The sequence below is a fragment of the Janthinobacterium sp. BJB401 genome (assembly GCF_013372745.1).
In the GTDB taxonomy this organism is placed as follows: Bacteria; Pseudomonadota; Gammaproteobacteria; order Burkholderiales; family Burkholderiaceae_D; genus Janthinobacterium; species Janthinobacterium rivuli.
Genome location: NZ_JABXFH010000014.1, coordinates 57,672 through 115,342, shown reverse-complemented (window position 1 = coordinate 115,342; position 57,671 = coordinate 57,672). Strand labels below are relative to the sequence as shown.

The 57,671-nt window shown below is 61.0% G+C and carries 38 protein-coding genes (2 of these 38 cut by a window edge); 22 read left to right on the top strand and 16 right to left on the bottom strand.

Going from position 1 to position 57,671, the window contains the following annotated elements; genetic code table 11:
* A protein-coding gene (gene proX / locus HWE17_RS11995) for a glycine betaine/L-proline ABC transporter substrate-binding protein ProX (RefSeq protein WP_176388888.1) crosses the window boundary here: on the top strand, positions 1 to 299 show its 3' portion. 760 nt of this gene lie to the left of the window's left edge; 299 of the gene's 1,059 nt are visible here — the last part of the coding sequence; its start codon lies beyond the left edge, outside the window; the stop codon is at positions 297 to 299.
* 91 nt (positions 300 to 390) lie between these two features.
* Here the strand turns inward: proX and HWE17_RS11990 are convergent, their stop codons facing one another.
* The 3 genes from HWE17_RS11990 to HWE17_RS11980 form a co-directional block, all read right to left on the bottom strand.
* Positions 391 to 861: a GNAT family N-acetyltransferase gene (locus HWE17_RS11990; protein WP_176388887.1), complete on the bottom strand. Its 471-nt coding sequence runs from the start codon at positions 859 to 861 to the stop codon at positions 391 to 393.
* A 46-nt stretch (positions 862 to 907) separates the two neighbouring features.
* Positions 908 to 1,162, bottom strand: a complete 255-nt coding sequence (locus HWE17_RS11985) for an acyl-CoA-binding protein (protein WP_034760268.1) — start codon at positions 1,160 to 1,162, stop codon at positions 908 to 910.
* A gap of 199 nt (positions 1,163 to 1,361) precedes the next feature.
* Positions 1,362 to 1,718, bottom strand: a complete 357-nt coding sequence (locus HWE17_RS11980) for an FKBP-type peptidyl-prolyl cis-trans isomerase (protein WP_034760263.1) — start codon at positions 1,716 to 1,718, stop codon at positions 1,362 to 1,364.
* 197 nt (positions 1,719 to 1,915) lie between these two features.
* Between HWE17_RS11980 and HWE17_RS11975 the strand changes: the two genes are divergently transcribed.
* From HWE17_RS11975 to HWE17_RS11950, 6 genes are all read left to right on the top strand, one after another.
* Entirely contained in the window at positions 1,916 to 2,887 is a 972-nt protein-coding gene (locus HWE17_RS11975) for a beta-propeller fold lactonase family protein (RefSeq protein ID WP_176388886.1), read from the top strand.
* Positions 2,888 to 2,958: 71 nt separating this feature from the next.
* On the top strand, positions 2,959 to 3,750 hold the full coding sequence (locus tag HWE17_RS11970; protein WP_255206217.1) for a polysaccharide deacetylase family protein: 792 nt from the start codon (positions 2,959 to 2,961) through the stop codon (positions 3,748 to 3,750).
* Between the two features lie 32 nt (positions 3,751 to 3,782).
* Positions 3,783 to 4,787 (top strand): sterol desaturase family protein, encoded by a 1,005-nt coding sequence (locus HWE17_RS11965; protein WP_176388901.1) that lies wholly within the window; start codon positions 3,783 to 3,785, stop codon positions 4,785 to 4,787.
* Positions 4,787 to 5,614 (top strand): EI24 domain-containing protein, encoded by an 828-nt coding sequence (locus HWE17_RS11960; protein WP_176388885.1) that lies wholly within the window; start codon positions 4,787 to 4,789, stop codon positions 5,612 to 5,614. Before HWE17_RS11965 ends, HWE17_RS11960 begins: the two co-directional genes overlap by 1 nt.
* 31 nt (positions 5,615 to 5,645) lie before the next feature.
* Positions 5,646 to 6,431: a molybdopterin-binding protein gene (locus HWE17_RS11955; RefSeq protein WP_176388884.1), complete on the top strand. Its 786-nt coding sequence runs from the start codon at positions 5,646 to 5,648 to the stop codon at positions 6,429 to 6,431.
* A 364-nt stretch (positions 6,432 to 6,795) separates the two neighbouring features.
* The gene (locus HWE17_RS11950; protein ID WP_176388883.1) at positions 6,796 to 9,927 is read left to right on the top strand and encodes a transglycosylase domain-containing protein; all 3,132 of its coding nucleotides are present in this window, start codon (positions 6,796 to 6,798) and stop codon (positions 9,925 to 9,927) included.
* Positions 9,928 to 9,977: 50 nt separating this feature from the next.
* Here HWE17_RS11950 and HWE17_RS11945 read toward each other — a convergent pair whose 3' ends face one another.
* A complete protein-coding gene (locus HWE17_RS11945; RefSeq protein ID WP_176388882.1) occupies positions 9,978 to 10,583 on the bottom strand; it encodes a glutathione S-transferase family protein in 606 nt (201 codons plus the stop codon).
* Between the two features lie 131 nt (positions 10,584 to 10,714).
* On the opposite strand from HWE17_RS11945, the gene HWE17_RS11940 reads away from it, so the two are divergent.
* On the top strand, positions 10,715 to 12,067 hold the full coding sequence (locus HWE17_RS11940) for a TAXI family TRAP transporter solute-binding subunit (RefSeq protein ID WP_176388881.1): 1,353 nt from the start codon (positions 10,715 to 10,717) through the stop codon (positions 12,065 to 12,067).
* A gap of 4 nt (positions 12,068 to 12,071) precedes the next feature.
* On the opposite strand, the gene HWE17_RS11935 is transcribed toward HWE17_RS11940, so the two are convergent.
* The 3 genes from HWE17_RS11935 to HWE17_RS11925 form a co-directional block, all read right to left on the bottom strand.
* Entirely contained in the window at positions 12,072 to 12,356 is a 285-nt protein-coding gene (locus HWE17_RS11935; protein WP_035825129.1) for an XRE family transcriptional regulator, read from the bottom strand.
* The gene (locus HWE17_RS11930) at positions 12,353 to 12,703 is read right to left on the bottom strand and encodes a type II toxin-antitoxin system RelE/ParE family toxin (RefSeq protein WP_176388880.1); all 351 of its coding nucleotides are present in this window, start codon (positions 12,701 to 12,703) and stop codon (positions 12,353 to 12,355) included. Before HWE17_RS11930 ends, HWE17_RS11935 begins: the two co-directional genes overlap by 4 nt.
* Before the next feature lie 158 nt (positions 12,704 to 12,861).
* Positions 12,862 to 13,323: a rhodanese-like domain-containing protein gene (locus tag HWE17_RS11925; RefSeq protein ID WP_176388879.1), complete on the bottom strand. Its 462-nt coding sequence runs from the start codon at positions 13,321 to 13,323 to the stop codon at positions 12,862 to 12,864.
* A gap of 385 nt (positions 13,324 to 13,708) precedes the next feature.
* On the opposite strand from HWE17_RS11925, the gene glnA reads away from it, so the two are divergent.
* The 6 genes from glnA to HWE17_RS11895 all read left to right on the top strand — a co-directional run bounded on the left by glnA (position 13,709) and on the right by HWE17_RS11895 (position 21,037).
* A complete protein-coding gene (gene glnA, locus HWE17_RS11920; protein ID WP_029496182.1) occupies positions 13,709 to 15,124 on the top strand; it encodes a type I glutamate--ammonia ligase in 1,416 nt (471 codons plus the stop codon).
* A 181-nt stretch (positions 15,125 to 15,305) separates the two neighbouring features.
* Positions 15,306 to 15,788, top strand: coding sequence for a DUF4124 domain-containing protein (locus HWE17_RS11915; RefSeq protein ID WP_176388900.1), 483 nt, complete (start codon positions 15,306 to 15,308; stop codon positions 15,786 to 15,788).
* Between the two features lie 5 nt (positions 15,789 to 15,793).
* On the top strand, positions 15,794 to 16,882 hold the full coding sequence (gene glnL, locus HWE17_RS11910) for a nitrogen regulation protein NR(II) (RefSeq protein ID WP_035825143.1): 1,089 nt from the start codon (positions 15,794 to 15,796) through the stop codon (positions 16,880 to 16,882).
* Positions 16,883 to 16,930: 48 nt separating this feature from the next.
* Positions 16,931 to 18,421: a nitrogen regulation protein NR(I) gene (ntrC, locus tag HWE17_RS11905; protein ID WP_176388878.1), complete on the top strand. Its 1,491-nt coding sequence runs from the start codon at positions 16,931 to 16,933 to the stop codon at positions 18,419 to 18,421.
* Positions 18,422 to 18,563: 142 nt separating this feature from the next.
* Positions 18,564 to 19,529 (top strand): magnesium/cobalt transporter CorA, encoded by a 966-nt coding sequence (gene corA, locus HWE17_RS11900; protein WP_034760218.1) that lies wholly within the window; start codon positions 18,564 to 18,566, stop codon positions 19,527 to 19,529.
* A 134-nt stretch (positions 19,530 to 19,663) separates the two neighbouring features.
* A complete protein-coding gene (locus HWE17_RS11895) occupies positions 19,664 to 21,037 on the top strand; it encodes a GAF domain-containing sensor histidine kinase (RefSeq protein WP_176388877.1) in 1,374 nt (457 codons plus the stop codon).
* A gap of 15 nt (positions 21,038 to 21,052) precedes the next feature.
* Here HWE17_RS11895 and HWE17_RS11890 read toward each other — a convergent pair whose 3' ends face one another.
* Positions 21,053 to 22,681, bottom strand: a complete 1,629-nt coding sequence (locus tag HWE17_RS11890; RefSeq protein ID WP_176388876.1) for an NAD(P)/FAD-dependent oxidoreductase — start codon at positions 22,679 to 22,681, stop codon at positions 21,053 to 21,055.
* A gap of 787 nt (positions 22,682 to 23,468) precedes the next feature.
* Here HWE17_RS11890 and HWE17_RS11885 point away from each other — a divergent pair.
* Positions 23,469 to 26,336: a TonB-dependent receptor gene (locus HWE17_RS11885; RefSeq protein WP_176388875.1), complete on the top strand. Its 2,868-nt coding sequence runs from the start codon at positions 23,469 to 23,471 to the stop codon at positions 26,334 to 26,336.
* A gap of 1,169 nt (positions 26,337 to 27,505) precedes the next feature.
* Here the strand turns inward: HWE17_RS11885 and HWE17_RS11880 are convergent.
* Positions 27,506 to 27,739 (bottom strand): hypothetical protein, encoded by a 234-nt coding sequence (locus tag HWE17_RS11880; protein ID WP_176388874.1) that lies wholly within the window; start codon positions 27,737 to 27,739, stop codon positions 27,506 to 27,508.
* Positions 27,740 to 27,962: 223 nt separating this feature from the next.
* Here HWE17_RS11880 and HWE17_RS11875 point away from each other — a divergent pair, with 223 nt between their 5' ends.
* Positions 27,963 to 31,019 (top strand): TonB-dependent receptor plug domain-containing protein, encoded by a 3,057-nt coding sequence (locus tag HWE17_RS11875; protein WP_035825154.1) that lies wholly within the window; start codon positions 27,963 to 27,965, stop codon positions 31,017 to 31,019.
* Between the two features lie 246 nt (positions 31,020 to 31,265).
* Here HWE17_RS11875 and HWE17_RS11870 read toward each other — a convergent pair whose 3' ends face one another.
* Positions 31,266 to 31,991 carry a 16S rRNA (uracil(1498)-N(3))-methyltransferase gene (locus HWE17_RS11870; protein ID WP_176388873.1) on the bottom strand — a complete coding sequence of 242 codons (726 nt, stop codon included), beginning with the start codon at positions 31,989 to 31,991 and terminating at the stop codon, positions 31,266 to 31,268.
* A gap of 196 nt (positions 31,992 to 32,187) precedes the next feature.
* Here HWE17_RS11870 and tkt point away from each other — a divergent pair, with 196 nt between their 5' ends.
* Positions 32,188 to 34,185, top strand: coding sequence for a transketolase (tkt, locus tag HWE17_RS11865; protein ID WP_176388872.1), 1,998 nt, complete (start codon positions 32,188 to 32,190; stop codon positions 34,183 to 34,185).
* 76 nt (positions 34,186 to 34,261) lie between these two features.
* Positions 34,262 to 35,272: a type I glyceraldehyde-3-phosphate dehydrogenase gene (gap, locus tag HWE17_RS11860; protein ID WP_010395244.1), complete on the top strand. Its 1,011-nt coding sequence runs from the start codon at positions 34,262 to 34,264 to the stop codon at positions 35,270 to 35,272.
* Positions 35,273 to 35,321: 49 nt separating this feature from the next.
* Here the strand turns inward: gap and HWE17_RS11855 are convergent, their stop codons facing one another.
* Positions 35,322 to 36,104 (bottom strand): YoaK family protein, encoded by a 783-nt coding sequence (locus HWE17_RS11855; protein WP_176388871.1) that lies wholly within the window; start codon positions 36,102 to 36,104, stop codon positions 35,322 to 35,324.
* Positions 36,105 to 36,117: 13 nt separating this feature from the next.
* Positions 36,118 to 38,931 (bottom strand): bifunctional [glutamate--ammonia ligase]-adenylyl-L-tyrosine phosphorylase/[glutamate--ammonia-ligase] adenylyltransferase, encoded by a 2,814-nt coding sequence (gene glnE / locus HWE17_RS11850; RefSeq protein WP_081922856.1) that lies wholly within the window; start codon positions 38,929 to 38,931, stop codon positions 36,118 to 36,120.
* A gap of 199 nt (positions 38,932 to 39,130) precedes the next feature.
* On the opposite strand from glnE, the gene HWE17_RS11845 reads away from it, so the two are divergent.
* From HWE17_RS11845 to tldD, 3 genes are all read left to right on the top strand, one after another.
* Positions 39,131 to 43,291, top strand: coding sequence for a YhdP family protein (locus HWE17_RS11845; RefSeq protein WP_369681725.1), 4,161 nt, complete (start codon positions 39,131 to 39,133; stop codon positions 43,289 to 43,291).
* 30 nt (positions 43,292 to 43,321) lie between these two features.
* Complete coding sequence (locus HWE17_RS11840; RefSeq protein WP_099400774.1) at positions 43,322 to 44,122, top strand: carbon-nitrogen hydrolase family protein; 801 nt, start codon at positions 43,322 to 43,324, stop codon at positions 44,120 to 44,122.
* Positions 44,123 to 44,279: 157 nt separating this feature from the next.
* Complete coding sequence (tldD, locus tag HWE17_RS11835; RefSeq protein WP_035825171.1) at positions 44,280 to 45,740, top strand: metalloprotease TldD; 1,461 nt, start codon at positions 44,280 to 44,282, stop codon at positions 45,738 to 45,740.
* A gap of 201 nt (positions 45,741 to 45,941) precedes the next feature.
* Here the strand turns inward: tldD and HWE17_RS11830 are convergent, their stop codons facing one another.
* Entirely contained in the window at positions 45,942 to 48,824 is a 2,883-nt protein-coding gene (locus HWE17_RS11830; RefSeq protein ID WP_255206216.1) for a TonB-dependent receptor, read from the bottom strand.
* A gap of 461 nt (positions 48,825 to 49,285) precedes the next feature.
* Between HWE17_RS11830 and aroG the strand changes: the two genes are divergently transcribed.
* The gene (gene aroG, locus HWE17_RS11825; RefSeq protein ID WP_035828690.1) at positions 49,286 to 50,350 is read left to right on the top strand and encodes a 3-deoxy-7-phosphoheptulonate synthase AroG; all 1,065 of its coding nucleotides are present in this window, start codon (positions 49,286 to 49,288) and stop codon (positions 50,348 to 50,350) included.
* A 79-nt stretch (positions 50,351 to 50,429) separates the two neighbouring features.
* Here aroG and HWE17_RS11820 read toward each other — a convergent pair whose 3' ends face one another.
* The 3 genes from HWE17_RS11820 to HWE17_RS11810 all read right to left on the bottom strand — a co-directional run.
* On the bottom strand, positions 50,430 to 53,276 hold the full coding sequence (locus HWE17_RS11820) for a TonB-dependent receptor (RefSeq protein WP_035825173.1): 2,847 nt from the start codon (positions 53,274 to 53,276) through the stop codon (positions 50,430 to 50,432).
* A gap of 357 nt (positions 53,277 to 53,633) precedes the next feature.
* Complete coding sequence (locus tag HWE17_RS11815) at positions 53,634 to 56,309, bottom strand: TonB-dependent receptor (RefSeq protein ID WP_255206215.1); 2,676 nt, start codon at positions 56,307 to 56,309, stop codon at positions 53,634 to 53,636.
* Positions 56,310 to 56,485: 176 nt separating this feature from the next.
* On the bottom strand, positions 56,486 to 57,671 hold the 3' end of the coding sequence (locus HWE17_RS11810) for a TonB-dependent receptor (protein ID WP_369681724.1). Its footprint extends 1,499 nt past the window's final position; only the last 1,186 of its 2,685 coding nucleotides appear in the window; its start codon lies off the right edge, out of view; it ends in the stop codon at positions 56,486 to 56,488.

The window sequence follows — 57,671 nt, the reverse complement described above, 5'->3', positions numbered from 1 at the left end:
TCTCGGCCAATCCGGACAAGGTGAATACCCGCCTCGACGATGGCAGCGATTACGGTTTTGCCGTCAACACGGCACGCATCGTGTCGAACAAGGCCTGGGCCGAGAAAAACCCGGCCGCAGCCAAGCTGTTCGAAGTGATGCAACTGCCCGTGGCGGACATCAATGCGCAGAACGAGCGCATGCGCCGCGGCGAAAACACGCAGGCCGATATCGCCCGCCATACGGCCGGCTGGATCAAATTCCACCAGCAAAAGTTTGACGGCTGGATCGCGCAGGCGCTGGCGGCAGCCAAGAAGTAAGTTTTAACGCCGTTTCAACATGAAAGAGTGGCTACCGATTTGGTAGCCACTTTTGCGTTAACAGCCTGTTTTTGTGGTTTTTGGTGAGTTTTTAGCCGTTTTCGGCCAGTTTCAGGTGCAAAATGGGGAAAGGCTTGCCGAACGGGTCAAGCGGTGAGCGGTTTTCCACGGTAAAGCCCAGGTGGCGGTAAAAGCCATGCGCCTGCGTGTTGTGTTCGTTGACATCGACTGCCGTGGCTTGCAGCTTGACGATGGCGTACTGGACCAGATTGCGGCCGGCACCGCTGCCGCGCCGGTCCGGATGCACGAACAGCATTTCGATCCCGGCGTGCTCGACGCACAGGAAGGCGTAAGCGACGCCATCATCGGCGCGCAGCACATGCATCAGGCGTTCGGCCGTCACTCTGGCCAGCTCTTCGCGGACGAAGGGCATCAGGAAGGCGATATCGCTATCGGTGAGGAAATCGTGGGTGGCGCGTACGGACAGGTGCCAGACGTCGAACAAACGGGGCAGGTCGGCGGCATGCGCCAGCGAAACCTGGGAAATCAGTGATGGTGTCATGCAGAAATTATACTGCCCCGACAGGCGCCGGGGCAGGGAGGGACGATCAGTCCTTCAAGTCTTCGATCAGGTCGATGTATTGTTGCTGCGCATCTTCCTTCGAGGTGCCTGCCAGGGCCGCCCAGGCGTCGAACTTGGCGCGGTTGACGAAGTCGGTCATGCCAGGACGCTCGCCCGTGGCGTCGCCGCTCGACGCTTGCTTGAACAAGGCGTAGATTTTCAACAAGGTCATATTGTCCGGACGCTCGGACAGGGTCTTGGAATCGAGCTGCGCTTGTTCGAATTGCTCTTGTAAACTCATGATGGCTCCTGTGTGCTGATGGAATCGCTGGAAAAGTGCGGCTGGCCCGGCGGAGTGGCCACCGTGCGTGCTGCAGTGCCTGACATCATAGTGAAAAAAGCGTGCCGTGCATTAGAGGACACACTCAAAACAAAAACGCCGCCGCTGCGTGAACAGGGGCGGCGCCGGTACAGTCGCTTCAGCGCTGCGCAGTCGGTGCTTATACGCCCAGCAGTTCGACGTCGAAAATCAGGGTGGCGTTCGGTGGAATCACGCCGCCGGCGCCGCGTGCGCCATAGCCCAGTGCTGCAGGGATGATCAGCTGGCGCTTGCCGCCCACTTTCATGCCTTGCACGCCTTCGTCCCAGCCTTGAATGACGCGGCCTGCGCCCAGCGGGAATTCGAATGGATCGTTGCGGTCCTTGCTCGAGTCAAATTTCGAACCGGCGCTGCCGTCGTCGTTCTGCAGCCAGCCCGTGTAATGCACGACAACATTGTTGCCGGCTTGCGCTTCAGCGCCTTCGCCAACGACGGTATCGATGTATTGCAGGCCGGAAGCGGTAGTGGTGGTGGTCATGATAATCCTTGTGTAGGCGATGAAAGCTTCAGATTGTAGAGCAATGAGTTGCAAAGCGCCATTCCAGGCCCGGCACAGGGAAAAAACGGAAATTATGGCGATGTGTGGCTGCCGGCAGCATTTAAGGGGGGATTTCGCACAATAAATACAGTGTTCCACGTAAAATGCATGTTTTGTATTTAACAGTGATTTCTTCCATGTTCCGCAGTCTACGCCGCCTTGTTTTTTCCTCGCTGTGCCTGGTTTCCGCAATATCGACGGCGCAAGCCGAAGTGGTGGTGGTGCTCAATTCCCGTGATGCCACGGTGCAACTGCTGGACCAGAAAACCTATGCTCCCCTGTCGACCTTTGCCGTCGGCAAGGAACCGCACCATCTGATGGAAACGCCGGACGGCAAGTCGCTGATCGTCGCCAGTTCCGTCGGCAACGAGCTGATTTTCCTCGATCCTGTGTCGGGCCAGATCCAGCGCCGTATCAGCAACATCCTCGACCCGTATCAGATCGGCTTTTCGCCGGACCAGAAGTGGTTCATCTCGAATTCGCTGCGCCTGGACCGCATCGACCTGTACCGCTACGACGGCAAGAACCTGACCCTGGCCAAGCGCATCCCGCTGCCGAAGTTGCCTAGCCACATGGCGTTCACGGCCGACAGCACCATGGCCTTCATCACGCAGCAGGGCAGCAACCAGATCAGCGCCATCGATCTGGCCACGCAAACCGTCAAATGGACCATGCCTGTCGGCCCGGCGCCGGCCGGCATCACGATGACGCCCGATGGCAAGCATTTGCTGGTCGGCATCATGGGCAGCGATTACGTGGAAGTGATCGACTGGCGCACGCAAAAGACCGTCAAGCGCATCAAGGCGGGCGCCGGCACGCACAATTTCCGCGCGCTCGGTGACAACCGCATGACCTTCGTCTCGAACCGCGTGTCGAACACCATCAACATCATCGACCAGCAAACCCTGGAAAATGTGGGCACCATCAATGTGCCGGGCGGCCCCGATTGCATGGAAATCACCCCGGACGGCAAGACCATGTGGGTGACCCTGCGCTGGATCAAGAAAGTAGCCGTGATCGATCTGACCACTCGCAAGGTCATCAAGACCATACCGGTGGGCCGCTCGCCCCATGGCGTGTATTTCGCCACCCACTCGCCGCGCATGTGATGGCGGGTGTGATGATGAAACGCCTCACTTTCGCGGGCTGCGTGCCCGCCATGCTGCTGTGCGCCAGCGCCATGCTGCCACCCGCGCATGCCGCCGCACCGGCGCCGGCAGCCCAAGCCGCACAGGCTCCGGCCGCATCTTCGGCCCCGGCCGCCTGCAAGGGCACCATCTACATGACGTTCGACACGGGCAGCCAGTCGCAAGCGCAGCTGATCGCCGACGTGCTGAATCAGCGCCATGTGAAGGCAACCTTCTTCCTGGCCAATGAAAAGACCACGCGCGGCGACTATTCGCTCGATGCCTCGTGGGCGCCGTACTGGAAAGCCAGGGTCGCCGAAGGCCATGCATTTGGCACGCATACGTTTGACCACGTGTACTGGAAGAAGGATCTGGCCAACGGCTTGATCCAGGTCAAGCCTCAGTTCGGCAAGGATGGCGGCAAGCTGGCTTCCCTCACCGACAAGCAGTTCTGCGAGGAATTACGCCGCGTCGATACGCGCTTCCAGGAACTGACCGGGCATAAGCTTGACCCGTTCTGGCGCGCGCCGGGCGGCTACACGTCGCCGCGCACCCTGGCGGCCGGCAGCGCCTGCGGCTACCAGCATGCGGGCTGGGCGCCAGCGGGGTATTCGGGCGATGAACTGCCCAGCGATAAATATCCGAACGCCATGCTGCTGAAAAAAGCCCTGGCGAACTTGCGCAGCGGCGATATTTTCATTGCGCACATGGGCATCTGGTCGCGCAAGGATGCGTGGGCACCGGCCAACCTCGATGCCTTGATTTCCGGCCTGCAAGACAAGGGTTTCTGCTTTGCCACCCTGCGCGAGCATCCTGCCTACGCGCAAAAGAAGGGCCAGCCATGATCGCCGCCGATATCCTCGGCTACGTCACGCCCGTGATCGACACGTTGGTCGACGCTTTTGGCGCGGCGCAAGGCTGGCTGTTCCAGACCATCGTCAATCCGCTCGTGTATCACCTGGGCTTTGGCGAATTCACGGAAGAAGCGTTCGAGGGGACGGAATGGCTGCTGATCGGCCTGTGTGAACTGGTGCTGCTGTTTCTCGTGCTGCGTCCGCTCGAAGCCCTGATTCCCGCGCAAAAGATCACCGACCCGCGCGCCCGCTGGAACGATTTTTTGTACACCGTGCTGCACCGCATCGGCCTGTTTTCCGTCGTGGTCTTCTTTACGCTCGATCCGCTGATGGATGCCTTGGCGGGCGCCTTGCGTTTCGACAATATTCATCCCTTGAACCTGGAATCGCTGTTGCCCGGCATCAGTCCCTTGCTCAGTTTTATCATTTATTTTGTGATACTGGACTTCGTCGACTATTGCTACCATCGGGCCTCGCACCATTTCGGCTGGTGGTGGGGCTTGCACAGCCTGCATCACAGCCAGCAAAACATGAACTTGTGGAGCGATGACCGCAACCACTTGCTCGACGATTTTTTACGCGACGTGGTGATGGCCCTGGTGGCGCTCGGTATCGGCGTGCCGCCGGGCCAGTATGTGCTGCTGGTGTCGATTTCGCGCATTCTGCAAAGCTTGCAGCATGCGAATGTGAGGATACACTTCGGCCGCATCGGCGAGCGGCTCTTGATCTCGCCCCGTTTCCACCGCACGCACCACGCGATCGGCGTGGGGCACGAGTCGAAGGGCAAGGGCAGCATGGGTGGTTGCAACTTCGGCGTGGTCTTGCCGATTTGGGATATGCTGCTGGGCACCGCGAATTTCTCGGCCGGCTATGCGCGCACGGGCGTGCGCGACCAGCTGGCCCGCATCGACAGCAATGGCGTGGGCCGGCCGGGACGCCACTATGGGCGCGGCTTCTGGCAGCAGCAATGGCTGGGCCTGCGCCGCATGGTGGAATTTGCAAGAGTTAAACGAAAAGGACGCCGTTGATGCGCAATGTGTTGAATTCGTATGGCCGTGCTTTCCTGTCGCAATTGCATGGCAGGATATTGCTGCTGAGCGTGGCGCCCTTCATCCTCTCGCTGATTCTGTGGGGCGTACTGCTGAAGTTTGGCCTGCAGCCGCTGATCGACAGCCTGCATGCGCAGTTCACGCAGTACGACTTCTTCCGCACCAGCGGCCAGGTGCTGTCCACCTTTGGCTTGGATAAGCTGAAAACCGTGATCGTGCCGCTGATCGCCATGTTCATGCTGCTGCCGCTGATGATCCTGACGGCGCTGATCTTCATGGGCCTGTTCGCCATGCCGGCCATCGGCCGCCATATTGGCGGACGGCACTTTCCCGAGCTGGAAAAAAAGCATGGCGGCAGCCTGCTGGGCAGCGTCGCCACCTCGCTGGCCACCTTTTTGCTGTTTATCCTGGTCTGGGTGCTGATGCTGCCCCTGTACGCGTTTCCGCCGGCCGCACTGGCGGGGCAGGCCGTGTTGTGGGGCTGGCTGACGTACCGCGTGATGGCGTACGACGCCATGGCCGACTACGCCAGCGCGGAAGAGCGCCACGCCATCATGCGCGAGCAGCGCTGGCCCCTGCTGGCCATCGGCATGGTGTCCGGCGCGGCCGGCGCCGTGCCGGGCATGCTGTGGATGGGCGGCGTGATGGCGGTGGTGTTCTTCCCCTTCCTGGCGGCGTTCGCCATCTGGCTGTATGTGCTGATCTTTATCTTTACGGGTTTGTGGTTCCAGTATTACTGCCTGGAAGCACTGTCGCGTTTGCGGGGCGTACGCGGCATGACCGACGTGGCGCCGGCCGACGCCTGACCATTATTATCGAATTCTACGAGGGAGCTTCATGGCTATCGGATTGATCATCATCGGCGACGAAATCCTGTCGGGCAAGCGCACGGACCAGCATTTCCCGAAAGTAGTACAAATGCTCAAGCAACGCGGATTGCAGCTGAGCTGGGCGGAATACGTGGGCGACGAGCCAGCCCGCCTGGTTGCCTTGCTCAAGCGCAGCTTTGCCAGCGGCGACATCGTCTTCAGCTTTGGCGGCATTGGCGCCACGCCGGACGACCATACGCGCCAGGCGGCGGCCGATGCGCTGGGCTTGCCATTGGCGCTGCATCCGCAGGGCAAGAAGAATATCCAGCAGCGCATCACGGAAATGGGAGCAGAGGCGGGCGTGCCGGCCGATTTGAACTCGCCGGAAAACCTGCACCGTCTGAAAATGGCGGAATTTGTCGACGGCGCCGAGCTGATTCCGAATCCGTACAACAAGATTGCCGGCTTTGCCGTGCGCGAGCATTACTTCGTGCCGGGCTTTCCCGTCATGTCCTGGCCCATGATCGAATGGGTGCTCGACACGCATTACGCCCACCTGTTCAACCAGGTGCCGCACGCGGAACATGCCTTGCTCGTGTATGAAACGGCCGAATCCCTGCTGACGCCGCTGATGGTGCGCCTGGAAGCGGAGTTTCCGCTGATTAAGGTATTCAGCCTGCCCAGCGTGGGCGATGCGCAGACGCGCCGGCATATCGAACTGGGCGTCAAGGGCGAGCCCTCGCAAGCGACGGCCGCCTTCGCGCAGATGTGCGCCGCGCTCGATACCTTGCAGGCCGAATACACCACCATCTGACATGCAGCCAGCCCGGCGCCGGCGGCTTTTTCGCTGGCGTCCAGCCCGCTTTGCATCTATGTACGCAAGCGTACATTCCAAGACGTTGTTTTTTTGCGAAAATCTTCAATGAAGCAAGATTTTTGTGTGCGCTCGTCAGTCGTTTTCATGCCGATGTGGTGGAATGGTGAACAGGGGCCTTGCGTGTCGAACTCGGGGTCGCCTGCCTGTGCAGTAACGTGTTTTTTTGATTCACCGGTATGGACATCATGTTAAGCAAGCTTTGTTGTGACCGGCCTTGGCTGGCCCTCGTCTTATCCCGCGCGGAGCGGTATCGCTACCGCATTTCCCGCGCCGTCCAAACCCAACTTTATCCCAGCATCCCATGAAAGACACAGGCGTCAATCTGGCCGCGCAAGAGCGGCCCCCTTCTGATCCACTCTCCGACACGGGCGCCGAGGCGCCACCGCCGGCGAGCCCGCCGAAGAAGCGCCGCCGTTCGCGCATCTGGCCCATCTTTGCCATCATCGTGCTGGCGCTGATCGCCGGCGTGGCGTGGTTCGTCATGCGCGAAGTGCGTACCTCGGCCCTGCAGGCGGAGTTTTTCACGCGCCTGGACCGGCAACTGGCGTTCAAGGTCGAGCCCGGCCCGGCACCGGCGGGCGCCATCCGCTATCCGCAGCACGGCCCCTATGACGAGCGGCTCGGCTATGCCAGCTTGCCTGACTTCATCACCAAGCTCAACGCGCGTGACTATGCCGTGACGGCGCAGGCGCGCATGTCGCCGAAGATGGTGCAACTGGTCGACCGGGGCATTTTTGCCACGTATCACGAGAAAAACCGCGCGGGACTGACGATTCTCGATTGCCGCGCCGCACCGCTGTTCGCGGCCAGCTATCCCGAGCGCATGTTCGACGGCTTCGCCGAAGCGCCGCCCGCGCTCGTGCAAAGCCTGCTGTTCATCGAAAACCGCGAATTGCTGGACCCGGGCACGCCCGAGCGCAATCCCGCCGTGGAATGGGACCGCCTGAGCAAGGCCGTCCTCGACAAGGCGCTGAACCTGTTCGGCGGCCACCGCGGCGGCGGCGGCAGCACCCTGGCCACGCAGATTGAAAAATACCGCCATTCGGAAGACGGGCGCACCAGTTCCATGCAGGATAAGCTGATGCAGATGATTTCGGCCAGCCTGCGCTCCTACCAGGATGGCGAAAACACGATGGAAGCGCGGCGCAAGATCGTCGTCAATTACCTCAACACCGTGCCGCTGTCGGCCAAGAGCGGTTTTGGCGAAGTCAACGGCATTGGCGACGGCATGTGGGTCTGGTATGGCCGTCCGTTTGCTGAAGTGAAAACTTTGCTCAAGGGTAATATGGACCAGCCGGGCAGTGCGCTGGCCTACAAGCAGGCGCTGAGCTTGTTGATCGCGCAGCGCCGTCCCTCGCATTACCTGGTGGCCGGCGGCGCCGACCTGGAAGAATTGACCAACAGCCATCTGCGCCTGCTGGCGCAAGCGGGGGTGATCTCGCCGCAGCTGCGCAATGCGGCCATCGCCGAAAAGCTGCGTCCGTCGACGGCTTCGGGCGTGCAATCGGAAGCGTCGACCTCGTTCGTCACGCGCAAGGCCTCGAATGCCGTGCGCAACCACCTGGCCAGCATGCTCGGCGACCCGCGTTTGTACAACCTTGACCGCCTCGACCTGAAAGTGGTCAGCACGCTCGATGCGCAGGCGCAAAACGCCGTCACCAAGGTCTTGCGCGAATTGCGCGACCCGGAAGTGGCGAAAGCGGCCGGCCTGACGGGCAAAGGCATGCTGGGCAATGGCGACCCGGCCAACGTGGTCTACAGCTTTACCTTGCTGCAAAAGGGCGACCAGGCCAACTTGCTGCGCGTGCAGACCGATAACTACGACCAGCCGCTCGACATCAACGAAGGCGCCAAGCTGGACTTGGGTTCCACGGCCAAGCTGCGCACCCTGGTGACGTATATGGACATCATCGACCAGCTGCACCAGCGCTACAGCGGCATGGGTGCTAGCGAGCTGGGCAAGATCGCCGTCGATCCGAAGGACATGCTGTCGCAGTGGGCGATTGCCTATCTGAAACCGTTGGCGCTGGGCGAGGCGCGCAATCTGCCGGCCATGCTGGCGGCCGCCATGGAGCGCAAATACTCGGGCAACCCGGGCGAAGGCTTCTTCACGGGCGGCGGCTTGCACCATTTCGGCAACTTCTCCAAGCTCGACGACAGCCGCATCATGACGGTGCAGCAGGCGCTGCGCCAGTCGACCAACCTGGTGTTCGTGCGCCTGATGCGCGACGTGGCCCGCTACTACATGTTCTCGCGTCCCGATTCCTCGGCCTCGTTGCTGGCGGACGCCGACGATCCGCGCCGCGCCCAGTACCTGAGCCGTTTTGCCGACAAGGAAGGGCGCGAGTTCCTGCACCGCTTCTATCAGAAATACCGCGGCAAGAGCGTTGACGAGCAGGAAAAGATCCTGCTGGCCAGCATCCGCCCGACCCCCGTGCGCCTGGCCAATATCTTTCGCACCGTCAATCCGAAGGGGACCGTCGCGGAATTTGGCGATTTCCTCAACGCCAACTTGACGTCGCAAAACGAAGTGCCGCCCGAGCGCGTCGCCAGGATGTACCAGCAGTACGCGATGGAAAACTGGTCCTTGGCCGACCGCGGCTATCTGGCCAATGTGCATCCGCTGGAACTGTGGATGGTGGCGTACCTGCGCCAGCATGAAGGTTCCACCCTGTCGCAGATGGTGGCGGCCAGCGAGAAGGAGCGCCAGGAAGTCTATAAATGGCTGTTCAATACGCACCGCAAGCATGCGCAGGACCGCCGCATCGCCAACTTGCTAGAAGTGGAAGGTTTCCTGGAAATCCACCGCCAGTGGAAGAAGATGGGCTATCCCTTCGATTCGCTGGTGCCATCGTATGCCACCACCTTGGGCGCCTCGGCCGACCGTCCTGCCGCGCTGGCCGAGTTGATGGGCATCATCATCAACGATGGCGTGCGCAAGCCGAGCGTGCGCATCGATTCCATGCATTTCGCCGCCAACACGCCGTATGACACCATGGTCAAGCGGGGCACGAAGGTGGAAGCGGAGCAGGTGCTGTCGCCGGACGTGGCACGCGCCGTCGCCAAGGCCATCCGCGAAGTGGTGTCGGACGGCACGGCGAAACGGGCGAAGACGGCATTTGTCGGCGCCGACGGCGTGCCGATCCCGATGGGCGGCAAGACGGGCACGGGCGACCAGCGTTTCGACGTGTATGGCGCCGGCGGCCGCCTGATCGAGTCGCGCTATGTGAACCGTTCGGCGACATTTGTGTTCAATATCGGCGAGCGCTTCTATGGCAGCATGACGGCGTATGTGCGCGGACCGGAATCGAAAAACTACGATTTCACGAGCGCCTTGCCCGTGCAATTGCTGGTGTCGCTGGCGCCAAGCTTGATGCCGCTGATCGAGGCGCCCGCGCCGGCCGAAGGCATGGCGAAACATTGCACGAATTAGCAGCTGGCAGACAGTTGTGGCAAAACGCCGGCGTTCACGCCGGCGTTTTTTTAGCCGCCAAATTCGGCGGTTTTATCTTCCAGGCGCGCGTGATACGCGGCGATGGCCGGGTAGTCGGGGCGTTGCATCGGCGCCATCAGCCAGCGCTTGACGGACAGGCCCAGCACGATATCGGCCAAAGTAAATTGCTCGCCGCAGACGAAGGCACCCGTGCGCTGCAACTGCTGTTCCAGCACGCCCATCATCTTGTTCCATCCGGCAATCCCCGCCGCCAGCTGCGCCGCATCCTGGTGCGCGGGGCTGTGGCGCACCAGCGACATGAAGGCGTAGCGCCAGCTGTTGTTGAGGTCACCCATTTGCCAGTCCATCCATTTTTCCACTTCCGCGCGGGCGCGGGGCGTGCTTGGCAGCAAGTCGTCGCGGCCCGCCTGGGCGCACAGGTAGCGGCATATCGTGTTCGACTCCCACAGCACCAGGTCGCCATCGAGCAGCACGGGCACCATGGCGTTCGGGTTCAAGGCCAGGAAGGCCGGGTCGTCGGTACTGCGAAAGCCGCTGCCCCAGTCTTCGCGTTCATACGGCAGATCGAGTTCCTCGCACGTCCACAGGACTTTGCGGACATTGATCGAGGCGGCTTTTCCAAGAATTTTCAGCATGCGGGGCTCCGAAGGACAGGTGGTTGATCTTGCACTGTAGCGGATTTGGCCACGCCGCGCCTGCGAAAGTGCCTTGCATAGTTGAGGTTTTCTTGGCATCGTAGCCACCCATGAAACCTATGCGCCACCACATGTCCAAAATCCTCGCGTTCAGCCGCTTTTCCGTGCGCGATTTTCTCGCCACCGCCGGTCCCACCTTGCTGCTGGTTGGCGCGTTTTGCGCGCTCGCTTACTGGCTGGTCGACCCGGCGCCGCCACGCCAGGTGAGCCTGTCGACGGGGCAGGACAATAGCGCGTACGAAGAATTCGGCAAGAAATATGCGGCTACCCTGGCCAAACACGGCATCAAGGTGACCTTGCAACCGTCGCTGGGTTCGCAGGAAAACCTGCAGCGCCTGAACGCGGGCAAGACCGATATTGCTTTCGTGCAAAGCGGCTCGACGGAACACGACGATGCCGAGCGCCATGGCCTCATTTCCCTCGGCAGCCTGTTTACGGAACCCGTCTGGCTGTTCATGCGCGAAGACAAGGCCGTGACGGAACTGACGCAATTGAAGGGCCTGAAGATCAACCTGGGGCCGGAGGGCACGGGCGTGCCCGGCCTGTTCCGGCAGTTGCTGTCTGTGAATGGCGTCGAAGCGAAGGAATTGACGGTGAGCGACTTGCAAAACACGCCCGCCACGGTGGAGCTGCTGGAAGGGCGCATCGACGGTCTCGTGTTCAGCTCGGCACCGGAAGCGCCGCTGATCCAGATGCTGCTGCAAACGCCGGGCATCAAGCTGTTTGATTTTTCGCAAGCGGAGGCCTACACACGGCGTTTGCCCTTCCTCACGCATGTCGTTTTACCGCGCGGCATAGTCGACCTGGGGCAGAATATTCCCGCGCAGGATTATCATTTGATCGCGCCGACGGCTACCCTGGTCGCGCGCGAAGACTTGCATCCGGCGCTGATCGACCTGTTCGTGCAGGCGGCGGCCGGCATCCATGGCGGCACGGGCTGGTTCCAGCAGCAGGGGCAGTTCCCGTCCGCGCGCTACACGGAAATTCCCGTGGCGCCCGAAGCGCTGAAATTCTACAAGGATGGCGCGCCCGTGCTGCAGCGCTACATGAGTTTCTGGCTGGCCAATTTCTTTGACCGTATGTGGGTGCTGGTGGTGGCCCTGGGCGCGCTGATTTTACCGCTGTCGCGCGTGGTGCCGCCCTTGTACGTGTGGCGCATCCGTTCACGCGTGTACCGCTGGTATGGCCAGTTGCGCACGGTGGAGCAGGCGCTGGAAGACGTGCCGCCAGAGCAGCGTGCGCAAGTGTATGCGGCGCAATTGAAACGGCTCGACCAGATCGAGGAGATGGTCAACCAGATATCGATTCCCCTGTCGTTTGCCGATGGCCTGTATGGCTTGCGCAGCCACATCAATTTCGTGCGCAAGCGCATCCTGACCTTGATGGGCGAGCATCCTGCCGCCGAGGCGGGCGAGCCGGCCTGAGGATTTACACGAGGGTGATCGATAGCTTGCGTCCCACCAGTGCGGCGGCCCGCTCCAGGGTCGACAGGGTGACGTCGCTGCTGGGGTCGAGCAGGCGGTCGAGCTGCGAGCGGCTCGTCTGCAGCAGGGCCGCCATGCGCGTCTTCGACATCGATTGTTCCTGCATCGCCTGCGTCAGTTGCCAGGCGATCACTTCCTTGATGGCGCGGTTTTGCGTTTGCTCGAAAATGCCTTCTTCCTTGAGGAAGTCGTCGAGACTGCTGCCGAGGTGCGGAGCGGTGGCGTTCATGTCAGTTCCTTGTAGCGTTTGCGGGCCAGCGCCAGGTCGTCATCGGGCGTGGCGCGGGTTTTCTTGATAAAGCCGTGCAGCGCCACCAGGCAGTCGCCGTGATGGCAGATCAGCACGCGCGCGATGCGGTTGCCGGGCAGGCTGCTGCGTACTTCCGACAATCCTTGCCCCAAATGGCGGCACAAGGGCATGCCGACGGGCCAGCGCCATTGCGCATGCATCAAGTCCTGCCCGATCATATGGCGCTCTTCAACTGGCAAGGACTTGAGCCAGTCGCGCACGGGTTCGCCGCCATTGCCGTTCGCATAGAACAGCAGGGTAATTTGCCGCAAGCCGGAAGCATCCATGACGCACCTCTACGTTGTACTATATAAGGTACACTTTCGCAAGAAGAATTTGCGCCGCAGTTGAAAAAAATCGGGCGCGCATGGATGGTTGTAGCCGATGGCGGGCCGCAAGGTGGCCCGCCAGATCAAACACTGTTCAGATAGTCAGTTGGCCAGCGTCAGGCGCCCAGCCACGGCAGTCCCGCCTTGCACCAGCCGCCGATCTGCTTGCGGTGGCCGTCGGCGTCCTTGTCGCCTTCGAAGCCTTCGAGGATGTCGTAGCAGTGCAGGTAGCCGTGCTCGGTCGCCAGCTTGGCGGCGTGGCGCGAACGCACGCCGGAGCGGCACAGGAACAGCAGCACCTCGTCCTTGCCGGCCTGGGCGGCCAGTTGCTGCATAAAATCGGGATTCGGCACGCCACCGGGGTAGGTGGCCCACTGCACCGCACCATGCTGGGTATCGGCGATGTCGACCCGGCCCACCCAGTCGCGCTCGGCATTCGTGCGCACGTCGATGAGCTTGACGGCGGGATCGCCCTGCAGCAGGTCATACGCTTCCTGCGGCGTGACGGCGCCGGCATACGGCGTACCTTCATTGGCCCGGCTGCGGGCGGTGGTCAGGATGTCGGCGGCGGTGGTCATGGCGTCCTCGATGAAAGTGGGCAGGTGTGAACGATTATAGTGCGCCGTCCGCGCCTCGCAAACGGAAAACCATGGTGCATCGCGTATGCACCACAACGAGGCATTTTTCAAGAATCGGCACAAAATGCACGATAATGGTGCGTTATTCGTTTTTTGCACTTGCTTAGTGCATTCTTGATTTGACGCAAACACAGCAGGAAAATCGCGGGCAGGAAAACTTTCACTGGCAAGGCCGGGTTTTGACTTGGGCCGCCACATCCCATCAGAAGCTGGCATGGAATCTGCTATGATCCTTATGAGTTTTGGTGGCACGCAATGTTTGCTTCGCTTCATCAGCCCAGACGCATTAAGGTCGGCTCACCCCACATTCATTTAGGAGATACGCATGGCAATGACAGCCGCAGAAGTCTTGAAGATGGTAGAAGAAAACGAAGTCAAATTCGTTGATTTCCGCTTTGCTGATACCCGTGGTAAAGAGCAGCACGTGACGGTTCCCGTGTCGCACTTCGACATGGACAAATTCGAGTCGGGCCACGCCTTTGACGGCTCTTCGATCGCTGGCTGGAAAGGCATTGAAGCGTCCGACATGATCTTGCTGCCGGATCCAAACACGGCCAATATCGACCCGTTCATGGAAGAAACGACCCTGTTCATGCAGTGCGACGTGATCGAACCGTCGGACGGCAAGGGCTACGACCGCGACCCGCGCTCGATCGCGAAACGCGCCGAAGCCTATCTGAAATCGTCGGGCATGGGCGACACCGCCTACTTCGGCCCTGAGCCAGAATTCTTCATCTTCGACAGCGTGCGCTGGAAGATCGACATGTCGGGCTGCTTCGTCAAGATCGGTTCGGACGAAGGTTCGTGGTCGACCGGCAAGGACATCGAAGGCGGCAACAGCGGCCACCGTCCTACCGTCAAGGGTGGCTACTTCCCAGTGCCACCCGTGGACAGCTTCCAGGACATGCGTTCGGAAATGTGCCTGATTCTCGAGTCCTTGGGCATCCCGGTTGAGGTACATCATCACGAAGTGGCCGGCGCCGGCCAGAATGAAATCGGCACCAAGTTCTCGACCCTGGTCGAGCGCGCCGATTGGACGCAAAACCTGAAATACGTGGTGTGGAACGTGGCGCACAGCTATGGCAAGACCGCTACCTTCATGCCGAAACCTATCGTTGGCGACAACGGTTCGGGCATGCACGTGCATCAATCCGTATGGAAAGATGGCAAAAACCTGTTCGCTGGCGACGGCTATGCCGGCCTGTCCGATTTCGCCCTGTACTACATCGGCGGCATCATCAAGCACGCCAAGGCATTGAACGCGATCACCAACCCGGGCACCAACTCGTACAAGCGTCTGGTACCAGGCTACGAAGCCCCAGTGAAACTGGCGTACTCGGCGAAAAACCGTTCCGCCTCGATCCGTATCCCGCACGTGGCCAATCCAAAAGGCCGCCGCGTCGAAGCGCGCTTCCCGGATCCACTGGCGAACCCGTACCTGTGCTTCGCCGCGCTGCTGATGGCTGGCCTGGACGGCGTTGCCAACAAGATCCATCCGGGCGAAGCCGCCTCGAAAGATCTGTACCATCTGCCGCCGGAAGAAGACGCACTGATCCCGACCGTGTGCGCTTCGCTGGAAGAAGCTCTGGATGCACTGGACAAGGACCGCGAGTTCCTGACCCGTGGCGGCGTGTTCAGCGATTCGATGATCGACGCTTACCTGGAACTGAAAATGCAGGACGTACAGCGCATGCGCATGACGACGCATCCTGCCGAGTTCGACATGTACTACTCGCTGTAATGGCGCCACGCCGGCAGCATGCCGGTAGTGAATAAAAAACGCGGGTGAGGCGATGGTCTTGCCCGCGTTTTTTTATGCAGTACCAATGCGGCGCCAGTACCGTGTTGTATAGTCGGCCAAGGATTGATACGGCATGTGCTGACAGGAGTGAAGATTGACCAAGCATTACAGAATGGCGCTGATGGCAGGATTGCTGGGCGCGGCGGCACAGGCGCACGGGCAGTTGTATGTGTGCGCCGATGCGCAAGGACACAAGACGTACACGGACAAGCGGGCTGGCGCGCATTGCCAGCTGCTCGATTTGCCGGGCGCCATGACGGAGCCGCCACGCAGGACGGCGCCGCTGGCCGGCGCGCCTGCCCGGCCCGCCACGCAGGCGGCGGCCACGGCGGCGCCTGCCGCTGGCGCGTTTCCCAAGGTCGATGGCGCCGAGCAGCGCGCGCGCGACCTGGACCGGCGCCAGATCCTGCAGGACGAATTGCGCAGCGAAGAGCAGAAACTGGCGGCGCAGCGGCTGGAATTCAATGGCGGCCAGCCCGAACGTCAGGGCAATGAGCGTAACTATGCGAAATACCAGGAACGGGTGGCGCAGTTGAAGGACAACATTGGCCGGACACAGCAGAACGTTGAGGCCCTGAAACGCGAGATCGCGAATATTCGGTAAAGCACATGACACTAGACAACCATTCCAGCCGTCCCGCCCACCTGGCCGGCCTTGATTTGCTGGCCTCGGCCGTGATCCTGCTCGATGGCGATGGCCGCATCAGCTATGCCAACGCGGCGGCGGAAAACTTGCTGGAAAGCTCATTGAAGGCCTTGTCGCGGCAAAAGCTGACGGCGCTGTTCTTGAATCCCGAGGAGCTGGCCGGCATTTGCGCGCAGGCGCTCGAACATAAATTTTCCGACTTGCGCCAGGATCTGAGCCTGGAGCGCCTGGGGCGCGAGCCGCTGCGCGTGCACAGCATCGTCAGCGCGCTCGACGCGCCGCGCGACGGCGTGCTGATCGAGCTGCGCGAAAACGTGCAGCAATTAAAACTCGACCGTGAGGAGCGCATCCTCGACCAGAGCCAGGTCAACAAGGAGCTGATCCGCAACCTGGCGCATGAAATCAAGAACCCGCTGGGCGGCATCCGCGGCGCGGCGCAGCTGCTGGAGCTGGAATTGCCGGCCCTGCACCTGAGCGAGCTGCGCGAATACACGCAGGTCATCATCAAGGAAGCGGACCGCCTGCAAACCCTGGTCGACCGCCTGCTGGCGCCGCACCGCCGCCCGCATATCGTGGGCGACGTGAATATCCACGAAGTGTGCGAAAGGGTGCGCAGCCTGATCCTGGCGGAATTTCCCAGCGGTCTGACCATTTCGCGCGACTACGACGCGTCGATTCCCGAGTTTCGCGGCGACAAGGAGCAATTGATACAGACCGTGCTCAATATCGCGCACAACGCGGCGCAAGCCCTGGCCGAACGCATTGAGGCGGGCGACGCGGAGCTCATTTTCAAGACGCGCGTGGCGCGCCAGGTGACCCTGGCCAAGGTTCGTTACGGCCTGGCATTAGACTTGCATATCATTGACAATGGACCGGGCATCGCACCCCAGATCCGCGACCGGATTTTCTACCCGCTGGTGTCGGGCAGGGAAGGCGGCAGCGGGCTGGGACTGACCTTGGCGCAAACCTTCGTGCAACAGCACTTGGGCGTGATCGAGTGCGAAAGCCGGCCTGGATACACCGATTTCAGGATCGTTCTACCCTTGCCATAAGCGAGGCGGTATCCCACCCATGAAATCCATTGCGGGACGCACACACTAATGAAGCCAATCTGGATAGTTGACGACGACGAATCAATCCGCTGGGTGCTGGAAAAAGCCCTGGCGCGGGAAAATCTCGCCACCAAGAGTTTTGCCAATGCGCGCGACGCCATCGCCGCGCTGGAATTTGACACGCCGCAAGTGCTCGTGTCCGATATACGCATGCCCGGCGCGTCCGGCCTGGAATTGCTGCAGACGGTCAAGTCGCGCTTTCCCGGCTTGCCGGTCATCATCATCACGGCCTTTTCCGACCTCGACTCGGCCGTCGCAGCCTTCCAGGGCGGCGCCTTCGAATACCTGGCCAAGCCCTTCGATATCGACAAGGCTGTCGAGCTGATCCGCCGCGCGCTGGAAGAAAGTTTGCGCGAGACCAGCGTCGAATCGGGCCCGTCGGAAACGCCGGAAATCCTCGGCCAGGCGCCGGCCATGCAGGAAGTGTTTCGCGCCATCGGCCGGCTGTCGCAATCGAATGTCACCGTGCTGATCACGGGCGAATCCGGTTCCGGCAAGGAACTCGTGGCGCGCGCGCTGCACAAGCACAGCCCGCGCGCGGCGCAGCCGTTCATTGCCCTGAACACGGCGGCCATCCCCAAGGATTTGCTGGAATCCGAACTGTTTGGTCACGAGCGCGGGGCGTTTACGGGCGCGCAGACGACGCGCCGGGGCCGCTTCGAGCAAGCCGAGAACGGCACTTTATTCCTCGATGAAATCGGCGACATGCCGTTCGACCTGCAGACGCGCCTCTTGCGCGTGCTGTCCGACGGCCATTTCTATCGCGTCGGCGGGCATCAGCCGATGAAGGCGAACGTGCGCGTCATTACGGCCACGCACCAGAACCTCGAGCAGCGCGTGCGCGACGGCCTGTTCCGCGAAGACTTGTATCACCGCCTGAACGTGATCCGGCTGCGCCTGCCCAGTTTGCGGGAGCGGCGCGAGGATATCCCCATCCTGGTGCGCCACTTCCTGGTGCAAAGTGCGCGTCAGCTGGGCGTGGAAGCCAAACGCATGAGCGAGCCGACGATGCAGTTCCTCAGCAGCCTCGATTTGCCCGGCAATGTGCGCCAGCTGGAAAACTTGTGCAACTGGATCACCGTCATGGCGCCGGGCCAGACGGTGGAAATCAAGGACTTGCCGCTGGAATTGACGCAGGGACAGGGCGACGGCGCTGCCACGGTGGCGTCCGCTGACGTGGCGCCAGCAAATGTTGCGCATCCGCACGGTGGCCAGGTGTTCGAAGCGGCCGCGCCTGCCAATGGCGCGCCGCCGGGCTGGATCGGCTTGCTGGAATTGCAGGCGGCGGGCATGCTTGGCGCGGGGCAGCAGGAAGTCATGGCCGTGCTGGGGCGGCAATTCGAGTCGGCCCTGATCAAGACGGCGCTCAAGCATACGCACGGACGCAAGAACGACGCCGCCGTGCGTCTGGGTATCGGCCGCAACACCATCACCCGCAAGATCTCCGAACTGGGCATCGACGGCGCCAAGGACGATTGATCTGTCTTCCGGACGGAGCGTCCGCTCCGTCCGCTTTTCCGCACGGCGTCCCTTGCACGCCACAACACGCACTGCAGGCGATAAGGTAAGCTGGCGCCTGCCGGACTGTTTCGTCCGGTCTTAACTTTCATTGTGGAACTGTATGCTGATTAACTGCGTGGCCTACCAGGATGGCAAAAAACTGGCCGACTTGCCGATCGACGATATCAGCGATTACGTCGAGCGCCCCGATTGTTTCGTCTGGGTCGCCCTGCTCGACGCCACGCCGGACGAACTGAAACAGATGCAGCACGAGTTTTGCCTGCATGAACTGGCGGTGGAAGACGCGCAGCGGGGCCACCAGCGGCCGAAGATCGAGGAATATGGCGATTCCCTGTTTGCCGTCGTGAAAACCGTGGAAATGGTCGAGAACGAACTGGTGCTGGGCGAAGTCGACATTTTTGTCGGCGCCAATTACGTGCTCTCGTCGCGCAGCAACAGCTCGCAAGGTTTTCTCGGTGTCCGCGCGCGTGCCGAGCGCGAACCGCACTTGCTGCGCCAGGGCTCGGCCTTCGTGCTGTACGCGCTGATGGACGCCGTCGTCGACCGTTATTTTCCCGTGCTCGACGCGCTGGAATCGGAGCTGGAACTGATCGAGGATCGCATCTTCGACCGTGGCACCGAGCGTGACAATATCGAACGGCTGTACCAGTTGAAACGCAAGGTCATGGTCTTGCGCCATGTGGTGGCGCCCCTGATGGAAGCGGTGGGCAAGCTGCACGGCGGACGGGTGCCGCCGCTGTGCCATGATACCCAGGAGTATTTCCGCGACGTGCACGACCATCTGGCGCGCATCAACGGCACGCTCGACACCATCCGCGACACGATCAGCACGGCGATTCAGGTGAATCTGTCGATGGTGGCCATCGACGAGAGCGAGGTGAACAAGCAGTTGGCGGCTTGGGCCGCTATTTTTGCCGTGTTCACGGCGTTTGCCGGCATCTGGGGCATGAATTTCAAGTTCATGCCGGAGCTGGACTGGCATTACGGTTATCCGGCCGCCGTGGCAGTGATGAGCTGTGTCTGCGGTTATATGTATTACTTGTTCAAGCGTTCCGGCTGGCTGTAAAAAATTCCTGTGTATCTGTATTATTAAGCAATAGCCAGGGGTACAATCGCGGCAGGTCCGCTGGGGCGGGCCATGGCTGAGAGTCGCCGCGCCGGCAGGTGTGCCTGCGCTTGCGGTGCCGTGCAGGAGCATTCATGAGTATTCCGTTGTTTGATGTGAATTCGCAAGAACCCCTGTTCGATGCCGAGCAGCGGCGCACCCTGGCGGAAGCGGCCCTGCGCTCGATCACCGCCTCGACGGCGCACGCCCGTGGCGACGACTTCCTGCGCATTCTCGTCAAAGACCTGGCCGAAGCACTCGACGTGCACTATGTGATCGCCGGGCGCCTGGTGCGCCTGGACGATGGCAGCGAAGGCATCCGCACCCTGGCCCTGTGGGGCGGCGATGGCTACCAGCCGAATATCGAATACAGCCTGCAGCACACGCCTTGCCAGGACGTCACCTGCCAGAGCATGTGTTTTCACGGCAGCGACATCCAGCGTCGCTTTCCATTCGATAGCCTCCTGGTCGACATGCGGGCCGAAAGCTATGTCGGCATGCCGCTGATCGATACCGATGGCAAAACCCTGGGCATCCTGTCGGCCATCGACACGCGACCCATCGATGAAAACAAGCGTTTGCTGGCCTTGCTGCTGCTGTCGATCTTCTCGGCGCGCGGCGCGGCCGAGCTGCAGCACCAGGAACGCACCCGGCAGCTGGAAGAAATCGTGCGCCAGCGCAGCGAATCGCTGCTGGCGGCGCAGGCCAACCTGATCGAGCAGGAGCAGATGGCTGCCCTCGGTTCGCTGGTGGCCGGGGTCTCGCATGAAGTCAACACCCCCATCGGCGTGGCGCTGACGGCTGCGTCGAGCATGGGCAGCTATGCCGACCAACTGGTGCAACTGCTGGGCGGCGCCAAGGTCAGCCGCGCCGAACTGATCGACATTGCCGAGTCGCTGAAAGGCGCGGCGGCCTTGATCGAGCGCAACCTGGCGCGCGCCGCCGACCTGATCGGCAATTTCAAGCAGCTGGCAGTGGATCAGGTCAGCGAATACGTGGCCGACCTGGCCCTGCACGACTACGTGCACGGCCTGGTGTCGGCGCACAGCCCGGAACTGCGCAAGGCGGCGCTGGGCGTGGAACTCGATATCGCGCCCGATTGCCAGGTGCGCCTGGCGGCCGGCAAGCTGTCGCAAATCCTCTCGAACCTGTTGATGAACAGCGCCCGCCACGGCTATCCGCAGGGCGGGCCGGGACGCATCACGATACGCGCGCGCATCGAGGCGGACGGCGATGAGGCGGCTGCGCGCTGGCTGCTGCTGGAATTTTCCGACGACGGCATCGGCCTGGCGCCGGCCGTGCGCGAACACATGTTTGAACCGTTTTTCACCACCAAGCGGGGCCAGGGCGGCTCCGGCCTGGGCATGCACATCGTCTACACGATCGTGCAGCAACTGGGCGGCCAGGTGTGCGCCATCGACAGCACACCCGGCTGCCATATACAGATCAGGCTACCGCTGGCAGCCTGATCTGCTGTACGGACCTCAGGCGGCGGCCATCGACAGCGCCACCGCCTCTGCCACCTTGATGCCATCGACGGCCGCCGACAGGATGCCGCCCGCATAGCCGGCGCCTTCGCCAGCCGGGAACAGGCCGCGCGTGTTCAGGCTTTGCAGGTTGTCGTCGCGGCGCTTGATGCGGATCGGCGACGAGGTACGCGTTTCCACGCCCGTCAGCACGGCGTCGGCCTTGTAGTAGCCCTTGATCTGCTTGTTGAACGCCGGAAACGCTTCACGCAGCGCCGTGATCGCGTATTCTGGCAGCGATGGCGCCAGGTCCGTCAGGTGTACGGCCGGCTTGTACGACGGCACCACGCTGCCAAATTCCGTCGAGGCGCGGCCAGCGACGAAGTCGCCGACCAATTGCCCCGGGGCATCGTAGTTGCCGCCGCCCAAGGCAAACGCGCGCTCTTCCAATTCGCGCTGCAGGGCGATGCCGGCCAGCGGGTCGCCCGGGTAGTCGGCCGGCGTGATGCCGACCACGATGGCGCTGTTGGCGTTGCGCTCGTTGCGCGAATATTGGCTCATGCCATTCGTCACCAGGCGGCCCGGCTCCGAGGCGGCAGCCACCACCGTGCCGCCCGGGCACATGCAGAAGCTGTAGACGGAACGGCCATTGCTGGCGTGGTGCACGAGCTTGTAGTCGGCCGCGCCCAGGATCGGGTGGCCAGCGCTGGGGCCGAAGCGGCAGCTGTCGATCAGCGATTGCGGGTGTTCCACGCGGAAGCCGATCGAGAACGGTTTCGCTTCGATGTACACGCCGCGCTTGTGCAGCATCTCGAAGGTGTCGCGCGCGCTGTGGCCGATGGCCAGCACGACGTGGTTGCTGGCGATGGTTTCGCCATTGTCCAGCACCACGCCCCGCACCTGGCCGCCATCGCTGCCCGGCACGATGTCGAGATCCACGACTTTGCTGCTGAAGCGGTATTCGCCGCCCAGTTGCTCGATGTTCGCGCGCATTTCTTCCACCATCTTGACCAGGCGGAAGGTGCCGATGTGCGGCTTGCTCACATACATGATTTCCTCGGGCGCGCCCGCCTTGACGAATTCCGTCAGCACCTTGCGGCCGTAGTGCTTGGGATCCTTGATCTGGCTGTACAGCTTGCCGTCCGAGAAGGTGCCGGCGCCGCCTTCGCCGAACTGCACGTTCGATTCCGGATTCAGTTCGCGCTTGCGCCAGAAGCCGAAGGTGTCGACCGTGCGTTCGCGCACCTGCTTGCCCCGTTCCAGGATGAGGGGACGCAAGCCCATCTGCGCCAGGATCAGCGCCACGAACAGGCCGCACGGACCCGTGCCGATGACGATGGGGCGCGGTTCAGTGCTGTGGCCGGCCAGCTGTTCGCCGCCGGCGACGAATTTGTAGTCGGTATCGGGCGCGGGCATCAGGTGCACATCGTGCTGCAGGCGCGCCAGCACGGCCGCTTCATTTTTGACGTCCACATGCAGCGAGTAAATCAACACCACGGCGCTGCGCTTGCGCGCGTCATAGCTGCGTTTGAAGACGGTAAAGCCGAGCAAATCGGCGGCGGCTATGTCCAGGCGCGCCAGGATGGCGGCAGGCAGGGCCGCTTCGTCGTGTTCGAGGGGGAGTTTTACTTCGTTGAGTCGCAACATGGTGTCTATCCGAAAAGTGCAGGGCTCCGTATCTAGCGGAGAGTGGGCAGCCGCGTGGCGCGGCGCAAGGCGGCATTTTACTCCTTCTGACATGCAATGGATTGCCTGTGACCTGGCCCTGGAAGCCACTACACGCCGGATTTTTTGAAATCACAATGTTAGCTCTGTATCAGTGCAAATGTAACTGTCAGCGACGTTCCTGGCTGTTAAGCGCAGGCAGTCCAATGGTGAGGGTTGTAGGAGTGCGGGAAATGTTGTCCTGGTGCCGGTAGCAGGGCGCTCCGGTAGCGCACAGCATCTTGCTGCTGCGAAAAAACAACATTTTATCGCAAGCGCGTTTGGCGTCGCGCACCGGCTTTGTCAGTCTCTCATTTGCTGCATTTGCACAAACATCATTGAGTAGAGAAAGTGGTTTCCTTTCCAGATGACAACACAGGCAAAAAGCGTAAAACAGGAAAAAATTGTAACAGTGTTTTATAAATATTCAATCAATTTTTGTTGCGTTGCAATATAAATATCATTGCGTGAAAAAAAGGCGGATACGCACTAATTTTGATGGTTTTCGCGTTATTGCCAAATAAGTCTCGGCATAGAGAGTGATTGTCCAAATTATGTTATTGCTTTAAAGGTATTTGCCTTGCCTAATAAATTGACATTGCTCCGTGCCATATGGTTCCATGTAGAGGTTGCGTCACATTTGTAATGTGTTGATACATCTATCTGGAAAATCTTTACCCAAGGGTTTCCTTACAAAAATTCAGGCACATGCCCAGAAGGAGTTTTTTACATGAAGTTACGTATCAAACCTATGCCAGTTGCAATCTTGCAAGTCTTTGCAAGTGGCGCACTGTCCGTTGCCGCCATTTCCCCTGCAATGGCTCAACAAGCCGCTGCAAGCGAACCTGTGCAACGCGTCATGGTGACCGGTTCGCTGATCAGCCGTACTGATACCGAAACCGCTGCACCAGTTCAGGTAATCACTGCCGCCGAAATCCAGCGCAGTGGTAAAACCTCGGTTGCCGAGTTGCTGCAGGATCTGGCCTCCAACGGTGCTGGCACGCTTGGCACGGGCTTCTCTGGCGCATTCGCCAACGGCGCATCGGGCATCTCGCTGCGCGGCCTGACCGTGGGTTCGACGCTGGTGCTGATCGACGGCCACCGCATGTCGCCTTACGCGATCGGTGATGATTCGCAACGCTCCTTTGTTGACGTCTCCAACATTCCATTCGATGCCATCGATAGTATCGAAGTACTGAAAAGCGGTGCTTCCTCGCTGTACGGTTCGGACGCCGTCGCTGGCGTGGTCAACATCAAGCTGAAGAAAAACTTCACGGGTACCCGCTTCTCGGCTGACAGCGGCACCACGGAACATGGCGGCGGCACGACCAACCGCGCTTCGTTGAGCACCGGTTTCGGTGATCTCGACACCGATGGCTACAACGTTTTCGCTACCGCCGAATGGCGTCGCCAAGGTGCGATCAAGGTCGACGACCGCAAGCAGTACGCCTGGGCCCAGCCGGACTGGCGCGCACGTGGTGGTCAGAACCTGACTTTTGGTGTGCCAACCGCCCGTAACGGCTTCCTGACCGCAGCTAACTCGCCATTCCTGTACAACTCCACGGGTGCTGGCGGCGCGCAAAATGCGGCCAACTTCGTCTTCCTGGATCCAAAATGTAATTACACTGCATACCGCGCCGGCGGCTGCGCGGTGGAAGACAAGTATGCATTCATCCAGCCTGAAACCGAAAACAAGAACTTGCTGGTCGGCTTTACCAAAAAGCTGCCACAAGACTGGGAAATGTCGGTCAAGGCTTCGATCTTCCAGCGTGATAACCTGAACAATCGCGGCTTGCCAGGAGCCTATTCGCCGACCTCGTTTGCCGGTACCAACGTCAATAATAATGGCGTGCTGATCCCAGGTTTCGGCGCCATGCCTAGCACCACGTTTGCTCCCGGTGCAGCTGTCGGCGCCAACGTGACCAACCCGTTCGCCAACAATGCACGTCTGTATGGCTACATTCCTGGCCTGGACGGCAACTCGCAACAGAGCAACACCGCGACCACCACCCGTCTGGCGATCGACCTGACTGGTGCCGCGATGGGCTGGGACCTGCAACTGGCAGGCGGCTTGACCAAGTCCAAGGCAGAAGTTGATTACAGTGGTTTTGTTGACCGTGCCGCCTTGTACAGCTTGCTGCGCTCCGGTGCGTGGAATGCAGTGGGAGGTAATTCGCAACAGCTGATCGACCAAGTGTCGCCACGCTTCTCGAATACGCTGGAATCGAAGTTGAACTACATCGATGTGGTCGGTTCGCGCGAACTGATGCCGCAACTGGGCGCAGGCCCGTTGAAACTGGCTGTCGGCGCCCACTGGCACAAACGTACCTGGGATGCGCCACCGTCGCCACTGACCTTGAACGGTCAGGTTGGTTCGACGTCGGCCTTCGTGTTTGGTAAAGAGACCAACAAGGCAATCTTCGCCGAGCTGGCAGCAATTCCGGTGAAAAATGTCGAGTTCAATCTGTCGAGCCGTTATGATAGTTTTGATAATAACAACTCGTTCACCCCGGCAGCAACGCTGAAATGGACGCCGACCAAGGAAATCGCATTGCGCGGTACCTTTGCTCGTGGTTTCCGTTCGCCTAACCCTGCAGAGACAGGCAACTCGGGTTCGTTCTTCCTGTACCACGGTATCAACGACCCTATCCTGTGCGCCAACGGCCAGCAGTACACCGCTGGCAACGTACCAAGCTCTTGCAACATTCAGCCTACGTACGTACAGCGTCCAAACAAGGACCTGTCGCCAGAGAAATCGAAATCGTACACCTTGGGTGCCGTGCTCCAGCCATTCAAGGGCTTGAACGCGACCATCGACTACTACAACATCGAAGTGCGTAACCAGATCGTGACCGCCGCCGGTAACGATCCTACCTACCGCGAGACGTTTGTGCGTGGTGCTGCCGTGCCGATCGACATCGCTACTGGCGTAGGCACGGGTGTTGCCCAGGGTACCCCATCGGTTGGTCCTATTCTGTTCGCAGAATCGGCCTACATCAACGGTGGTTCGACCAAGACCTCCGGCGTGGAAACCGATATCGGCTACCGTTGGAACCTGTCCGAAAACGGTATCATCCGCGCCAACCTGAGCTATGCCCACACCATCAGCTACGAGCAAACCGTAGCTGGCGTGACCTACCAGCTGGCCGGTACCCAAGGCCCGACGGTGGTTTCCGGTGCAACCGGTTCGCCGAAAGACCGTGCACAGCTGAGCCTGGGCTGGACCCGTGGTCCGCTGGACGTGAATGCCACGCTGAACTACACCAGCAGCTTCTCGGCACTGGACCCATCGGTTGGTGCTACCGATTGCTCCACCGCATCGGCTGTCATCACCAGCCGGCCTTACTACCAGAACCTTAAACAGCCTGAGCAGTATTGCCACGTGCCATCGTTCACGACGACCAACCTGAACATCCAGTACAAGTTGAGCCCGAACCTGACATTGAAAGGTTCGATACTGAATCTGTTCGACCGTCAGCCACCGTTTGACCTGAGCACATATGGTAATGCCACTGTACAAACTACGTACAATGCATCGCTGCACCAAGCGGGCGCTGTTGGCCGCTTCGTGAGCCTGGGTCTGGCATACACCTTCTAATATAGCAAGGTGAACAAGGTGGCAGCGATGCCGCCACCGTTCTTCGAAAGGGCGGGATGACTGAAGAGTCATCCCGCCCTTTTTTAGCTGATGTCACCGTCAAGTGTGGAACGGCTCCCAACGTTGCCTTCAAAAATGCCTCGCGCACGGAATCCGATGTCAGCGGGTCATTTCGTAGTCGAACCACAAGGTCTTGCAGCACATTGCCGCGCAATGTGTCGCTGCTTGGCACGGGCCAGGGCAGCTGGCGCCGCCGATACGCAAGATGCGGGGCCGCATGCTGTGGCATCTCGAAAATTACCTGGTTGCGTATCCAGCGCAGAGCCAGGGAAGCCTCACGCAAGCAAGGTGCAGGACGCTATTTATCGGTAGTCTGACGCCGGTGCCAAGCGCACTGGCACCCTACTGCAGTGCACCATACCGGTGCGCTGGTCCATCGTTTCGCAGGCTGGATCGCACAGGCAATGTGGCTGGCTGAACCGGTCGAGAATTGTTGAAGTCAGACAGTCTTGCCAGTTTTCAAATGTCGATCCCGAGTATGCTGAATATCTTTCACCGTGGCATGTTATCCACGGCAGTTCGCTTGCTTATTAGCCAATTTAAAGGAAGTGATAAGAACGTAAAAATGGAGATGTATAGGCAATTTCTCAATTTTTCTATTGAGTTGAGTGGACAAGATGATATTGCAGAGGCTTCTGTGTGTGTGGGGGGGGGCTGTTGCGCCGTAAGGAGGGTGGCGTCGAGGTGTGGCAGCACTGCGTCTGCTGACGCCGTCATCTGCGCCAGCATGTCCTGACCCGCCATAAAATGCATATGCATCGAAATGACACTGCTCTATAACCGGCGCACGGCGTTAGTGCGGAGTTTTTCGATGATAGCCGCAGTCATATTACGAGTTATTATTGTTGTTTCCGGATTGAATATTTTTTATGCCGCCGAGATTATTTATTTTTTCGGGAATCGATCACGGCAAATGTATATGTTTGATATTCGATTTTCAAATATGAATATAAATTTCTTTTGCTTATATTTTTCTTTGATGGCAATTTTCAAAAAAACATCCACTTAAGATATATATTTTTTGAGTGCAGCTATTCAATGTAATTGAAAATCCAATGTTTCGGCAAATTAATTTCACAATGCGTTGTTGGAATGCAACGTTTTTCCTGTCATGGCAAGGGCCTGAAAAATGCCGTTTCAAGGGCTACGTGCGGTGCAGCATAGCTGCTGCTTGCCGCGTTATGCCTGTGGTGCGCGGTCATAATGCACGGACTCAAAGCATTTTTTTCACATATTCTTATTCTGTTTTTCTGCACTGCATCAAAATGGTGCGTCGCCGCACCATTTTGACTAGATCGTTCCATATTTCCCGGTTTATTTAAATTGTTGTTTGTTTGCATCATCTTTCTCCCCTGTGTTGACAGTGAACAATCGCCTATGGTTTTATGTATCGCTTAGGCAAGTAGGTTTTTCCCGTTTGTCTGAGGCCTGCCATATCAGTGGTTGGGGGAGTGTCAAATCATTAAAAACTAAAACCGGAAATAAAAACGTATTAAACATGATTTAGTGCTTAAATTTACCAAGCAACTCTACCAGAGACGCTTAATCTAATAATTAGGAAACCACATGTTGAGAAAAACTGTTTTAGTACGTGCCCTGGCGCTGGCCTTCAGTGCCGGCGCCATGTCCACGATGGTCGTAGCGCCTGTCATGGCACAGTCGAATGCATCCGGTACGATTTACGGTACGGTTGAGGCGCCTGCCGGCACGACCGTGTCGCTGCAAAATCTGGATACGGGACTGAAGCGTACCGTTGCGGTAGAGGCCGGTGGTCGCTACACGGTCACGGCATTGCCTATCGGTCGCTACAAAGTTGAGTTGATTCGCGACGGCAAGGTGATCGAATCGAAGGAAACGGATGTTGTGATTGGCCAGGGTGTGGATGCATCCTTCGGTTCCAAAGTACAGGCCGTGCAAGTGACTGGCCGCCGTAACCGTATCGATGTCTCGAATACCAACAATGGCGCGATCTTCACCGCGAAGGAACTGGATAAGTTGCCAGTTGCCACGAACTTGAGTTCGATCATTTTGCTGGCGCCGAACACCACGCGTGCTGATTCCGCTTATGGCGGCACGAGTATCGGCGGCGGCGGCGCGTCGGAAAATGCGTTCTATGTCAACGGTTTCCCCGTCACCAATCCGTTGACTCAGCTCGGCTCGTCGGAATTGCCGTTTGGTGCGATTGCTCAAGCGCAAGTGCTGACCGGCGGTTTCGGTGCCGAATTCGGCCGCTCCATCGGTGGCGTGCTCAACGTCACGACCAAGAGCGGTACCAATAATTGGGAATTTGGCGCAACAGCGGCCATTACGCCAAACTCGATGCGTTCGGATTCCAAGAATATCAACTATCCAAACACGGGCGAGAATCCGGATACGGATGGCAAGCTGCATTTCCGTCGTGACACCAGCCAGAGCACGCAGAACTACTACGGCGCGTACGTGGGTGGCCCGATCGTGGAAGATAAACTGTTCATGTTTGTCGCCGTGGATCAAACCGCGACCAAGACCGGCATCGCCAACAGCACCGCCAGCACCACCCTGGCGCGCGATGGCTGGGCCGACCGCCGTGTCGAGCAAACCCGCTACCTGGCCAAATTTGACTGGAATATCACCGATAACCATCGCCTGGAATGGACTTCGATCGGCGATACCACCAAAGACCGCCAGCGTGCGTATGGTTTGAACACCGACACGTTCAAGTCGACCGGCGTCAAGTACTCGGAACAGAACGACAAGAACGGCGGCGGTAACGGTGCCGAGTCGAATGCGCTGAAGTACACGGGCCAACTCACCGACGATCTGGTCTTCACGACCTTGTATGGTATCTCCAAGGCACCGCGCAGCACCACGTACGAAGACTATGACGTGAACGGCATCTTGCGTTCGGTCACTTCCACGGTGGCTGGTCGTGTACCGGAGCTGGACGCGCAGAATCTGTACCGCAGCTACCAAAAATACTCGGGTGCGACCGGCAACATCACCAAGCCTGGTAGCGATAAGGTGAAATCCTTCCGTGCCGACTTGGAATACAAGCTGGGTAGCCATACCCTGCGTGTCGGTGTCGATCACAACGAAATCGATTCCGTTAACGCTGGCCAGTTCCGTGCTGGTGGCGGTTCGTGGAGCTATCGTACTGTAGGTGCGGCTAATGCCAATAAACCGGTCAACCTGTCGGGCGGTCGTCCTGGCGTGGTCGGTGATTTCGGTGGTTACGGCACGCGCGGTTTCTACGCACGCCTGTCGGACTTCTCCAGCGTGACGGATGCTTCGGCAACCCAATCGGCGCAATACCTGGAAGATCGTTATCAAGTAACCAAGAATTTGCTGATCACGGCTGGTTTGCGTAATGAGCAATACACCAACAAAAACGGCGACGGCGAGAAGTTCATCGATGTGAAAAACCAGATCGCTCCGCGTCTGGCCGCATCGTGGGACGTCTTTGGTGACGCTTCGATGAAGGTATTTGGTAGCGCCGGTCGTTATCACCTGCAATTGCCTACCCAGGTAGCTGCACGTGCCGCCAGCCGTTCGACCTTGATTACGCAAGACTTTACCTATACCGGTATCGACGCTCAAGGCCAGCCTACGGGCCTGGTTGCTATCAATACCCCGATCTCGCCAGACAATGAATACGGCCAACGCAAGGATGTGCGCAGTGTTGTTGTCAAAGATCTCAAGCCTAACTACCAGGATGAAATCACGCTGGGCTTTGAAAAGGCCTACAACCCTAGCCTGAACTTCGGCGCCAAGGCGACCTACCGTAAACTGGGCGCCGGTATCGATGATAGCTGCGATACCCGTCCGCTGCGCGCGTATGCCGCCAAAAACGGTATTCCTGTTACCGCTACGGATATTCCTTGCTTCATCTTCAATCCGGGCGAAGATGCAACGGTATGGCTGAACGGTTCCGATGGCAGTGGCCGTTACGTGCACCTGTCCAAAGAAGAACTGGGCTTCCCGAAAGTGAAACGTACGTACGCTGCTCTGGACGTGTTTGCCGAACATCCATTCCGCAATGGCTGGTATGGCAAGATCAACTACACGTGGTCGCGTAGCTACGGCAACATGGAAGGTCAAACCCGTTCCGATACCGGTCAAACCGACGTTGGTACCTCGGCTGGTTGGGACTTCCCCGAGTTCACTCCGGATTCGATGGGCTTGCTGCCGAACGATCGCCGTCATCAGTTGAAAGCATTCGGCTACTACGAGTTCACTAACGAGTGGTCGGTTGGCGCCAATCTGTTGATCCAATCGGGTCGTCCGAAAACTTGCTTGGGCACCAACCCGGTTGCCGATGCTGGCGAAGACAATCCATTCGGCGGTCCTGGCTACGGCGCAGAGTACTACTTCTGCGGCGGCAAACCGACCCCACGTGGCAGCCTTGGCCGTATGCCATACGAGAAACGCCTGGACATGAACGTGGCCTACAAGCCATCGATACTGAAAGGTGTCGAGTTCAAAGTTGACGTGTTCAACGTGACCAACTCGCAAACGGCAACGGCTCGTCAAGAAACCTACGATGATGGCAGCGGTACCGGCATTCTGGCTAACTACGACGAATACCGTACCCTGCAAGCAGCACGCACGGTCAAATTGTCGGTCGAGTACAACCACAAGTTCTGATGCAACCCGACAGCTTGAGTTGACCTTTTGGTTGGCTTGACTGTTCAGCCAGCGTCCTGCGCAAGCGGTTCGATGGCAAAATAAAACACCCCGCAAAGTGGCGACACTTGCGGGGTGTTTTTTTGCATGCGCTTTGTGCCGCCGCCTGCCATGGGGGCCGGGCTGACGAGGTACGGAGATGCTGCGTCAATGAGGCAGAGAGGCAAATGCTTGCCGCAGCCAGAAAAACGCAGGTACGGCTTGTTTCTACATCCCGCCCCACAATGCCGCCAAGGTGGCCAGCGCCGTCAGACCCGCCGTTTCCGTGCGCAGGATGCGCGGGCCCATGCTCAAGCCGATGGCGCCGGCGGCCAGGGCCGCCTTTTCTTCCGCTTCCGAAAATCCGCCTTCCGGTCCCACCATCACGGTGATGGCCTGCGGCGGCTGGTGGCGGGCCCAGTCGGCCAGCGACTGCTCCGCGCGCGGCGTCAGGATGATGCGTTTGTGTAAGTCTTGCTGGCGGCTCCAGCTATTAAAATCTTGCAATGGCGCCAGCTGCGCCAGGCGGTTGCGCCCGCTTTGTTCCGAAGCGGAAACGATAATGCCTTGCCAATGCGCGAGTTTTTTCTCGGCCCGCTCGGCGGACAAGCGCACGACGCAGCGCTGCGCCGACAGCGGCACGATGCCCGCCGCGCCCAGTTCGATGGCTTTTTCGATGATCCAGTCCATTTTGGACGCTTCCGGCAGCGCCTGCGCCAGGGTCACGGCGTAGGGCAGCTCCGCTTCGCGCGCTACGTGCGTCTGGATGTCAGCCGTCACGCTGCGCTTGGCAATCGCCACCAGGCTCGCCTGCACTTCGCCGCCTTCGCCATTGAACAGGGTGATGACGTCGCCCGGCGCCAGGCGCACGACCTGGATATGGTGGGCGACAGCCTCCGGCAGGGCGATGGTGGTGCCGGCAACGAGCGGCTGGGGGCAGAAAAAACGCGGCATGCAAATCCTCAACGGGGGTATATGTGGGGTGGAAAGACGTCAAAGTATAGCCATTTGGCTGGCCAGTACGCCGCAATTCTAATTTGCGGCCCCCTAGTCTGGTAAAATAGTTGACTACATAAAGCAGCCGGCCTGGGTTCTTTCTTGTCCGTGCTGTTGCAAACGAATCCCAAACTCGCGACTGACCCACACCATCATGACAACTACGCTCCCGACTACCAAAATGGCCAATGCGATCCGCGCACTGGCAATGGACGCTGTACAAAAGGCCAACTCCGGCCATCCAGGCATGCCGATGGGCATGGCCGAGATCGCAGTTGCCCTGTGGAGTGGTCACTACCGCCACAATCCCGCGAATCCAAAATGGCAGAACCGCGACCGTTTCCTGTTGTCGAACGGCCACGGCTCGATGTTGCACTACGCGCTGCTGCACCTGACCGGTTACGAGCTGTCGATGGAAGACATCAAGGCCTTCCGCCAGATGCATTCGAAAACCCCGGGCCACCCGGAAGTCGATATCACGCCAGGCATTGAAACGACTACCGGCCCGCTGGGCCAGGGCATCGCCAACGCCGTCGGCATGGCCCTGTCGGAGCAATTGCTGGCTGCTGAATTCAACAAGCCTGGCTACGACATCGTCAACCACTACACCTACGCCTTCGTCGGCGATGGTTGCCTGATGGAAGGTATTTCGCACGAAGTGTGCGCGCTGGCCGGCACCCTGGGCCTGAACAAACTCATCGCCCTGTACGATGACAATGGCATTTCCATCGACGGCAAAGTCGAAGGCTGGTTCACGGACGACACCCCGGCGCGCTTCGAAGCGTACGGCTGGAACGTCATCCGCGCCGTCGACGGGCACGATGTTGCCGCCGTGGCTGCCGCCATCGCCGCCGCCAAGACCGCATCGAAGCCTACCCTGATCTGCTGCAAGACCATCATCGGCAAAGGTTCGCCTAACCTGCAGGGCGGCGACAAGGTCCACGGCGCCGCGCTGGGCGACAAGGAAATCGCCGCCGTGCGCGAATACATCGGCTGGGATGCCGCGCCATTCGAGATGCCGGCCGACGTGTACGCCGCCTGGGATGCGAAAGAGCAGGGCGCCCTGCTGGAAAAAGACTGGAACGAGCGTTTCGCCGCCTACGGCAAGGAATTCCCGCAGCAAGCCGCTGAATTGTCGCGCCGCATGCAGGGCGACTTGCCGCAGGCATTCGAAGCGGCCCTGAGCGCCGCCATCGCTTCCTGCGTCGAGAAGAAAGAAAACATCGCCACCCGCAAGGCCAGCCAGAACGCCATCCAGGCACTGGCTTCGTCCCTGCCGGAATTTTTGGGCGGCTCGGCCGACCTGACCGGTTCGAACCTGACCAACTGGAAAGAGTGCGTGGCCGTGCGTTCGGGCCAGCCTGGCAACCACATCAACTACGGCGTGCGCGAATTCGGCATGAGCGCCATCATGAACGGCATCACCTTGCACGGCGGCTACATCCCGTTCGGCGCCACGTTCCTGACGTTCTCCGACTACAGCCGCAATGCGCTGCGCATGGCTGCCCTGATGAAACTGCGTTCGATCTTTGTGTTCACCCACGACTCGATCGGTCTGGGCGAAGACGGTCCGACGCACCAATCGGTCGAGCACGTCTCGTCGATGCGTTTGATCCCGAACCTGGACAACTGGCGTCCATGCGACACCGTCGAGTCGGCCGCTGCCTGGGGCGCCGCCGTGCGCCGCAAGGATGGCCCGTCGACCCTGATCTTCTCGCGCCAGAACCTGCCATATCAAGAACGTAGCGCCGAACAGATCGAGAACATCTACCGCGGCGGCTATGTGCTGAACGACGTGGCGGACGCCAAGGCGATCCTGATCGCCACCGGTTCCGAAGTGGAACTGGCCGTCGCCGCCGCCAGCGCGCTGGCTGCCGAAGGCATCGCCGTGCGCGTGGTGTCGATGCCGTCGACCGACGTGTATGACCGCCAGGACGCCGCCTACAAGGCCAGCGTGCTGACGAAAGGCGTGCCGCGCGTGGCCATCGAAGCGGGCGTGACCAGCTTCTGGTACAAATATGTGGGCCTGGAAGGCGCCGTGGTCGGTATCGACACGTTTGGCGAATCGGCTCCGGCTGGCGTGCTGTTCAAGCACTTCGGCTTCACGGTCGACAACGTCGTCGCCAAGGTGAAAGCCGTTATCGCCGGCTAATATTGATTTCTAACGGCCCTGGCGATGTGCTCGCCGGGGCCGTGCATGTACCTTCTTTTTTAATCAGGAGCAGAGTATGACGATCAAAGTTGCAATCAATGGCTACGGCCGCATCGGCCGTAATGTATTGCGCGCTTTCTACGAAGGCGGCAAGAAACAGGATATCCAGATCGTTGCCATCAACGACCTGGGCGATGCCAAATCGAACGCCCACCTGACCCGCTACGACACCGCGCACGGCAAGTTCCCAGGCACGGTCACCGTCGAAGGCGACAACATGATCGTCAATGGCGATCCGATCCGCGTATTCGCACAGCGCAACCCGGCTGAAATCCCATGGGGCGAGCTGGGCGTGGACGTCGTGCTGGAATGCACGGGCTTCTTCACCACCAAAGAGAAAGCTTCGGCTCACTTGAAGGGCGGCGCGAAAAAAGTCATCATCTCGGCACCAGGCGGCAAGGACGTCGATGCGACCGTCGTGTTCGGCGTGAACCACTCCGTGCTGAAATCGACCGACACCGTCATCTCGAACGCGTCGTGCACCACCAACTGCCTGGCACCGCTGGTCAAGCCATTGAACGACGCCATCGGCATCGAAACGGGCCTGATGACCACCGTGCACGCCTACACCAACGACCAGGTGCTGTCCGACGTGATGCATGAAGACCTGCGCCGCGCCCGTTCGGCCACCATGAGCATGATCCCGACCAAGACGGGCGCCGCTGCCGCCGTGGGCCTGGTGCTGCCTGAGCTGAATGGCAAACTGGACGGTTTCGCCATCCGCGTGCCGACCATCAACGTGTCGCTGGTCGACCTGTCGTTCATCGCCAAGCGCGACACCACCGTGGAAGAAGTCAACGCCCTGATGAAAGCCGCGTCGGAAGGCGCCCTGGAAGGCATCCTGACGTACCAGACCGAACCACTGGTCTCGATCGACTTCAACCACAACCCGGCTTCGTCGAACTTCGATTCGACCCTGACCAAAGTGTCGGGCCGCCTGGTGAAAGTATCGTCGTGGTACGACAACGAGTGGGGTTTCTCGAACCGCATGCTCGACACCACCGTCGCACTGATGTCGGCCAAGTAATTTTTTGACCGCATAAGAAAAACGCCCAGGTAGTTGCCTGGGCGTTTTTTCATTTATGGCTGTGCGAATAGAAACGGCGCCGGTAAAAACGCCACAGCAGGCGCAAGTCGCGCAGCACGGGCACGCCCGACAGCAGGGTCAGTACACCGGCGAGCAGGATGGTGGCGGCGGGAAAGCCGATGTGCTTGAAGGCCAGGGCGCCGCTGACGCCGCCGATGAAGAAGCAGGCGATCAGCAGGCTGTGCGTTCTCAGCTTGCCGCGGTTCACCTTGACCATCCGGTCCGGCAGGTGGCGCCGGTTGTAATACGCCATCTTGCCCAGTTCGATGCCGATGTCGGTCGACAGGCCCGTCACGTGCGTGGTGCGGATGACGGCGCCCGAAATCTTGGTGATGATGGCGTTCTGCAAGCCCATCACAAAGCACAGCAGCAAGATGGTGACGGGGCCCAGCACGTCGGGCATGGTGGCCAGGTAATTGCCCGTCAAGCCGAACAGCAGCAGCAAGGCCGCTTCCAGCAGCAGGCTGGCGGCAAACTGGCTGTGCAGCCGGCGCCGCTTGCCCCAGTTCACCATGATGGCCGTGACTGCCGCGCCGCTGACAAAGGCCAGCCAGGCGCCCAGCGCGGCCAGGGCCACGGTGATATTGCCCAGCGCCAGGTCGTCCGCCATGCCGGAGACGATGCCCGTCATGTGCGAGGTATAGCCGCCGATGGCAAGAAAGCCGCCCGCATTCACGGCGCCGGCCACCAGCGCCAGCACGCAGCCCAGCTGCAGATTGGCTTGCGTATCGCGCGCCGATCCGCTCAGCCGGGACAGGTAATGGAGTGGCATGCCCGGGCCGGCCTCAGGCAACGGCGCCGAAGATGGCTTGCCACAGGCGCATCACATTATCCGCATGCACGCGCACGCGCTCCGGTTCCACGCGGGCCAGGTCCTGGCCCTGCAGGCGCAACTGGTGCTGCAGCTTGCGCAGCGCGCGGTAGGCGTCGGCGACGAGGGCGGCCAGCTGGGCGTCGATCAGCCCCAGTTCGCCGCACAGGCGCAGCAGGGCGATATTGCCCGAGTTGGCCGTCAGCTGCGGGTACTGCGCCGCATGCTGGAGCACCAGGTATTGCACCATGAATTCGATGTCGATCATGCCGCCCGGATCCTGCTTCAAATCAAAGCTGCCCGGGCGGGGCGGATGTGCGTCCAGCATCTTTTTGCGCATGGCCACCACTTCGCCCTTGAGCGGGCCGTTTTCCGGCCGCTCCTTGCGCAGGATGGTGTCGCGGATGCGCTCGAAATGCTTGCCGATGGTGGTATCTCCGGCGCAAAAGCGCGCGCGCGTGAGCGCCTGGTGTTCCCACACCCAGGCTGCGCTGCCCTGGTAGCGCTCGAACGCCTGCACGCTGGAGACCAGCATGCCCGAGGCGCCGTCGGGGCGCAGGGCGATGTCGATGTCGAACAAAATGCCGGCCGAGGTGTGCGAGGTCATCCAGGTAATGAAGCGTTGCGCCAGCTTGGCGTACAGGCCGGGCGCTTCCTGGTCGTCGTCATCGAAGAGGAAAATGACGTCGAGATCCGAGACATAACCCAGTTCCTTGCCGCCCAGCTTGCCGTACGCGATGACGGCGAATTTCGGCACGTCGCGATGGCGCGTGGGCAAGGTTTGCCAGACGGCTTGCACGGTGGCGGCGACGATGATGTCGGCCAGCTGCGACAGGTAGTCGGCCAGCTTTTCCACGCTCAGGTCACCCGCCAGGTCTTGCGCCAGGCACTGGAACAGCTGCGCATGGTGCATTTCGCGCAGGATATCCATCTGCCGCTCCGTGTCGCCGGGCGCGTCGTCGAGCTGGCGCTGCAGGTCGAGCGCCAGCGCGGCCGGGTCGGGCACTGTATTGCGGATGCGCTCGTCCAGCAGTTCATCGAGCAAAATCGGGTGCTGCGTGAGGAAGGTGGCGGCCCAGCCGCTGGCGCACACCATGCGCACGACGCGCTCGAGCGTATGCGGGTATTCCGTCAGCAGCGACAGATAGGCCGAGCGGCGCGCGATCGCTTCCAGGAAATCGAGCAGCCGGCCCAAGGTGGCCAGCTGGCTGGCGTTACCGTTGGACACGGAGCAATCGGTGATCAGGGGCAGGGCGGAATTGACGAGGGCCACCAGGCGCGTGCGGCTCGCCTCGGGCAAGGACTGCAAACGGGGCGCCTGCCACGTGGCCAGCAGGCGGCGCGCGCAGGCGGCCGGCTCATGGAAACCCAGGGCGGCAAAGCGCGCTTCGATGGCTTCCTGCTGGTCCGAGGCGGCGCAGTCGTTCGACGTCTGCGGGTCGATGCCCGTGTCGGCCGGCGGCGTGCCGCTGCTCTTGTCGCTGAACATTTCGTCGAATTGCCCGGCGACAAATACGCGGTGCGCTTCCAGCTGGGCCAGCAAGGTGGCCGTGTCAGGCAAGCCCATCATCTGCGCCACGGTCAGGCGGTCGGCGTCATTCGCGGGCAGGGTGTGGGTTTGCGCATCGTCAAGATACTGCAGCCGATGTTCGAGGTTGCGCAGGAAAGTGTAGGAGCCGAGCAGTTGTTCCACGATGGCCGGTTCCAGCAAACCCTTGTCGGCCACCGTGCGCAGGGTGGCGCGCGTGGAGCGCTCGCGCAGTTCGGCGTCGCGCCCGCCGCGTATCAACTGAAACACTTGCGCGAGGAATTCGATTTCGCGGATGCCGCCACGGCCCAGCTTGACGTTGTTGCTGCGGTCCGGGTGCAAGCGCTCCTGGCGGTTGACCTCGGCGCGGATCTGGCCGTGCATGGTGCGGATGGCGTCGATGACGCCGAAATCGAGGTAGCGGCGAAAGACGAACGGGCGCACGATGGCGTCGAGCGAGGCAATGTCTTCCGGCTTGCCCGTCACGGCGCGCGCCTTGACCCAGGCGTAGCGTTCCCATTCGCGGCCTTGCACGATCAGGTATTGCTCCACCATGCTGAGGCTAGCGGCCAGCGGCCCCGAGTTGCCGTTCGGACGCAGTGCCATATCCACGCGGAAAGTAAAACCATCCTGTGTGATCTCGGCCAGGGCGGCGATCAGTTTCTTGCCCATGCGAATGAAAAACTCGTGGTTGGACAGGCTGCGCTGACCCGGTACGGTGACGTGCGTGTCGCCGTCTTCCGGGTAGACAAAGATCAGGTCGATGTCCGACGATACATTCAGTTCGCCGCCGCCCTGCTTGCCCATCGCCAACACCATCAAGGCCTGTTCCTCGCCCGATTCCTCGCCGACAGGCATGCCGTGCAGGGCCACCATCTCGGCCATGATGGCGTCCACATGCGTGCGGATGGCGAAATCGGCAAAGCCCGTCATGGCCGTGACGACTTCGTGCAAGTCTGCCTGGCCGCCAAGATCGCGCGCGATCAGGCCGCAGACGAGCAGGTTGCGCAGGCGGCGCATGGCCCGCTCGGGCGGCAGCGGCGGCGTGGCGGCGTTCGCCTGGGCGGCCAGCTCGGCGGCAAAGTCGAGCTTGTCCAGCGGCGCGCGCACCAGTTGCGCTACCTGCGCGGCGCGCTCGGGGGCGGCGTCCAGCCAGCGCTGGTAGAAACGGGAGGCGGAAATCAAAGGCTGTGTACTCATGGTATCGGTAACTGTCTCGTGGATGCGGCGTGCATGTTCTTGTTTAACTTGGCTGCGAATGGCGGGGGATGCGGTAAAATTGTGCCGCTGGCAGCATACCGCCGGCAGTACGTGCTCTTCCGGACGATGGTAAGGGAGGCTTTGCTCAGACGCAAGCGCGGGGATGTGGGTGCGTACCACGAATGCAGACGATTTTTGCCATTATTTGACGCCGGGCCAGTTTATTAGCTTATTGATGCAAAAACCGCCAGAAGCAAGCGTGACAGAACATGTGCCATTGGCCCTGCGCTGGCAGCGGCTGCGTGCCGCCTATCGCATGGCCAATCTGGCTACCCATCATGTGTTGGGTTTTACCATCAAACTGGTGCTGCTGGCGTATTTCGCCTTCGCCGTGCTATTCCTGTTCCTGCGCTACGCCATCTTGCCGAATATCGATTATTACAAAGGCGATATCGAGCGGGCGGCCAGCCGCGCGCTGGGCAACCCTGTCAGCATTGCGCGTATTTATGCCTCGTGGCATGGCGTGCGGCCGAATCTTTTCCTCGGCGACGTGACCCTGCGCGACCAGGCGGGGCGCCAGGCGCTAAGCCTGCCGAGCATTTCGGCCACCGTGTCGTGGTGGAGCGTGCTCGGTTCCGTGCGTTTTACAACCCTGGAAATCACGCGGCCCGACCTGGACGTGCGGCGCAGCAAGGATGGCAAGCTGTACGTGGCCGGGGTGTTGATCGACAGCACGCAAGGCAGCGATGGCAAGGGCGCCGACTGGCTGCTGTCGCAGCATGACATCATCATTCGCGACGGCAAGGTGCGCTGGACGGATGAAGCGCGCGGCACCCCCGAGCTGGCTTTATCGCAGGTCAACGTGCTGCTGCGCAACCGCTGGCGCAGCCACCGCCTGGGCTTGCAAGCCACGCCACCGGCCAGCCTGGCCGCGCCCATCGATGTGCGCGCTCACTTCACGCACCCGCCTTTCAGTACGCGCATCTCCGACGTGTCGATGTGGAAAGGCGAGCTGTACGCCGACCTGAAAAATGCCGACCTGGCCGCCTGGCGCCGCTACCTCGATTACCCGTTCGAACTGAGCCAGGGCAAGGGCGCCCTGCGCGCCTGGTTGAGCCTGGATCACGCGCGCCTGGCCGGCTTCACGGCCGACGTCGGCTTGACGGATGTGACGGCGCAGTTGGGCGAGCATATCGCGCCGCTCGACCTGTTGTCCGTCAGCGGACGCATTTCGGCAAAAGAAGAACTGTCGGCGCAGGTGCCCGACGGCAAGCCGACGTTTGGCGCGTATGGGCACCAGGTCGAGTTGACGAATTTCGCGGTGGAAACCCGAGATGGCCTCAGCCTGCCGCCCACGACCCTGTCCGAACGCTTTGTTGCCGCCACCAAACGCAAGCCGGCGCGCACGGAAATCACGGCCAAGTCGCTCGATCTGCACACCCTGGCCGCGCTGGCCGACAAGCTGCCGCTGGGCGAACAGCAGCGTCAGCGCCTCGACGCCCTGGCGCCGCGCGGGCGTTTGCAGGATTTCTCGGCGCAATGGGAAGGCGAGATGGCGACGCCGGCCAGCTACCGTTTGCGCGGCAAGCTCATCGATCTTGGGCTGAATGCGCAGCCGGCGCGCCTGGCTGTGGCGAAGACGGCGACCAGCCCCGCGCAGGCGGCTGCACCGGCTATCCCCGGTTTCGATCATTTGACTGGCAGTCTCGACGCCAGTGACAAGGGCGGCAAGATCGATATCGATGCACAGGGACTGGTATTGCAACTGGCCTCCTATTTGAGTGAGCCCGCTTTGCCGTTCGAACAATTCGAAATGGAGGCACGCTGGGCTTTCCAAGCAGACAATATGCTGCAAGTCGACCTGGACAGGCTTGATTTAAATCAACAAGGCATGCGAGTCGCCTTGCATGGCTCGCAGCGTTTGCCGCTCGATGGCAAGAATCTGGGCCAGGTCGACTTAACGGGCAGCATCGACAATTTCCAGATCAACACCATCGGCCGCTACCTGCCCCTGCAAACGCCCGAGCACCTGCGCCACTGGCTGACGGGGGCGCTGGAAGGCGGCGTGGCGAGCGATGTCAGCCTGCGCCTGCGCGGTGAACTCGAGCATTTCCCCTTCAAGGGCGATACGCCGGCCCAGCGCAATCGCGGCGACTTCCGCGTGGCTGGCAAGATCGAGAATGGCACCCTGAACTATGCGCCCGGTGAGTTTGCGGAAAGCGGTCCGCTGGCCGGCAAGGCGCCCTTGTGGCCGCAGGCGGAAAAGATCAAGGGCAGTTTCGTGTTTGAACGGGCGCGCATGGAAATTCGCGGCGACACGGCCACCACGGGCGGCGTGGCCCTGACGAATGTCAAAGCCGTGATCCCCGACCTGACCGTCTTCGACACCTTGCTCGATATTGAAGGCAACGCAGCTGGCCCGATGCAGGAATTCCTCAAGTACGTGACGGCCAGCCCCGTGCTGGGCTGGATCGAGCATTTCACGGATGAAACGACGGCGACGGGCAACGCCAAATTGGCGCTCAAATTGCACTTGCCGACAGAGCGCATGCTCGAGTCGACCGTGCAGGGCAGCTTGCAACTGGCGGGCAACGACGTGGTGCTGTTCCACGACATGCCGCCCGTGCTGGGCACGCAGGGCAAGATCGAATTCACTGAAAAGGGCGTCAACCTGAATGGCTTGAACGGCAGCCTGTTGGGCGGGCCGCTGGCCATTTCGGGCGGCACGCAGGCGGACGATACCATCCAGGTCAAGATTGCCGGCAACATGACCATCGATGGCTTGCGCAAGACGTATCCGGCGCCCGTGCTGCAGCGCCTGGCAAAACACTTGAGTGGCGGCGCCCGTTACAGCGGCCTGATCACGGCGCGCGATCATCAGGTGGTGGTCAATGTCGAGTCGCCGCTGACGGGCCTGGGCCTGGATTTCCCCGCCCCCCTGAAAAAACCGGCCGGCGACAGCCTGCCCGTGAAATTTACCCTGATGGGCAATGCGGCCAATGGCGCGGGTCTGCGCACGGACGATATCCGCATCGCGCTGGGATCCGGCATCGCCGCGCGCTACCAGCGCCAGAAGCAGGGCAAGGACGCCTGGCGCCTGGTGCGCGGCGGCATCGGCGTGAATGTGCCAGCGCCGGAACCGGACAGCGGCATGATGTTCAACGTCAATATGAAAACCCTGGACGTGGACAGCTGGATCGCCGCCGGCAGCGAGATCGCCGGCAGCGCCACGGCGCCCGCCGACAGCGGCGCCGCCGACGATGCGCCCGATATCGCCCAATATGTGGTGCCGGACATGATGGCGGCCCGTGCCAGCGAATTGATGCTGGGCGAGCGCAAGCTGGAAAACGTGGTGGTGGGCGCCACGCACCAGAAGGATGTGTGGCAAGCCAATATTGATGCGAAACAAGTGTCGGGCTATGTGACCTGGCTGGAAACGCCGTCGGGCCTGGGCAAGATGACGGCGCGCCTGTCGTCCCTGATCATTCCGGAGTCGGCCGCCAACGACGTGAAGAATTTGCTGGAGGGAAAGAGCGGCGCCCAGTCGATTCCTTCGCTCGATATCGTCGCCGAGCAATTCGAGCTGTTCAACAAGAAGATCGGCCGGCTGGAGTTGCAAGCCTATAACACCATGGCGGCGGGCGGGCGCGAGTGGCGCGTGGGCAAGCTGCAATTATCGAATCCCGATGGCGCCCTGAGCGGCAATGGCAAATGGGTCATCAAGGATGGGCAAAGCACGACCAGCCTGCGCTTTGGCCTCGATATCGTCGACGCGGGCAAGTTGCTTGACCGCTTCGGCTTTGCCGACACGGTGCGCCGCGGCAAGGGCCGCCTGAGCGGCGACATCGCCTGGAACGGCTTGCCGTATTCGCTCGATATCCCCACCTTGTCGGGGCAGATCGAGATGAACGTGGAGTCGGGCCAGTTCCTCAAGCAGGATCCGGGCGCGGCCAAGCTGTTGGGCGTGCTCAGCCTGCAAGCCTTGCCCCGCTTGCTGAAACTCGATTTTCACGACGTGTTTTCCGAAGGCCTGGCCTTCGACGGCATCACGGCCAATGCCAGCATCAAACGCGGTGTCGTGACCACCGACAACCTCAAGATGCATGGCGTGGCGGCCACCGTGCTGATGGATGGCACGGCCGACATCGCCAATGAAACGACGAATCTGCACGTGGTGGTGATCCCGGAATTTAACCTGGGCACGGGGCCGCTCGTGTATGCGCTGGCCGTCAACCCCGTCATCGGCCTGGGTAGTTTCCTCGCGCAATTGTTCCTGCGCGCACCCGTGATGAAGGCGCTTACCTACCACATGCAGATCGCCGGCCCGTGGAAATCGCCCGTCGTGACCAAGCTCGATGGTGGTAAATTGGATCCTGTCGCCGTGCCTGCCGCCGCAGCCGTGGAGGCCGTGGCGAAATAGGCGAGGCGTTCGAATGGAGAAAAGGTGGCAATGATGCATACAGTCGCAGCAGTACAAATGATTTCCTCGCCATCCGTGGACGACAACCTGGCCACGGCGCGGCGCCTGGTGGCGCAGGCCGCCGCCGCTGGCGCGCAACTGGTGGTGCTGCCCGAATACTGGGCCATCATGGGCAAGCAGGAAACGGACAAGCTGGCCCATGCGGAACAGCCTGGCAGCGGACCCATCCAGGATGGCATGGCGCAGATGGCGCGCCAGCACGGCATCTGGCTGATCGGCGGCACCTTGCCACTGATTTCCGGCGAGGAGGGCAAGGTCCTCAATACCACGCTGGTGTACGACCCGCAAGGCGCGCCGGCCGGCCGCTACGACAAGATCCACCTGTTCGGTTTTACGCGCGGCACCGAGTCGTACAATGAATCGCGCACCATCGTGCCGGGCGCGCAGGTGCGCTCGATCGAGACGCCGTTCGGCCGGGTCGGCCTGTCCATCTGCTATGACCTGCGCTTTCCCGAGCTGTACCGCGCCATGGGCGATTGCGCGCTGATCGTCGTGCCGGCCGCGTTTACCCATACGACGGGCAGCGCCCACTGGGAAGTGCTGCTGCGCGCGCGCGCCATCGAAAATCAGTGCTATGTGCTGGCCTCGGCGCAGGGCGGGCTGCATCCGAACGGCCGCCGCACCTGGGGCCACAGCATGCTGATCGACCCGTGGGGCGAAGTGAAGGCCGTGTTGCCCGAAGGCGAGGGCGTGGTCAGCGGTGAGATCGACCTGCTGTTTTTGGCCGGCGTGCGCGAGTCGCTGCCAGCCCTGGCGCACCGCACTATGTGAGGGTACCTGACATAAGCTACTGCGCGTCGCGCTTTGCGGCCTGCGATGCTCACCGTGCTCAAGCACGGCTGCGCTTCTCGGCCACAAATCACTGCCGCTCGCTACGCTTCTGTCAGGTACTGAGAATGAGTTGAATATAATTAGCGAGTGCAAAGTTATGAAGCCATTTGAACCCAATCTGTCGAGCTTGGCCGTGGCGCGCGATATCCTGCTCACGCCGTTTGGCCTCGATGAAGACAAGCTGCTCAAAGCCCTGGGCACGATGTTTACGCACAAGGTCGACTATGCCGACCTGTATTTCCAGTCGACCAAGAGCGAAGGCTGGAGCCTGGAAGAGGGCATCGTCAAGACGGGCAGTTTTTCCATCGACCAAGGCGTGGGCGTGCGTGCCGTGTCCGGCGACAAGACGGCGTTTGCGTATTCCGACGACATTTCCGAGCGTGCCCTGCTGGAAGCGGCGGCGGCCACGCGCACGATTGCGCGCGCCGGCGCCGGAAAAATCAAGATCGCGGGCCAGATGCTTGCGCAGGGTGGACGTTCCTTGTACCTGCCCAACGATCCGCTCGCCTCGCTGGATGCCACGGCCAAGGTGCAATTGCTGGAGCGCGTGGAAAAGATGGCGCGGGCGAAAGATCCCCGGGTGGTGCAAGTGATGGCGGGCCTGGCCGGCGAATACGACGTGGTGCTGGTGCTGCGCAGCGACGGCGTGCTGGCGGCCGACATCCGCCCTCTCGTGCGCGTCTCGCTGACCGTGATCGCGGAACAGAATGGCCGCCGCGAAACGGGCTCGGCCGGTGGCGGCGGACGTTTCAGCTATGACTATTTCAGTGATGCCGTGCTGGAACAATACGCGACGGACGCCGTCAATTCGGCCCTCGTGAACCTGGACGCGCGCCCGGCGCCCGCCGGCCCCATGACCATCGTGCTGGGTCCTGGCTGGCCCGGCATCCTGCTGCACGAAGCGATCGGCCATGGCCTGGAAGGCGATTTCAACCGCAAGGGCTCGTCCGCGTTTTCCGGGTGCATCGGCGAGCGCGTGGCCGCCAAGGGCGTCACCGTGGTCGACGACGGCACCCTGGCCGGCCGCCGAGGCTCGCTGAATATCGATGACGAGGGCAACCCCACGCAGTGCACGACCCTGATCGAGGATGGCATCCTGAAGGGTTACATCCAGGACACCATGAATGCGCGCCTGATGAAAATGCCCGTGACGGGCAATGCGCGCCGCGAATCGTTTGCCCACCTGCCGATGCCGCGCATGACGAACACGTACATGCTCGGTGGCGACAAGGACCCGGGCGAGATCCTCGCCTCCGTCAAAAACGGTTTGTATGCCGTCAACTTCGGCGGCGGCCAGGTCGACATCACGAATGGCAAGTTCGTCTTTTCGGCCAGCGAAGCGTACATGATTGAAAACGGCAAGCTCAGCTACCCGGTGAAGGGCGCGACCCTGATCGGCAACGGCCCGGACGTACTCAACCGCGTCTCCATGATCGGCAACGACATGCGCCTGGACTCGGGCGTGGGCGTGTGCGGCAAGGAGGGGCAAAGCGTGCCCGTGGGGGTGGGGCAGCCAACCCTGCGCCTCGATGGCATCACGGTTGGCGGGACTGCCTGATTTTTTTGGGCACTGCGCAGCCAACGCGATTGTCGGATTACGCCCTCCGGGCTAATCCGACCTACTTTTTTCTGACATGGCGTTTGCGTAGTTGTCGGATTACGCGTGGCTGCGCCCCGCTAATCCGACCTACATTTTTGGCATGCTGCTCGCGTAGGTCGGGTTAGCGCAAAGCGCGTAACCCGACACCACCGCTATTTCTCAGAACTTGTACTTCACCCCCGCGCTGACAAACCGTCCTGCCGCGCCCGCATAGTCGAGCGGGTTGTAGCCCGTGGCGCCATAGGTCAGCGGATCGAGCGGGGCGATCTTGTCGAACAGGTTTTGCACCGTCGCAAACACTTCCAGCTTGGGCGTGGCCAGCCAGCGGGCAGTCAGGTCCACCGTCGTGAACGAGGCGATGCGGCAACCGTGTGGGGCATCCGTGCCGTCGGCGAAATGCGTGGCGCAGCCGTCCGGGTCATTCTTGAACCGCACGTTGTCGAGCGGTGCACGGTAATTGACGTTGGCCGTGACGCGCCAGTTCTGGCGTTCCCAGGTGGCGCCCAGGTTGATGCGGTCGTCCGGCGTGCCCATGCAGTTGGACACGTCGCAATTACCATGCGTGCCGGCAAAATCGCGCTGCGTGCCGTCCTGCTCCGTGCGCAGCCATTTGTACAGATGCGTCCATTTCACATCGAACACCAGGCTGCCATAGTCGCTGCCCAGGCTGAAGCGCTGGCGCGCGTCGATATCGATGCCGCGCACCGTCGTTTGCGCCGAATTCACATAGTTGGCCAGCACGGCCGTGATGGCGCCCGGATCGCCGGGAATGCCGGTGGCCGTCGTGGGGTCGCGCGCCACGTTGCCGGCGGCAATGGCCGCATCCGTTTGCTCCTGGTTGATTTCATTCTTGCGGCGGATTTGCCACAGGTCGACGGAAATGCTGGTACGCGGCAGCGGGTCCCAGATGGCGCCCACGGAATAGCTGCGCGAACGCTCGGGCGACAGGTTCGGATTGGGCGAGGTGATGACGGCGATTGCCGCTGGATCGCACGCCACTTCCACACCCAGCGCGCAGCGCAGCGGATCGCTGGCGGTGGAGAATGCTGCAAGGCCGCCGACGCCGTTTTCTGCCGCGCTGGGAGCGCGGAAACCCTTGGCGAAGGTACCGCGCAGGGCCAGTTCGCGCACGGGTGTCCATTTCACGCCCACTTTCGGCGTGTAGGAATTGCCCACGTCGGTGAAATGGTCGGCGCGCAGGGCGCCCGACAGTTCCACGGTCTTCAGCACGGGCGCCAGCACCTCGGCATAGATGGCCGAGGCATTGCGGCTGCCTTTGTAGGCGGAATAGCCGAGGCCGATGATATTGCCCCGTTCCGTGCCCGTGGTGGGCTTGAGTTCCGTCGATTCGTGGCGGAATTCCGCGCCCACGGCCACGCCCAGGCTGCCGCCGTCGAGCTTGCCCAATTCGCGGCTGGCCTTGAAATCGATCTGCGCGATATGCGTCTTGGCGTCATTCGAGATGCGCGGCGACAGGGCCGCATACAGCTCGCGCGAATTGAGGCCCGCGTTTTCCGCGATGCGCCACAGGCTGCCGGCTGGCAGGGCCGCATACGCGGGGTTCAGGCTGGCCGCCGCCACATTGGCGGCAGTCGGGTTGAGCAGGGCGAAGGCCACGTCGCGCTGCAGGTAGCCGTCCAGGTCGTTTGACACCTTGTTCTGCGAGTACAGCAGGGCGCTGTCGATATCCCAGCCCGCCACGCTGCCCTTGATGCCGGCGACAAAACGCGTGAAGGTGGAGTTGACTTCCGACAGGCGCGGCCCCACGTCGGCCGCCAGGTAGCGCAGCCGCGCCGCCGTGCCGAAATACGGGTTGTCCGGATGGGCCGCGCCCAGCGACACGCCCGCATTGCTGACAGGGCCGCCCGGGTAGCCGACCGAGCCGCTGACCGTCGAGGGCGTGGTGGCCGAGTTCGACTTGCTGTGATACAGGTTCAATTCGGCATACGTTTGCAGCGCTGGCGTCAATTGCCAGGCGGCGCGGCCGAAGAAATTGATGTTCTTTTGCCTGGGCTGGATCTGGCCGTATTGTTGGGCGGCATCGGTCAGGCAACCGCCGCCCGGATCACCTTGCGGATGCGTGGTGAAGTTGCCGCAGGCGGCGCCGGGGAAGGTGCGCGTAAAATCCGCGCCGGCCAGGTTGCCGCGGTTGTAGTAGTCGAGCGTGTCGGGATTGCGCACATTGCCGTTGACGGCGCTGCCGGCCGCATTGTTGGTGGTGATGGCGCCCGCGCCGCTCAGCGACTCCTGCGCGCTGAAGCCCAGGTCGCGCAAGTCGCTGCGCCCGATGGCGCCGCGCCCGGCCCGGTTGCGGTTCCAGATGGCGGCCTTTTCGCTGTATTCGAGGTTCAGCAGCACGTTGTAGCGGTCGCTGTCGATGTCGCCGAAGCCGTGCGTGATGGCGGCGCGCGCATCGCGCCCGTCCCACTCCTTCGTCTTGCCGTAGTTGCCCTTGATGGCCGTGCCCTGATAGTCGCGCCGCAGGATCACGTTGACGACGCCGGCGATGGCGTCGGAGCCATAGATGGCCGAGGCGCCATCCTTGAGGATTTCCACCCGTTCCACCGCTTCCAGGGGGATGATGTTCAGGTCGGCAAATACTTTCTGGCCATCATCGGCCAGGCCATACGGCGCGACGCGGCGGCCATTCAGCAGCACCAGGGTCGAGGCCGTGCCGAGACCGCGCAGCGACACGCCGGAAGCGCCGGCGGCAAAGCCGTTGCCGAAGGTGGTGGGGACGGAACCCTGGTTGTCGACGGCCAGGGTCTGCAGCAGCTCGGCCACGCTGGACTTGCCCGACTTTTCAATGTCGGCTGCGTTCAGGGTTTGTACGGCAGAAGCCGTTTCTGCTTGCGCGCGGCGGATGTTCGAGCCGGTGATTTCCACGCGGGCAATCGGCGCGGCGTCCTGTGCCAGGACGGGTAGACTCAGCAGCGCACTGGCCAGTGCCAGGCCCAGTCTGGGTGGTGAAAAGGCAGCGGACTGTAGGGATGATGTAGGGATCATGCGGTTCTCCGGAAAGGTCAGGCGGTCAAAGGTCATCGATACGTCCTTGAGTTTTGTCCGTGCGACGACGCCGGGACTAGATCTAGATCAAGTAGTGCCCCGCTTGTCGTCGATAGAATGGCCGGCGTGGCGTGGTTGCCACGACGAGCACAGCGGTAGGGGTGAACAGGCGGGTATCGGCAGCGCGCAACTTTTTATGCTTTTTTGCGTGTTGTGCAGTGTAAACGGCGGCGGCATGCGGCTTTGCCGACAAATATGCTTGCCAACCGTTGCAATTTAGGTTTATAGTCGTTCATCACTTACGGATGACTCGCATGTTCGCTCGCCACTTTTTTACCGCTTATTTTTACTTTAGCAATTCCAACCCAAAGGCGGTGGAGTAGCGGTCGGTTCACGTAGCAGCAACACGAGATCCCAGCAAATTCTAAAAAACCGCCACTGATGGCGGTTTTTTTTTACCCAGATGTTTTACCCTTCCTTAAATTTTGGAGAAAATGATGCCCCGCACCGATGATTTGCGTATTCGCGAAATGAAGGAATTGACTCCGCCGTCCCACCTGATCCGCGAATTCGCCTGCTCGGAGCAAGCCGAACAGACCGCCGCCAGCGCCCGCATTGCCCTGCACCGTATCTTGCATGGCCAGGACGACCGCCTGATGGTGGTCATCGGCCCTTGCTCCATCCACGACACCAAGGCGGCGATGGAATATGCGCGCCTGCTCGTCAAGGAGCGCGCGCGTTTCGCTGGCGAACTGGAAATCGTCATGCGCGTCTACTTCGAGAAGCCGCGCACCACGGTGGGCTGGAAGGGCCTGATCAACGACCCGTACATGGACAACAGCTTCCGCATCAACGACGGCTTGCGCATGGCGCGTGAGCTGTTGCGCGATATCAATGAGCTGGGCTTGCCGGCCGGCACCGAATTCCTCGACGTCATCAGCCCGCAATACATCGCCGACCTGATCAGCTGGGGCGCCATCGGCGCACGCACGACGGAGTCGCAGGTGCACCGCGAGCTGGCGTCGGGATTGTCGTGTCCCGTCGGCTTCAAGAATGGCACGGACGGCAATGTGAAAATCGCTGTGGAAGCCATCAAGGCCGCCTCGCAGCCGCACCATTTTCTCTCCGTCACGAAGGGCGGCCACTCGGCCATCGTCTCGACCAATGGCAACGAGGATTGCCACATCATCTTGCGCGGCGGAAAAACCCCGAACTATGACGCGGCCAGCGTGGACGAGGCGTGCAAGGCCATCGGGGCGCAAGGTCTGGCGGCGCGCCTGATGATCGACGCCTCGCATGCGAACAGCTCGAAAAAACCGGAAAACCAGATCCCCGTGTGCGCCGACATCGCCAGCCAGGTGGCCGGCGGCGATGGCCGCATCGTCGGCGTGATGGTGGAATCGCATCTGGTGGCGGGGCGTCAGGATCTGATCCCGGGCAAGGAATTGATCTATGGCCAGTCCGTCACGGACGGCTGCATCGACTGGAGCGCCAGCGTGGCCGTGCTGGAAAACCTGGCGGCGGCAGTCAAGCAGCGCCGCTTGCAGGGCGACGCGGAATAAAGTGACGTGGCGCGCAGCATGAAAAAAAGCCCGGAAAGCTAAGCTTTCCGGGCTTTTCAGTTTTCAGCTCACGATGAGCTTAGAACTTGTAGGAACCGCTCAGATAGAACTGGCGGCCCAGGGCGCTCGAGTACGATGGGTTGTAGCCCACTTGATGCGAACCCGTGTTACGCAGGGTGAACGGCGGATCGCGGTCGAACAGGTTCAGGATGCCAGCCGTGACTTCCACGTTCTTCAGCGGACGGTAAGCCGTCTGGAAGTCGAAGGTGGTGTAGCTCGGCACTTCCAGCTGGATGCCATAGCATTCGCCTGGGCTGCCGGCGACGATCACGGCGCAGCCTTTTTCAGTCTGTTCCTTGTCGGTGTAGCCATTGCGATAGCTGGCGCTCAGTGTATGCGTGAACTTGGCCGTCTCAAACGTGGTGGTGGCGCGGATGATGTTGCGGAAGCTGACCTTGTCGTTCGAACCATAACGATTCAGGCTGGTTTCCCATTGATCATTCGTGCCTGGCGTCGTGTAGCGCGAGCGCAGCAGGTAGGTACCCATCAGGCGGCTCGTCAGGCGGCCGTCCAGCAGCTTCATCTTGTGGGTGAAGTCGTAGTCGATACCGCGGTTTTCCACTTTACCAATGTTGATTGGCAGCAGTTTGACGGCCAGCACGTCCTTGCCCGTCGAGGTGATGTGCTTGGTAGTGAACAGGTCGGCATACTTGGCTGGATTGCTGAAGATCAAGCCTTCGGAGACCGGTGTCACCTGATCGTTGATCTGCACGTTCCACAGGTCGAACGACATCGACAGACTGTCGATCGGCTCGAACACGGTGCCGATGCTCCATTGCTTCGACGTTTCCGGTTTCAATTCCGGATTGCCGCTCTGGAAGGCTTCGAACTGCTGGCGTACCACGCCTTCGCAATAGTTGGCCAGCGGGTGACCGCCCATGCCGTTCGCTGCCGTCAATGGGCATTGATAGTTACCACCGGTAACGCCCCAGTCTTCCAGCGGACCGGCGATTTCCTGCATGCTGGCGGCGCGGAAGCCGGTGCCGGCAGCGGCGCGGAACATCAGGCTCTTGGTCGCGGAATACTTGCCGCTGACTTTCCAGGTGGTGGCGTTTTCTTTCTTACCTACCGTCTTGCCCGTCAGCTTGTTGTCAATGGCGCCGATCTGGTCATAACGCAGCGAGCCGGTCATTTCCAGTTTCTTCGAAATCGGCAGCATCAGTTCGGCATACGCGCCCGCATTGTCGCGCGCGTATTCGCTGTCGACTTGTACATTGTCAAACAGGATCTGCGCCTGCTTGGCCACATCCGCCTGTTGCACCTTGTACGAGGTGTTGCGGTAGTCGGCGCCCACGCCCAGCATGGCAGTGCCGCCCGGCAGCGAGAACACGGGACGCGAAGCGCGGCCATCGACACCCTTCATTTCCACGGTTTGCGTGTTGTAGGTGCCGCTGAAGCCCGTACCCATCAGTGCCTGGCGCATGGCGTCCGGCATCGAGCCCACAGGGTAGGCGAACGGGTCGATGTTGCCATCAGCCAATTGCGCATCGAATTTGTCCGACAGGGGGAAACCGCTGACGTATTGTTGCGTCTGCTTGTTTTTCGAGTAGGTCACGGCGGAATTGATGTCCCAGCCGAATGCATTGCCATCGACGCCGGCGACGATATGGGTGGCTTTGGTGCCGTAGTTGTAGACGCGGTTGCCCATTTCCGACAGGCGGTATTTGGCGACGGCGCCCGTGGCGTTGGCCAATTGCGTTGGCGTCAGGTTCGGCGCCAGGTATTTGTTGAACAGCGGCGAGCCGACGTCGACGGAGAAATCGGCCGGGTATGGCGCAATGCTGGCGATGACGCGCGCTTCGGTGTAGGCGAGGTCATAGAAACCCTGGAAGCCGGTTTTGCCCAGTTTGACGGTACCCGAGCTGAAGATGGCGTCGCGCTTCGATTCAGGATTGATTTCGATGGTCGATGGCGAATCGAAATAGCAGTTGCCGTCGCCATAGAAATCCATGTTGCTGGCGGCGCATTTGCCGCCATGGGCCAATGCGTACGGGTTCAGGTTGACGCTATCGACGAAGGGCGTGCCGGTCTTCGGATTGATGACCACGGCGCCAGTCAGCGGATCGGTGCGGTTGTAATCGACAGTGGCGTTGCCAGGGGCCGAACGCGAGGAACCGTTGATGAATTGCAGCGCCTTGCCGGTCTTCGGATCGTTGAAATTGATGATGCCGCTTTTCGCGAAGCTGCGCTGCGATGCTTTCAGCGATTTTTGTTCGTCATGGCTGGCCGACACGAAGATGCTGTAGCCATCGTCGTCGATGTCGCCGAAGCCCTTGCTGATCGAAATCGAGTTGCTGGCGCCGCCCGATTCTTCAGGACGCGAGTACTTGGCATTGATTTCCAGCGGCGCAGCGCCTTTTTTCAGGATGAAGTTGACCACGCCGGCGATGGCGTCGGCACCATACAGTGCCGAGGCGCCGTCCGTCAGCACTTCCACGCGTTCGATGGCCGACAGCGGGATCGAGTTCAGGTCGATGGTGGTGCCGGAATTGGATGGCGCCACGCGGCGGCCGTTCAGCAGCACCAGCGTGTAGGCTGCGCCGATATCGTGAATCGAGGCCGTGGTGACGCCGCCGCCGCCGCCGCCAACCGAATCGGCGGCCACGGAGAAGCCCTGCATCGCAGGAATCTGCTGAATGAAATCGGTCACCGTGGTGACGCCGGTTTTCTTGATGTCTTTCTGGTTGAACGACTGCACCGGCAGCGACGCTTCGGAAGCGATGCGCTTGATGCTCGAACCCGTGACTTCCACGCGTTGCATGGTGCCATCTGTTGTTTCTTGCGCATACGCGGCGTGCATGCTCAGGGCCATGCCGCCTGCAAACATCAGGCGCAGCGACCGCGATATTACATTTTCTATCATCATCTGAAATTCCTTGTTATTGTGATAAAGGCGGCAATTATTTTGAAATAACTTGTTGCTCGCCAACAATTTATTTGCCTTTTTACAAATCCACCAATGAAAATTCTGTAAATTTTCAGGGCCCTCATCAAAACATTCACCATTCAGATTGTCAATTTCGCGCGGACTTTTTGGACAAAATGCAACATTTTCCTGTTTTTTTTATAATCCTTCAGCAATAAAGTATCGTGAACCCTTGTCAGTCCTGCTCAGATGCGTAAAATAAAACGGCGCACATCATCGCTGATGGCGCCGCTTTTCTGTCGCTGGCACGCTGTTGCCAGCGCTGCCTGTTTTATCTGTCGACCTGAACTTTTCCCCTTAAAACGTATAGCTGCCGCGCAGGTAATACGCACGCCCGACCGGGTCCGTGTAGCGCGGGTCATAGCCTTTCTGGAACAAGGTGCCCTGGTTCGAGAACGGCGGCTCCCTGTCCAGCAGGTTCTTCACGCCGGCCGTCAGCAGCAAGCCCTTCCACGCATAGCTGCCCGACAGTCCCAGCAGGCTGTACGACGACACATCGTGCCGGTATGGCGGCTCGACCAGGTTCTGGTCCGTGTAGCGCGACTTGAACGATTGCGACAGGGTGGCGCCCCAGTTGCCCTTGCGCCAGTTCAGCGCGGCCGTGTGCTTCCAGCGAAATACCGGATTGTTGTCGGCATAGCGGCCCACGTTGGCGATGAAGGCGCCGTTGCGTTCGTTCTGGTAGTCGTACTTGTGGGTCCACGTGCCATCGACCGTGACGCTGACATCGCCATACGCGCCGCGTGCCAGGCGCGCATTCAGGCTGACGTCGATGCCGTCGGTTTTCACTTCGCCGAGGTTATCGTTCAGGTCGAGAATGGCGTACGGCGAACCATCGGGATTGCGCAGGAACAAGGCCTTGTATTTCTCGTAGTTGCCGAAGATCGATTGCTCGGGCAAGGAGGCAATCTTGTCCTTCAAATGGATGTTCCAGTAGTCGATGGCGACGGTCACTTCTTTGATCGGCTCGAGCACCAGGCCGAAGGCGAAGGTCGTGGATTTTTCCGGTTTCAGGTTTTCATTGCCGCCTTGTAGCTTGAACTGCTGCAAGTCGCAATCGCGCAAGGGATTGGCACCGGCTTGCGGCACGCCACCGGGGCACAAAATCGGGTCGTCATAGCTATCGTTGGTATCGTTCTTCGACGGTGGCGCATTCTTTTCAAACAGGGTGGGCGCGCGGAAACCCGTGCTGGCCGAGCCGCGCAGCACCAGCGCGCTGCTGGCCTGGTAGCGCAGGGCCAGCTTGGGATTGGTGGTGCTGCCCACGTCGCTGTAATGGTCGAAACGGGCGGCCAGCTGCACTTCCAGGTCCTTGATCAGCGGTAAGTTGATTTCGCCAAAGACGGCCTGGATGGAGCGCGAGCCGCTCTTCGACAGCGAGCCCGACAAGCCGGAACTGGTGGCCTGGCCGGCGATGTCGCGGTTGACGTTGAAGTCGGCCTTTTCGCGCCGCACTTCGCCGCCCAAAGCGATGGCCAGCGGGCCGCCGGCCAGTTGCATCAGCTCGCGGCTGCCCTTGAGGTCGAAGCCCGTGGTGGTGACCCTGGCGTTCTGCACTTCGCCGCGCAGGGCCGTGCTGTCGAGGTAAGCCTTGCCGGGGGCATCCTGCACGCCAAACGGGTTCAGGATGCCGTTCAGCACGCCAGCGGCAAAGCTCGCATCCTGCACATAGCCGTTGGTAAATTTCTCCGACGACTTGCTGATCGCATGGCTCAGTCCCGTCTTGTAATCCCAACCCGCCAGTTCCCCTTCCAGCGCCAGCACCAGGCGGTCGGCTTTGCCGGTGGAATCGATCTGCCGCTGGCCTGCCTCGACGGGGCGCCAGTTGACGCTCAGGGGCTGGCCCGACAAGCCCGGCTGGGCCGGCACGCCGCCCGCATTGCCCGGATAGTAAGGGCTGGTGCTGGGCAGGATCAAGCCTGTTTGCGGCGGCGGCGCCGTGCGTGCCTTCACCTTGTTTTCCGAATGCAGATATTCCACCGTGGCCAGGTGGCCGCCGCCCAGCTTGAAGGCGCCCTTGCCGAAGAATGCCAGCTGTTCCTGCGCCGGCAGGTCGTCGATCTGGCGCGTGTAATCCTGGCGGCAAGTGCCGTTCGCCGGCACGGCCGGCACCGACAGCGGCGGCAGGCAGCCGCTGGCCGCGTAGGGATTGCCGGCCAGGCCCTTGCCGCCGTTGGCGGCCGCATCGAAGTAATTGCCGGGGAAAGTCGTGCCGCTGGTAATGGACAGGCCGCGCGAGGGGATGATGCCGGTGGCCGAGAAGGCGCGGTCCTGCGAGGTCAGCACTTCTTGCTTGTGATAGTCGAGCACGCCAAAAATATTGTAGCCATCCGTGTCGAGCTCGCCAAAGCCCGTCGACAGGTTGAGGCGGTGCTCGTCGCCGCCCTTGTGCTGGGGGGCGACGACTTCGGCGGTGATGTTCGTGACGTTGACGGAGCGCTTCGTGATGAAGTTGATGACGCCGCCGATGGCGTCCGTGCCGTAGATGGCCGAGGCGCCGTCGCGCAGCACTTCGACTCTTTCCAGGGCGGCGATGGGAATGATGTTCAGGTCGACGCTGGCGCCGTCATACGGATGGTTGGCGATGCGCCGGCCATTGAGCAGCACCAGCGTCTTGTCGCCGCCCAGTCCGCGCAAGTCGGCGCTGGCCTGGCCGCCCGTGGGCAAGCCGCTGGTATTGCCGCCGACGGCATTGCCGCTGCCCATGCTCGACGCGTTCGCGGGGATCCTGCCCAGCACTTCCTGGGCCGTCGTCAAGCCCTGCCTGGCGAAATCCTCGGCCTTGAAGATGGACAAGGGCGTCGCCGTTTCCGCGACGAGGCGCTTGATGGAGGAGCCGGTGACTTCGACTCTTTGCATGGCGGGCGTGCCGGCTGTGTCGGTGTCCTGCGCCATGGCCGCATGGCCATAAACACCGAGCAAGGCTGCGCACAGCAGGCGCAAGGCAGGGAAGGGACTGCGGGTTGGCATCATCTGACACTCCTGTGGCGTGGGTTTGGCCAAGTGGCCTGCAAGGGAGTTTTACAGGCGCGCGGGAGCTAAGGTTTGCGTTTGCGCAATAGGCATGTGGATGCGTGTTCGCGCGCCACAGTCGGAACAAAAAAAGGCGGTGATTGCTCACCGCCTCGCGTCAGGATGCCTGCGTCAGCTTAGAAGAACTTGTAGCTGGCGCCCAGTTTGAAGTAGCGGCCGATGGCGCCGCTGGCATCCATCGGGTTGTAGCTCATGCCGCCATAGGTCAGCGGATCGAGCGGCGCGATCTTGTCGGTCACGTTGTTGATCGAGGCAAACAGTTGCAGCTGCTTGCTGACATTCCAACGGCTCGACAGGTCGAGCGTGGTGAATGAGGCGAGCTTGCAACCGTTCGGCGCCGGTGTGCCGTCGGCCAGTTTGGAGGAGCAAGGAATGCCCTCAAACTTGATATTTTTCATGTCTGAACGATAGTTCAGCACGCCGCTGACGTTCCAGTTGCCCAGATCCCACGAGCCGGTGAGATTGATCTTGTCCTTCGGCGTGCCGGCGCAGTTGGAGGTATCGCAATTGCCATGCGTGCCAGCAAACTGGTAGCGCACGGTGGATGATTCGGCCCGCACCCACGAGGCGATGTGGGTCCAGGTCAGGCCGAACGTGGCGCGGCCGTAGTCGCCCAGGCGCACGCGCTGCTTGACGTCCAGGTCGATACCCTTGATCTCCGTGAAGCTGGAGTTGCGGTACGGCGCCTTGGTGATCAGCAAGGTGCCCGTGTTCGGCGTGACGACGCCATTGATGGTCAGGTTGTTGTCGGCGCGGATGGCGGTCGGCAGGGCGGCCGCTTCGTTGTACGGCAGGGGGTTGATCTCGTTTTCGCGCTTGATCTTCCAGCCATCGAGCGACAGGCTGGTATCGTTGAACGGATCCCACACGATGCCCAGGGTGTAGCCCTTGGATTTTTCCGGCTTGAGGCTGGGGTCGCCGACCTTGACGGCCGCCACCTGCAGTTCGCAGTCGCTGGCATTGGCGCCCGGCAGGCGGGTGCCGCCCGGGCAGCGCACGGGATCGCTTACGGTCGCGGTGCCCGTCGATTGCGAATCGGCATTGCTTTCTGCCGGGCCCGGCGCGCGGAAACCTTCCGAATACGTGCCGCGCACGGCGAAGGTTTTCAGTGGCGTCCACTTGGCGCCCAGTTTCGGCGTGGTCGACGAGAAACGGTCGTATTTGTCGTAACGCAAGGCGCCCGACAGTTCCACCGTCTTGAAGACGGGCGCCAGCACTTCCATGAACACGGCCGAGACCTTGCTGTCGCCCTTGGCCGCCACGTAACTGGCGTTGATGGAACCGTCTTCCGTGCCAGTCAGC

Bases quoted from the DNA above. Each gene is read 5' to 3' on its own strand.
- HWE17_RS11990 (WP_176388887.1), bottom strand. From the start codon at position 861: ATGACACCATCACTGATTTCCCAGGTTTCGCTGGCGCATGCCGCCGAC.
- HWE17_RS11985 (WP_034760268.1), bottom strand. From the start codon at position 1,162: ATGAGTTTACAAGAGCAATTCGAACAAGCGCAGCTCGATTCCAAGACC.
- HWE17_RS11980 (WP_034760263.1), bottom strand. From the start codon at position 1,718: ATGACCACCACCACTACCGCTTCCGGCCTGCAATACATCGATACCGTC.
- HWE17_RS11975 (WP_176388886.1), top strand. From the start codon at position 1,916: ATGTTCCGCAGTCTACGCCGCCTTGTTTTTTCCTCGCTGTGCCTGGTT.
- HWE17_RS11970 (WP_255206217.1), top strand. From the start codon at position 2,959: ATGCTGCCACCCGCGCATGCCGCCGCACCGGCGCCGGCAGCCCAAGCC.
- HWE17_RS11960 (WP_176388885.1), top strand. From the start codon at position 4,787: ATGCGCAATGTGTTGAATTCGTATGGCCGTGCTTTCCTGTCGCAATTG.
- HWE17_RS11955 (WP_176388884.1), top strand. From the start codon at position 5,646: ATGGCTATCGGATTGATCATCATCGGCGACGAAATCCTGTCGGGCAAG.
- HWE17_RS11950 (WP_176388883.1), top strand. From the start codon at position 6,796: ATGAAAGACACAGGCGTCAATCTGGCCGCGCAAGAGCGGCCCCCTTCT.
- HWE17_RS11945 (WP_176388882.1), bottom strand. From the start codon at position 10,583: ATGCTGAAAATTCTTGGAAAAGCCGCCTCGATCAATGTCCGCAAAGTC.
- HWE17_RS11940 (WP_176388881.1), top strand. From the start codon at position 10,715: ATGTCCAAAATCCTCGCGTTCAGCCGCTTTTCCGTGCGCGATTTTCTC.
- HWE17_RS11935 (WP_035825129.1), bottom strand. From the start codon at position 12,356: ATGAACGCCACCGCTCCGCACCTCGGCAGCAGTCTCGACGACTTCCTC.
- HWE17_RS11930 (WP_176388880.1), bottom strand. From the start codon at position 12,703: ATGGATGCTTCCGGCTTGCGGCAAATTACCCTGCTGTTCTATGCGAAC.
- HWE17_RS11925 (WP_176388879.1), bottom strand. From the start codon at position 13,323: ATGACCACCGCCGCCGACATCCTGACCACCGCCCGCAGCCGGGCCAAT.
- glnA (WP_029496182.1), top strand. From the start codon at position 13,709: ATGGCAATGACAGCCGCAGAAGTCTTGAAGATGGTAGAAGAAAACGAA.
- HWE17_RS11915 (WP_176388900.1), top strand. From the start codon at position 15,306: ATGGCAGGATTGCTGGGCGCGGCGGCACAGGCGCACGGGCAGTTGTAT.
- glnL (WP_035825143.1), top strand. From the start codon at position 15,794: ATGACACTAGACAACCATTCCAGCCGTCCCGCCCACCTGGCCGGCCTT.
- ntrC (WP_176388878.1), top strand. From the start codon at position 16,931: ATGAAGCCAATCTGGATAGTTGACGACGACGAATCAATCCGCTGGGTG.
- corA (WP_034760218.1), top strand. From the start codon at position 18,564: ATGCTGATTAACTGCGTGGCCTACCAGGATGGCAAAAAACTGGCCGAC.
- HWE17_RS11895 (WP_176388877.1), top strand. From the start codon at position 19,664: ATGAGTATTCCGTTGTTTGATGTGAATTCGCAAGAACCCCTGTTCGAT.
- HWE17_RS11890 (WP_176388876.1), bottom strand. From the start codon at position 22,681: ATGTTGCGACTCAACGAAGTAAAACTCCCCCTCGAACACGACGAAGCG.
- HWE17_RS11885 (WP_176388875.1), top strand. From the start codon at position 23,469: ATGAAGTTACGTATCAAACCTATGCCAGTTGCAATCTTGCAAGTCTTT.
- HWE17_RS11880 (WP_176388874.1), bottom strand. From the start codon at position 27,739: ATGATGCAAACAAACAACAATTTAAATAAACCGGGAAATATGGAACGA.
- HWE17_RS11875 (WP_035825154.1), top strand. From the start codon at position 27,963: ATGTTGAGAAAAACTGTTTTAGTACGTGCCCTGGCGCTGGCCTTCAGT.
- HWE17_RS11870 (WP_176388873.1), bottom strand. From the start codon at position 31,991: ATGCCGCGTTTTTTCTGCCCCCAGCCGCTCGTTGCCGGCACCACCATC.
- tkt (WP_176388872.1), top strand. From the start codon at position 32,188: ATGACAACTACGCTCCCGACTACCAAAATGGCCAATGCGATCCGCGCA.
- gap (WP_010395244.1), top strand. From the start codon at position 34,262: ATGACGATCAAAGTTGCAATCAATGGCTACGGCCGCATCGGCCGTAAT.
- HWE17_RS11855 (WP_176388871.1), bottom strand. From the start codon at position 36,104: ATGCCACTCCATTACCTGTCCCGGCTGAGCGGATCGGCGCGCGATACG.
- HWE17_RS11840 (WP_099400774.1), top strand. From the start codon at position 43,322: ATGATGCATACAGTCGCAGCAGTACAAATGATTTCCTCGCCATCCGTG.
- tldD (WP_035825171.1), top strand. From the start codon at position 44,280: ATGAAGCCATTTGAACCCAATCTGTCGAGCTTGGCCGTGGCGCGCGAT.
- HWE17_RS11830 (WP_255206216.1), bottom strand. From the start codon at position 48,824: ATGACCTTTGACCGCCTGACCTTTCCGGAGAACCGCATGATCCCTACA.
- aroG (WP_035828690.1), top strand. From the start codon at position 49,286: ATGCCCCGCACCGATGATTTGCGTATTCGCGAAATGAAGGAATTGACT.
- HWE17_RS11820 (WP_035825173.1), bottom strand. From the start codon at position 53,276: ATGATGATAGAAAATGTAATATCGCGGTCGCTGCGCCTGATGTTTGCA.
- HWE17_RS11815 (WP_255206215.1), bottom strand. From the start codon at position 56,309: ATGATGCCAACCCGCAGTCCCTTCCCTGCCTTGCGCCTGCTGTGCGCA.